This is a genomic window from Pseudomonas sp. SWRI179, assembly GCF_014268705.1.
Taxonomy (GTDB): domain Bacteria; phylum Pseudomonadota; class Gammaproteobacteria; order Pseudomonadales; family Pseudomonadaceae; genus Aquipseudomonas; species Aquipseudomonas zanjanensis.
Window position 1 is genome coordinate 1 of the sequence record NZ_JABWRA010000048.1, and the last position, 51415, is coordinate 51415.

Annotated in this window: 18 protein-coding genes; 9 read left to right on the forward strand and 9 right to left on the reverse strand. The window is 64.2% G+C overall.

The genetic code is table 11. The features are described 5' to 3' along the window. Positions 1-154: 154 nt before the first annotated feature. Positions 155-556 (reverse strand): lysozyme inhibitor LprI family protein, encoded by a 402-nt coding sequence (locus HU767_RS22820; protein ID WP_186730519.1) that lies wholly within the window; start codon positions 554-556, stop codon positions 155-157. A 153-nt stretch (positions 557-709) separates the two neighbouring features. On the opposite strand from HU767_RS22820, the gene HU767_RS22825 reads away from it, so the two are divergent. After that, complete coding sequence (locus HU767_RS22825) at positions 710-1168, forward strand: SRPBCC family protein (RefSeq protein WP_186710398.1); 459 nt, start codon at positions 710-712, stop codon at positions 1166-1168. Positions 1169-1648: 480 nt separating this feature from the next. Here HU767_RS22825 and HU767_RS22830 read toward each other — a convergent pair whose 3' ends face one another. Continuing rightward, on the reverse strand, positions 1649-2596 hold the full coding sequence (locus HU767_RS22830) for an AraC family transcriptional regulator (RefSeq protein WP_186710397.1): 948 nt from the start codon (positions 2594-2596) through the stop codon (positions 1649-1651). 203 nt (positions 2597-2799) lie between these two features. Here HU767_RS22830 and HU767_RS22835 point away from each other — a divergent pair, with 203 nt between their 5' ends. After that, complete coding sequence (locus HU767_RS22835; RefSeq protein ID WP_186730520.1) at positions 2800-3537, forward strand: SDR family oxidoreductase; 738 nt, start codon at positions 2800-2802, stop codon at positions 3535-3537. 185 nt (positions 3538-3722) lie between these two features. On the opposite strand, the gene inhA is transcribed toward HU767_RS22835, so the two are convergent. Continuing rightward, the gene (gene inhA / locus HU767_RS22840) at positions 3723-4409 is read right to left on the reverse strand and encodes an isonitrile hydratase (RefSeq protein ID WP_186730521.1); all 687 of its coding nucleotides are present in this window, start codon (positions 4407-4409) and stop codon (positions 3723-3725) included. 99 nt (positions 4410-4508) lie between these two features. Between inhA and HU767_RS22845 the strand changes: the two genes are divergently transcribed. Continuing rightward, positions 4509-5501: a GlxA family transcriptional regulator gene (locus HU767_RS22845; protein ID WP_186730522.1), complete on the forward strand. Its 993-nt coding sequence runs from the start codon at positions 4509-4511 to the stop codon at positions 5499-5501. Here the strand turns inward: HU767_RS22845 and HU767_RS22850 are convergent. Beyond that, positions 5470-6372, reverse strand: coding sequence for an alpha/beta hydrolase (locus tag HU767_RS22850; protein ID WP_186730523.1), 903 nt, complete (start codon positions 6370-6372; stop codon positions 5470-5472). The genes HU767_RS22845 and HU767_RS22850 overlap by 32 nt on opposite strands. A 28-nt stretch (positions 6373-6400) precedes the next feature. Then, positions 6401-6778: a hypothetical protein gene (locus HU767_RS22855; protein WP_186730524.1), complete on the reverse strand. Its 378-nt coding sequence runs from the start codon at positions 6776-6778 to the stop codon at positions 6401-6403. A 571-nt stretch (positions 6779-7349) separates the two neighbouring features. Between HU767_RS22855 and HU767_RS22860 the strand changes: the two genes are divergently transcribed. After that, positions 7350-7718 carry a DUF6124 family protein gene (locus HU767_RS22860; protein WP_186730525.1) on the forward strand — a complete coding sequence of 123 codons (369 nt, stop codon included), beginning with the start codon at positions 7350-7352 and terminating at the stop codon, positions 7716-7718. A gap of 144 nt (positions 7719-7862) precedes the next feature. On the opposite strand, the gene HU767_RS22865 is transcribed toward HU767_RS22860, so the two are convergent. From HU767_RS22865 to tam, 4 genes are all read right to left on the reverse strand, one after another. Further along, positions 7863-9686, reverse strand: a complete 1824-nt coding sequence (locus tag HU767_RS22865; protein WP_186730526.1) for a glycoside hydrolase family 15 protein — start codon at positions 9684-9686, stop codon at positions 7863-7865. Continuing rightward, the gene (locus tag HU767_RS22870) at positions 9679-10479 is read right to left on the reverse strand and encodes an SDR family oxidoreductase (RefSeq protein ID WP_186730527.1); all 801 of its coding nucleotides are present in this window, start codon (positions 10477-10479) and stop codon (positions 9679-9681) included. The genes HU767_RS22865 and HU767_RS22870 overlap by 8 nt, the downstream gene beginning before the upstream one ends. 243 nt (positions 10480-10722) lie before the next feature. Continuing rightward, positions 10723-11856: a cupin-like domain-containing protein gene (locus HU767_RS22875; RefSeq protein WP_186710385.1), complete on the reverse strand. Its 1134-nt coding sequence runs from the start codon at positions 11854-11856 to the stop codon at positions 10723-10725. A gap of 91 nt (positions 11857-11947) precedes the next feature. After that, positions 11948-12718: a trans-aconitate 2-methyltransferase gene (gene tam, locus HU767_RS22880; protein WP_186730528.1), complete on the reverse strand. Its 771-nt coding sequence runs from the start codon at positions 12716-12718 to the stop codon at positions 11948-11950. 210 nt (positions 12719-12928) lie between these two features. On the opposite strand from tam, the gene HU767_RS22885 reads away from it, so the two are divergent. From HU767_RS22885 to HU767_RS22905, 5 genes are all read left to right on the forward strand, one after another. After that, a complete protein-coding gene (locus HU767_RS22885) occupies positions 12929-13663 on the forward strand; it encodes an alpha/beta fold hydrolase (RefSeq protein ID WP_186710381.1) in 735 nt (244 codons plus the stop codon). 262 nt (positions 13664-13925) lie between these two features. Beyond that, positions 13926-26495: a non-ribosomal peptide synthase/polyketide synthase gene (locus HU767_RS22890; protein WP_186730529.1), complete on the forward strand. Its 12570-nt coding sequence runs from the start codon at positions 13926-13928 to the stop codon at positions 26493-26495. After that, positions 26496-37583, forward strand: coding sequence for a non-ribosomal peptide synthetase (locus HU767_RS29090; RefSeq protein ID WP_186730530.1), 11088 nt, complete (start codon positions 26496-26498; stop codon positions 37581-37583). After that, complete coding sequence (locus HU767_RS22900) at positions 37583-50092, forward strand: non-ribosomal peptide synthase/polyketide synthase (RefSeq protein ID WP_186730531.1); 12510 nt, start codon at positions 37583-37585, stop codon at positions 50090-50092. The genes HU767_RS29090 and HU767_RS22900 overlap by 1 nt, the downstream gene beginning before the upstream one ends. 186 nt (positions 50093-50278) lie before the next feature. Next, positions 50279-51241 (forward strand): alpha/beta hydrolase, encoded by a 963-nt coding sequence (locus HU767_RS22905; RefSeq protein WP_186730532.1) that lies wholly within the window; start codon positions 50279-50281, stop codon positions 51239-51241. Positions 51242-51415 lie beyond the last annotated feature (174 nt).

Sequence of the window (51415 nt, forward strand, 5' to 3'; positions counted from 1 at the left end):
GTGGGGTTTCCCCATGTGAGAGTAGGTCATCGTCAAGATTAAATTCCGAAACCCCTATCTGCTGATGCAGGTAGGGGTTTTGTTTTGCCCGTAATAAAAGCGCTGACCAAAAAAAGGATGACCTGCAGAGGTCATCCTTTTTACGTCCCGGCTATCAAGCCTCGGGTACAGGGCAGCTCAGATCCCCCTCCTTGCACTTGAGATAGGTCTTGAATGCCTCGACCCGGGCTTTGGTCTGGGCGGTGATGCAATTGCCATAGATCAGCGGATAGACGCTGCCGCCCTCGACGCCAGAGGCGGAGAATTCACATTCGGCATCACGGAAGCCTATCCAGGCACGCTGTGCCTTGACCAGCATTTTCGTGGCCTCTGGATTGTCCTTCAGGCGTGCGGTGATCCGCTTGTACAAGCTGTTCAGCTCGTTGTCGGCGGCTTTGCTTTCCTTGGCTGCGCACTGGTTCATTTCGCCTTGGGTGATGGCGTTGGCGCAGTCGTCGGCCTGGGCGGCGGCGACAAAAAGCAACGGTGTCAGGGTCAGAAGCCAGCGTGGGGACATGTCGGGTCTCTCCTTGAGGGGTGGAAAACGCCGGGGGAGTTTACAACGCTTCATACTGTTTTAACGTCGGCAGCGCTAAACAACTCTCTGATACAACTTTCCGGTTGGTCTTGTGGTCTTACAAGCCTACTGTTTGAACACAGGAGGTGACCCATGCATTCATCCGACCGCATTGAACGAAAGATCCTGCTCAAGGCCCCGCGCTCCCAAGTCTGGCGCGCCCTGGCCAATGCCGAAGCCTTCGGCCAGTGGTTTGGTGTCGCCCTTGAGGGGAAACGGTTTGTGGCAGGTGAGCGTACCCAGGGGCAAATCACTTACCCAGGTTACGAACACCTTATTTGGGACGTCGCGGTGGAGCGGGTGGAACCCGAGCGAGTGTTCTCGTTTCGCTGGCATCCTTACGCAGTCGAACCGCAGGTGGATTATTCAAAAGAATCTGAAACCCGGGTGTTATTCGAACTTGAAGACATGGATGGCGGTACTTTGCTCAAAGTCGTGGAGTCGGGTTTCAACAACATCCCCGAGGCTCGCCGACTCAAGGCTTTTCGCATGGACAGCCGTGGCTGGGATGAGCAAATGGCCAATATTGAAACCTTCCTGAACAAGGCTTGAGATCGAACGGCTGGTGGCGCTAAGGGTTTTCGGAAGGGCAGATATAGCGAATGTCTTACACGAGATGGTAGCTATGTCGTCTATTTCGCTTTGGATCCGAGGCGTAATCTGGACTCATCCACTGAAGCACAGGAAGTGCTCAGGATCAGGGACGATCGACCATGCAAGGATTAGCTATCGACAGGGAGTCGTAATGGTCTTGGAAAAACCCGCTTCGGCGGGTTTTTTTTCGTCTGCTGGAAAGTGTCAAAGGGGTCTATAGCGAAACGCTTACACGGCGTTGCTGCTTTCTCGTCTTTTCCCAGGACACCGGCAGGCCTAATCTATGTTCATCCACTGGGTACAGGGAGTGCTCAGGGTCATGGATGATTGGACCAGGCATGGAATGCCGGACAGGGAGTCAAATTGGTCCTCAAAAAACCCGCTTCGGCGGGTTTTTTTTCGTCTGTGAAAAAGTAGCCTGATGTGCCAAACGCAGGGTCAAGCGCCACTGGCTTGCAGCGCCTGGGCACGCAAACGAGCGATGTCCTTGCTCGGCGAGGCGCCAAATAGACGGCTGTATTCGCGGCTGAACTGCGAAGGACTTTCATACCCCATCTTGTAGCCGATTGACGAAACATCGCTGCTCTGCGCCAACAACAACCGGCGGGCCTCTTGCAGGCGCAGCTGTTTCTGATATTGCAGCGGGCTCATGGCGGTCACGGCCTTGAAGCGGTGATGCAGGGCCGAAGGGCTGAGGTTGATCATTTGTGCCAGGCTGTCGATGCTCAGCGGCTCGGCGTAATGGCTATTGAGCCACTCGATGGCGCGGCTGATGCGATGGGTCTGGGTGTCGGGAATGGCAATATCGTGCAAGCGCCGGCCTTGGACGCCACGCAGCAGCCGGTAGAAAATTTCCTGTTGGGCCAGCGGCGCGAGCGTGGCGATATCGTCCGGGCTGTCCAGCAGCCGCAGCAAGCGCAACACCGCGTCCAGCAATGGCGCATCGATGCGATCGAGGAACAACCCGCGTCCGGTTCTTTCGCTCGGCACGCCGATGGGACTGGCGTCGGCAATCAGGCGACAGATCTGTGCCGGATCGATGTCGAGGCGGATGCACAGGTAGGGGCGCTCGGGACTGGCTTCGATCACCTGGCCGGCCAACGGCAGGGTCACCGAGACGACGAGGTAATTGAGCGGGTCATACACGTAGCATTCGTCCGCCAGGCGCACTTCCTTGCGCCCCTCGACAATCACGCACAAACCAGGCTTGTGCACGGTGTGCAGGGCTTCGGTTGGCTCGTCGCTGCGGATCAGGTGCAAGGCCTCGATGGCCGTGGGATGGACGCCGAAGTCTGGAGCGAAGCGCATCATCAGGCTCGCCAGTTCGGCGCGACGCTGACTAACGCCGTCGTCTGACGCCATGTGGATGGACGTGGATACCGACATGCCGATCAATCTCCCAGGCCAAATGAGTGGACCGCGCTAGTAAAACTGATTGCGCGGTTGTCGGCCAGAGTCGGATTTATCGCTACAGGATCGTGCAAGTGCGCAGGAGGATCCGACTAACCCAGGCAAAGGTCGGTTGCCTAATCTGGACCTGTCAAAACGCTCCCACCCGGGGGCCAACACGTCCAGACGAGGAAACCATCATGTCCGATATTCAAAACAAAGTCGTGGTCATCACCGGCGCCAGCAGCGGGATTGGTGAAGCGGCGGCGCGGTTGCTCGCGGCTCGCGGTGCTCGTGTCGTACTCGGCGCCCGGCGTATCGATCGTTTGCAAGCGCTGGTGCAGGAACTCGAAGCCGCCGGCCAGCAGGCGGCCTGCAAATCCGTGGACGTGAGCCGCCGCGATGACGTCCAGAGCCTGATTGACTTCGCTGTCGAACGGTTCGGTCGGGTCGACGTGATCATCAACAACGCCGGGGTCATGCCGCTCTCCAAACTCGAGGCGCTGAAAGTCGAGGAGTGGGACCGTATGATCGACGTCAATATCCGTGGCGTGCTTCACGGCATCGCCGCCGGCCTGCCGCTGATGCAGCGCCAGCGTAGCGGGCAGTTCATCAACATCGCATCCATCGGTGCCTACGCCGTCAGCCCGACGGCCGCTGTGTATTGCGCCACCAAGTACGCCGTGCGGGCGATTTCCGAGGGCTTGCGCCAGGAAGTCGGAGGCGATGTGCGCGTGACGGTGATTTCCCCCGGCGTGACCGAGTCGGAACTGGCCGAGAGCATTTCCGATGAAGGTGGGCGTGCCGAAATGCGTGAGTTTCGCAAGATCTCCATTCCGGCCGAAGCCATCGCCCGGGCTATCGCCTATGCCATTGAACAACCCGTGGATGTGGACGTCAGCGAACTGATTGTGCGACCCACTGCCAGCCCGTTCTGAGTCGAGTTGACCCGACAAGGAAACCCTTTGTGGCGAGGGAGCTTGCTCCCGCTGGGTTGCGAAGCGAACCCAAGATTTTGCGACTGCTGCGCAGTCGAGCGGGAGCAAGCGCCCTCGTCACAATGGGACTGCCTCAAGGTTGTGTCCAACCCGACATCGTCTGTGCCTCGGCTTGGGGTTTATCGTTACGCCAGTTCCAACCGCGCCGCAGCACGCTGGGTGATTTGCGAGCGCACCCGGAACGATTCGGCCGCACGCCGTTGGGCTTCTTCCAGGACGCGCGTCGGCGCGGTGTCCGGGCTGCCGGCGGTAAACGGCGGGGCAGGGGCGTATTCGAGTTGCAGTTGGACTAGCTCGGCGGTGTCCTGGTCGAACAGTTCGGCCGCCAGGGTCAAGGCAAAATCGATCCCGGCCGTGATGCCGCCCCCGGTGAGCAGGTTGCCGTCGCGGACCACGCGGTCCTTGACCGGCGTCGCGCCCAGGGTTTGCAACAGGCTGTGATAGGCCCAGTGAGTGGTGGCGCGCTTGCCTTGCAACAGGCCTGCCGCACCGAGCACCAACGCACCGGTGCACACCGAGGTGATGTATTTCGCGTCGGCGGCTTGCCGCTTGATGAAGGCCAGCGTCTGCTCGTCTTCCATCAGCGGCCCGACGCCGGTCCCGCCGGGGACGCAGATCACATCGAGCTTCGGGCAGTCCTCGAACGTGGTGGTGGGCAGCAATACCAGCCCGGTGCTCGCGGTGACCGGGGCCAGGTCCTTCCAGATCAGGTGGACCTTCACGCCTGGCAACGAGGCCAGCACGTCATATGGGCCGGTCAGGTCCAACTGCTGGACTTGGGGGAATAACAGCAAACCGATCTGAAACGTCATGTCGCGTTCTCCTTTGGATGATGCCCGAGGGGTGGACGGTTTTACTTTAGATCCGTAGGCTCTGGCGTATACGCCAATAAGCCCACGAATCACGCCAATATGCCTAACCCACCGAAAACCGTTCATGTCCTGGCCTTCGCCAACGTGCAAGTGCTGGATGTCACCGGGCCCTTGCAGGTGTTTGCCTCGGCCAACGATTTGGCTCGCCAGCAAGGCCTGCCGCTGCCCTACACACCAACGGTCATCGCGGTGGGTGGCGGCGCGGTCATGTCCTCGGCGGGCTTGGCGCTGATGGCCGAGCCGCTGCCGAGCGAAGGCAGCGACACGTTGCTGATTGCCGGTGGTTGGGGCGTGTATGAAGCGGCGAAAGACGCGGCGCTGGTGGCCTGGGTCAAGGCGCACGGCCTGCGTTCGCGAAGGGTGGCGTCGGTGTGCACCGGGGCGTTCCTGCTGGCCGCCAGCGGTTGGCTGGACGGACGGCGCGTGGTGACGCACTGGACCCGCTGCGAGCAATTGGCCGAGCAACATCCGCAATTGCGGGTCGAACCCAACCCGATTTTTATCAACGACGGTCCGGTCTGGACCTCGGCCGGGGTGACGGCCGGCATCGACCTGGCCCTGGCGCTGGTCGAGGAGGACTTGGGCCGCGGGGTGGCGCTGGAGGTCGCCCGGCAACTGGTGGTGTTCCTCAAGCGTCCTGGCGGGCAATCGCAGTTCAGCGTGACGTTGTCGCTGCAAAAACAGGGCAGTCGGTTCGATGACCTGCACGCCTGGATCGCCGAAAACCTCACCCGTGACCTTGGCCTGTCGAGCCTGGCCGCCGAGGTGGGCATGAGCGAGCGCAGCTTTGTGCGTCACTACCGCGCCGACACCGGCCAGACCCCGGCGCGGGCCGTCGAGTTGATTCGCGTGGAAACCGCACGCCGTTTGTTGTCCGACACCGCAGTGTCAATCAAACGGGTGGCGGTGCAATGTGGCTTTGGCAGCGAAGAAACCTTGCGCCGAAGTTTCCTACGGGCCATGGGCGTGACACCCCAGGCCTATCGCGAGCGGTTCGCCGTCAACCCTCAAGCAGATCCAGCAACGCCTTGAGCGTGGCCTCGGGGGCTTCCTGGGGAATGTTGTGGCCGACACCGGCGAGCACTCGGCGCTCGTAAAAACCGCTGAAATGCTCGGCATCTTCATCGTGCTTCGGCGCGGGCCCCACGCCGTCGTCGCCCCCGCACAGGGAAATGCTAGGCACGCTGATGGCCGGTTGCGCCGTCAATTTTTCCTCCATCCACTCCAGCGTCGGATCGCCCGGTGCGTACATGAAGCGATGGCGGTAGGAGTGGATTACCACGTCGACGAAGTCCGGGTTGTCGAACGACGCTGCGCTGAGGGGATACAGTTCGGCGCCACGTTTCCAGGTCGGCGACCACAGGCGCCAAAGCAAGCCACACAGCTCGCGCCGGTTCTGGGTCAGGCCCTCGACACCCCGGGCCGTGTGGAAGTAGTACTGGTACCACAGCCGATGTTCGGTTTCCGGGTCCAGCGGTTGCCTGGAGCGCGGAATATCCTGCAGGTTGTAGCCATCGCCGGTCACCAGGCAGCGCACGCGCTCGGGCCACAGCGCCGCGACGATACACGCCGCCCGACCGCCCCAGTCGTAGCCACACAGCGCCGCTTGGGGGATGGAGAGTGCGTCCATCAGATCCAGCAGGTCCTGGGCCAGGGCGGCTTGCTGGCCGGAGCGCAGGATGGCCGGGTTGTTGAAGCGGGTCGGGCCGTAGCCGCGCAGGTAGGGCACGACGATCCGATAGCCACGCTGGGCCAGGGCTGGCGCGACTTCATCGAACGCCCTGGGATCGTAAGGAAAACCGTGCAGCAGGATGATCGGATCGCCGTTGGCGGGACCGTGTTCTTCGTAGGCAATGCGCAGCAACGGCGTGACGGCGAAGTTGATCCTGGGCTCAAGGTTCATGTCGGCCTCCGGCAGTGTGCGGTTGTGTTCAGGCAGGTTCCTGGTTGACGTATTTGGCCCGATCCGGCGTGAACGTCACAATCATGTTCGTGCTGGAACAGGTCAGGGTGCGCTCCTGGGTCAAGTCGATGTCCAGGTCTTCACCGCGCAGGCCCTGCCACTGGGCGAGGTATTTGAGGCAACCGAATTTTTCGTTTTTCTTCAGGCTGCGGCTGACGCCACCTTTCCACCCCAGCACCGGCAACTCCCCGGCCACACAGCGTTGCGCCAGTTCGGGAAACTTCGCCGAACGTTCGCGGCCGATTTCCCAGCACTTGATCAAGCCCCGGTCGTGGCCTTCCCAGAGGTCTTCGCGGGTCAGGCCTGTTCGGGGTGGGGTGGTGATGGGGCGTTTGATATGGGTCATGTCAGGTCCTTGAGTCGGGTTTTTATCGGGCAGCTCCGCTGCACCCGTGAGAGCGTCGATCTTAGGAGGGGTTGGCGGGGCTGGCAACTCGAAACGGGGTGTAACGCTAAATGGGTGACTTGCGGTGATTGCTTCTGTGGCGAGGGAGCTTGCTCCCGCTGGGTTGCGAAGCGACCCCATACCAGACGCTGATTCTTTGGAGGCTGGAAGATTTTTGCGCCTGCTGCGCAGTCGAGCGGGAGCAAGCTCCCTCGCCACAGTGGTGCGGTGTTCCTACAAAAAAATAAGTGAACCGGAATTTTCTGACGAGTCGCGTCGGTTGTCGGTTCGGAAGGGGCGGGGATAGGCTCTGTTCGTCGCTGCAAATTCAGCGACCGGGTTTGGTCGCCCGGGTTTAGAATGGCGCACAATGCCTCGCGAGCGGCTGTCTGCTTTATGGCTGACTGTGCGTGGGAGGGCTTCGGGCCCTGCCGGGTATCCATTCCCTGGTCGACCAACCTGCGTACAGTTCGCCACCCTTCTGCTTGGTCGCGGAAATGGCGAACTCCACTTTCGAATGGAGATTCACATCATGGTCAAGATCACCCCCAACCCACCACGCGCCGAAAACCTCTCTGCCTACACCACCTTCGATACACAAAAACTCCGTGAAGCCGCCGACCGGGCGCTGAACATTCACTTGTCTCCTCCCGCCCCACCCAAGCCCGACACCCAGGACGGCCAGGTTTTCACCGTGGTCCTCGGCCTCAACACCGAATCGGTGCTGACGACCCTCAGCGAAACCCTGGCTTCGGCCGATGCGCTGGTCAGTGACCTGGGGTTCGAGTTGGAAGGTTCCCGGCGTCATGTAGCGCTGGGGATTCAGCAGTTGATCGAACTGGCCAGGTTGCTGGCCAACCGAGCGTTGGATGACCTCGAATTGGCCGACTCAACACAATAGTCAGCCCACCACTTTCCCTGTGGCGAGGGAGCTTGCTCCCGCTCGACTGCGCAGCAGGCGCAAAATCTTGGGGTCGCTTCGCAACCCAGCGGGAGCAAGCTCCCTCGCCACAGGGCGCCGCGTTCAGCCTGAGGGCCACTCAGCTCACGGCTGCCAATGATTCTTCTCGCCGCTCAACTTGCGGTCCAGGAAGCTCGCCGCACTGATCAGCGCCAGGTGGGTCAGGGCCTGGGGAGTATTGCCCAGGTGGTAGCCGTGGCTGTCGAACTCTTCGGCGTACAACCCCAGCGGGTTGGCGTAGCGCAGCAGTTGTTCGAATTCCAGCTGGGCTTTTTCCACGCGGCCGGCGCGGGCCAGGCATTCGACGTACCAGAAGGAGCAGGCGGCGAAGGAGCCTTCGGTGCCGCTGAGACCGTCGATGGGGCTGTCGTCGTTGCGGTAGCGGTAGACCATGCCGTCGCGCACCAGGCTTTTTTCGATGGCGTCGAGTGTCGACAGCCAGCGCGGGTCGCGGGCGCTGACGAAACGCACCAAAGGCATCAACAGCATTGAACCGTCCAGGGCGGTGCTGCCCAGGCGTTGGATAAAGTGCTGGTGTTCGTCGTTCCAGAAGTTGGCCCAGATGTCTTGGTAAATGGCCTGGCGGGTCTCGTCCCAGCGAGCGAACGGGGCGGGCAGGGAGCGCTTTTCGGCCAGGCGGATGGCGCGGTCGACGGCGACCCAGCACATCAGCCGCGAGTGCAGGAAATGTTGTTTGTCGCCGCGCATTTCCCAGATGCCCACGTCCTTGTCCTGCCAGACACTGCACACCTGGTCGATCACCTCGACGGTGTGTTTCCAACCTTGATGGGAGATGGCTTCGCCGTATTTGTTGACCAGGTACACGGCGTCCATCAGCTCGCCGAAAATATCCAATTGCACCTGTTGGTAGGCCAGGTTGCCGATGCGCACCGGTTGCGCGTTGCCGAAGCCGCTCAAGTGCGGCAGCTCGGTTTCCGGCAGTTCCTGCCTGCCGTCCAGGCCATAGAGAATGTTGAGTTTGGTCGGCTGGTCGCAGCAGTCGCTGACCCGGCCCCGCAGCCAGCGCATGTAGGCGTTGGCTTCGTCGACGAAACCCAGGCGCATGAACGCATAGACCGTGAACGAAGCGTCGCGGATCCAGGTGTAGCGGTAATCCCAATTGCGCTCGCCCCCGCGGGTTTCCGGCAGGCCGAAGGTGGCGGCGGCGAGGATGGCGCCGTGTTTGCGCGAGGTCAGCAGTTTCAGCGCCAGGGCCGAGCGGTTGACCACTTCGCGCCAGCGCCCGCGATAATTGGATTGGCCGATCCAGCCGCGCCAGAACGCCAGGGTCCGCTCCAGGCACATCGCGCTGGCATCGTCCTGCAGGCGCGGGTCGTCGATGCCGCCCAGCAGGAATTCGGCGCGCTGGCCCTGTTCCAGGGTGAACTCGGCCACGGCGGTGTTGCCGTCCAGCGTCATGGGCTGATCGCCGCATAAACGCAAGCTCGGATGCCCCGGCGCGCTGAAGCAAATGTGGCTGCCGTCCTGGCTCGCGATCGTCGCGGCCCGGGCATAGTCATGCCGCACCGCGCAGCGCAGGCGAAACGTTGCACTGCCGACGGTCATGTGGACCTTGCGCATCAGCACCGGCAAATCGTCTTCGCTGTCGCCGATGGGCAGCAGGTCGGTGATTTCCACCACAGCGCCGTCGCTCAGCCAACGGGTTTGCAATACGTTGGTGTCGGGCAGGTAGATCTGTTGCCGACGGGCGTTCGGCAGGTCAGGCGCGAGTTGGAAAATGCCCGCCTCCGGAGTATCGAGCAGGGAACAGAAGATCGACGGGCTGTCGAATTCCGGCCAGCAGAAGAAATCGACGCTGCCCCGGTCGTTGACCAGCGCGGCGCTGCGCATGTCGCCGATGATGCCGTGGTTCTCGATGGGGCTTTGCGGTTCGTCATGATCAGCCATTGCCGCGAAACCCCGGATAAAGGCTCATCCCGCCATCGATGAACAGCGTGGTGCCCACCACATAATCGGACCAGTCCGAGGCCAGCCAGACCACCGCATTGGCGACGTCCTCGACATCGCCGACGCGACCGTAAGGAATCAGCTCCAGCAGTTTCTGCTCCTGCTCGCCCTCGGTGGCTTCGCGGTTGATGGCCGTGCGGATGGCGCCAGGGGCGATGCTGTTGATGCGGATGCGCTGGTGGCTGGTTTCCTGGGCCAGGCTCTGCATCAGCAGATCGACACCGCCCTTGGACGCGGCGTAATTGACGTGGCCGGCCCAGGGAATGCGCTGGTGCACCGAGCTCATGTGGATGATTTTGCCGGCGGCCCGGGACACGCCCTGGCGAACGCCCTGGCGGTTGAAGATTCGCAGGGCGGCGCGGGCGCAAAGGAACTGGCCGGTGAGGTTGGTGCCGATCACGGTGTTCCAGTCTTCCAGGCTCATATCGACGGCGGCGGCGTCTTTTTGCAAACCGGAATTGGCCACCAGGATGTCCAGTGTGCCAAAGGCATCGAGGGCTTGGGCAAACAGGTGCTCGACCTCCTGTTCCTTCGACACGTCGGCCCCCACGGCGATGGCGCGGCCGCCGTTGGCGTTGATTTCACGGGCCAGTTCTTGCGCCGGCTCGGCGTTGGAATGGTAGTTGAGCACCACGGCGGCACCCACATCTGCCAACGCCTTGGCCGCGCCTGCGCCAATGCCGGAGCTGGCGCCGGTGACCAGGGCAACCTGTCGGGCGAGGGATATCTGCATGGTCTAGCACCTTGAGTTGAGGGCCTTACCTGCTGACTGGTTTGAGGTGGGTGGAGTTCAGTTGGGTGAGGTGGTCTTCATATTCCAGGTCCAAACACAAACCTGTGGCAAGGGGACTGTGGGAGCAAAGCTTGCTCGCGAAACAGGCGACTCGATTTCCGAAAGACCGCATTGTCTTCATCGCGGGCAAGCCTTGCTCCCACAATCTGTCTGCCAGAAAAAGAATGTGCTTCAGGGCCGCTGTTACCACCCCCGCCCCGAATTCACCCAGAAATTAACCGACAACGACGTCGACACCGACTCCACCTGGTGAAACCAGCCTTCCGGCAAAAACAGCAAATCTCCAGCCTCCAGCGTCACGCGCAGGAAGGTCACGTCACGGGCCCGGGGGAAGCGTTGGTAGTCCGGCGCGTCCGGGTTGAAATCGCAGCCGTCCAGCCCGCCTTGGGGCGCCGTGGACCAGGTGCCCAGGGCTTCGCGATGATGAGGCGCGGCGAGGGTGAAAGTTTTCTGGCCCCAGACCTGGGCGAACAGATTGTCGGTGTCGTCGCGATGCAGGGGCGTCAGGGTGCCCTTGGGGCCGATCCAGATACGCGGTGGGATGAACAACGACGGGTCGAAGTAGGGCGGGTACTTGATCTGCTCCATCAGCTGCGCCGGCAGGATGTTGTTGCCCATGTAGGCCGGTGGTTCACCGTCGGCACCCTTGGCCGCCGGGCTGTCGAGGGAAGCGATAAAGTCGGCCATGGACGTGGAGCGAAAATCCCGCTCGGTGGAGAAGGTCTTCTTCACGTAGTCGCCGTGACGGGTGATGCCTTGCAGCTCGGCGAAATGCACCAGGGATTCTTCGCGGCTGAGCTTGAACAATGGCCAGTCCTGCAGGGCATCGCTGATGACCAGCGGAATGCCGTGGGGCAGGTACTGGGCGCGGAACTGCTGCACCGACAGCCCGCTGCGCGGCCGCCGTTCCACGCTGCGTTGGGTCGGCAGGCTGGCGGTGAGTTTTTCGCTGAAGCGCGGCGGGGTCGGGTAGCGCTTGTTCATGTCGACCTTTTCCACCACGCCACCGCCATGCCGGGCATGGTCGATGATCTGCGGCAGCAAGGTCGCCAGGCCCATGTTGCCGCCGATTTTCAGGCGACCGCTGGCGAACAGCTCCTCGACATTGGCCATGCCGGCCATGATCCCGAGGAAGTCCTTCTCCGCCACCTCGATGGTCACGTCGGGGCTGGTGTGGCGGCCCGCCTCGGTGCGGCTGCTGGCCTTGACCTCGGACCAGTACGCCTGGTGCGGGCCGAACACGAATTGGAAGACGCCTTCGATACCAACGGCGCCGGCATTGGCGAACAGCTTGCCCAGGATGGTGTGCAGGTCCACGGCGGTCACTCTTGCGGGTTTTTGGTCTTAGCAGGTAACGAGGACCCGGATCAGAAATTTAGGCCCTGTCGCTGCGTCATCGACCCTCGCCCTAGCGCGTCGCGACCATGAACAGCCGGGGAAACGGCAGCAGCACCGTCCCATCGTCCTGGGCTGGGTAAGCCTGTTCGATCGCCTTGAGATACTGCGCCAGGTATTGCTCGCGCTGTGTCTCGTCCAGCGGCTCGAGAAACGGCCGCAAGGCGCTGCCCTTGAACCATTCCACCACGCCTGCGGCACCGCCGGCCAAGGGGTGATGGTAGGTGGTGCGCCACACATCGACGCGGCTGCAGTGGGGCTTGAGCATCGCGTAATAGGCGCTGGCATCCGCCATCTCGGTACGCGAATCAGCCGCCGCGGCCAGTTGGCTGGCCCAAGGCCCGTTGGCGGCGATTTCCCGCATCAAGCGGTGGGAGGGCTGGTGCAGGTTGTCGGGCATCTGGATCGCCAGGCTACCGCCGGGGGCGAGTTTGCCCATCAGCGAGGGCAGCAGGGTGGCGTGGTCGGGCAGCCATTGCAGCACCGCGTTGGCGAAGATCACGTCGAACGGCCCGGGTTCATCCCATTGGCCAATGTCGGCCGTATCGAATGCCACGGCGGGCAAGCGCTTGCGTGCGGCGTCGATCATGTCGCTGGAACTGTCCAGGCCGCGTACCGTGGCGCCGCTGAAATGTTCCACCAACAACTCGGTGGAGTTGCCCGGGCCGCATCCCAGGTCGATCACCGTGCGTGCCTCCACGGGAGGAATGGCGGCGAGCAGGTCCCGGGACGGACGGGTGCGTTCCTGTTCGAAGGTGACATATTGCTTGGCGGACCAGCCCATGGCGTTCTCCTGTGCAGTGATCGAGATGTCGCCAGTATAAGGTCGTGTGGGAAGATGAACCGCGTTATCGTTCATCGCGGGCAAGCCTTGCTCCCACATGCCTTGCTCTCACAAGGGGCAGGCATCTCGTCGCGAACGTCACGGTTTTGACTAATTCCATGGGTTAGGATTTCGTTATCTTCCCTACACGACCGATCGGAGAAAACCGCAGTGACCCAACTGACCCTGCTGTGCCTGCCTTATTCCGGCGCCAGCGCGATGGTGTATAGCCGCTGGCGGCGCACGTTGCCGCAATGGCTGCACGTGCAACCGGTGGAATTGCCGGGGCGCGGTGCACGCTTCGACGAGCCACTGCACACCGACATGGGCCCGTTGGCGATGCAACTGGCGCGGGAGCTGCACCCGACGCTCCAGGCCCCGTACGCCTTGTTCGGCCACAGCCTGGGCGCGCTGCTGGCCTGCGAAATTGCCCATGCCCTGCGTGAGCTTGGCAGCCCGGAACCGGTGGCGCTGTTTGCCTCCGGCACCGCGGCGCCGACGATGCGCGCCGACTATGATCGCGGTTTTGCCAAGGCGAAAACCGACGCTGAGTTGATCGAGCAACTGCGCACCCTCAATGGTACGAGCGAGGAGATCCTGGCCAATGAAGAGCTGATGGACCTGACCCTGCCGATCCTGCGGGCCGACTTTTTGCTGTGCGGTCGTTTCCAGCCACGGCAACGGCCGCTGCTCAAGTGCCCGGTGCATGTATTCGGCGGCACGGCCGACAAGGCCACCACGGAGCAACTGATGGGCTGGCGGCGGGAAACCACGGGCAGTTTCTCGGTGGACATGCTGGCGGGCGGGCACTTCTTCATTCATGAGCACGAGGCCAAGGTGCTGCGGCTGATCAAGGATCAGTTGAGCGTGCATCATCGGCGGCATGGGTTGGCGATCAGCGCCTAGCCCGTTCAAGACCCGCTTCTGTGGCGAGGGAGCTTGCTCCCGCTGGGCGGCGAAGCCGCCCCAAAGAAACTTGCAGTAGTCCAGACAGACCGCATCAGCCGGTTTACGACTGCTGCGCAGCCGAGCGGGAGCAAGCTCCCTCGCCACGGGTTTCTTCCTTTCTGACACTTGTTCTCAAACGCTAATTTTTCCGGTTTGCATTCGTTTCATAGGGACGACTTGCCTTTGTGCCTTGTGCCCACTGATTCCGGATACCCCAGAAATGAATGCTGAAGACGCCTTGAAACTTGCTCGCCGGTTTATCGGGTTGCCCTTGGAAAAGCGCCGGATGTTCCTGGCCGCGTTGGCCAAGGAGGGCGTGGAGTTCAGCGGGTTTCCCATTCCCCAGGGCGTCGAGGCCGAGGACCGCCAGGCGTTGTCCTATGCCCAGCAGCGCATGTGGTTTCTCTGGCAACTGGAGCCGGACAGCGGCGCCTACAACCTGCCCGGGGCGGTGCGGCTCAAGGGCGCGTTGAGCCTGCCTGCGCTGGAGCAAGCCTTCGCCAGCCTGGTGGCCCGTCATGAAACCCTGCGCACGGTGTTCCAGCGCCAGGCCGACGACAGCCTCCTGCAAGTGCCCTCCAGCGCCGCACTGGTGATCGGGCACAAGGACTTCAGCGCCTTGCCGGTTGCCGAGCGCGAGCAGGCGGTGCGCCAGGCCGCCGAAGCCCAATCGCTGCAGCCCTTCGACCTGTCCAGCGGCCCGTTGCTGCGGATCGAACTGCTCAAGCTCGATGATCAAGAGCACGTGCTGCTGCTGACCTTGCATCACATCGTCTCGGACGGCTGGTCGATGAACGTGCTGATCGACGAATTCATTCGCTGCTATGACGCCCATGAGGCGGGGGTGGAACCACAACTGGCCGACTTGCCGATCCAGTACAGCGACTATGCCTTGTGGCAGCGCCGCTGGCTGGAAGCCGGCGAGCTGCAACGTCAACTCGATTACTGGCAAGCGCAACTGGGCGACGAACATCCGGTGCTGGAGCTTCCTATCGATTATCCACGCCCGGTGCTGCCGAGTTATCGCGGTCGTCGCCTGGAACAGGTGGTGGACGCGGCGCTGGTCGAGCAACTGCGCGGCGTTGCCCGCCAGCATGGGGTCACGTTATTCATGCTGCTACTGGGGACGTTCAATGTCCTGCTGCACCGCTACACCGGGCAAGACGACTTGCGCGTCGGCGTCCCGATCGCCAACCGCAACCGCCGGGAAATCGAAGGGCTGATTGGTTTCTTCGTCAACACCCAGGTATTGCGGGTGCAACTGGATGGCCGGACGCGCCTCGGCGACCTGTTGCATGACATCAAGGAAACCGCCCTCGGCGCCCAGGCCCACCAGGATCTGCCCTTCGAACGGCTGGTCGAGGCGCTGAAACTTGAGCGCAGCCTCAGCTACAACCCGTTGTTCCAGGTGATGTACAACCACCAGCCGGAAGTGGCCGACGTCACCACGCTGAAAGTCGGCAGCGGTCTGGAGCTGGGGGTCATCGAATGGGAAAGCCGCAGCACCCAGTTCGACTTGAGCCTGGACACCTACGAAAAGGGCGGACAGTTGCATGCGGCGTTCACCTACGCCAGTGACTTGTTCAACCCCGACACCATCGAGCGTATGGCGCGGCATTGGACGCTGCTGTTGCGCAACATCGTCAACGACCCGCAGCAGCGCGTCGGCGAGCTTGCGTTGTTGGCGCCGGCCGAATATCGGCAGTTAGTCATGGATTGGGGGCGTCACGACGCGACCTGGCCGAGTGATCGCCCGGTGCATGAGCTGTTCGAGGTGCAAGCTGAACGCAGCCCGGATGCCGTCGCCTTGATCTGCGATGGACAACGATTGAGCTATGGCGAGCTCAACGCCCGTTCCAACTGCCTGGGGCGCACGTTGGTGGCGGCGGGCGTCGGTCCGGACGTGCTGGTGGGCATCGCCGTCGACCGGAGCCCGGACCTGGTGGTGGCCATTCTCGCCGTGCTCAAGGCCGGTGGTGCCTACGTGCCGCTGGACCCCCAATACCCGGTCGATCGCCTGCGCTTCATGATCGAAGACAGCGCCAGCCGTTTGCTCTTGAGCCAAAGCCATTTGCTTGAACGGCTGCCGGTGCCCGACGGCGTGCGTTGCCTGTGCCTGGATCAGGCCGAGTCCTGGGTAAACGCTGAACCCGGCAATCTGCAACGCAAGGTGTGGGTCGATAGCCTGGCCTACGTCATGTTCACGTCCGGCTCGACGGGGCGCCCGAAAGGTGTCGGTATCAGCCACGGCGCGCTGAGCAAGCATGGGTTCGCCTCGCAGCACTATTACGGCTTGAGCAGCGCTGATTGTGTGCTGCAATTCGCGACCTTCAACTTTGATGCTTTTGGCGAGCAGCTGTTCGGTCCGCTGACCTGCGGCGCCTCGGTGGTGTTGCGCGGCAACGAGGTGTGGGACAGCGAAACCCTGTACCGCCAGATCGTCGAGCAGGGCATCACGGTCATGGACTTGACCACTGCCTACTGGAACATGATCGCCAAGGAATTTGCCGCTGTCGGTCCGCGTGACTATGCGGCGCTGCGCCAGGTCCACAGTGGCGGTGAAGCCATGCCGCCCGAAGGCGTACAGGCCTGGCGCCGGGCCGGGCTGGAGCAGGTCAAGCTGCTCAACACCTACGGTCCGACCGAGGCCACGGTCACGGCCACCACCCTGGATTGCAGCGATTACGTCTTCAATCGTCGGCCGCTGCCGCTGACCTTGCCCATTGGTCAACCGCTTCCTGGCCGGCATACCTATCTGCTGGACGCGCATCTGGCGCCCACGCCGGTTGGGGTAACCGGCGAGCTGCTGATTGGCGGCGAGTTGCTGGCGCGTGGTTACTTCCAGCGTCCGGCCTTGACCGCTGAACGTTTCATTCCCGATCCGTTTTCCACCACGGGTGCGCGCCTGTATCGCACCGGCGACTTGGCGCGCTTCAATGCCTTGGGCCAAATCGAATACGTGGGCCGCGTAGATCATCAAGTGAAGATCCGCGGCTTGCGCATCGAACTGGGCGAAATCGAAGCGCGCCTGCTGGAACTGGAGGCGGTCAGCGACGCCGTCGTACTGGCGGTGCAAGGTGGCAGCAGCCTGCAACTGGTGGGTTACGTGGTGCCCAAGGATGCAACGCTGGTGTCGGCCTCGGCGGATGAACAGGGCGCTGCGCGGGAATCCCTCAAGGCGCAACTCAAGGACTGCGTGCCAGACTACATGGTCCCGACCCAATGGTTGTTCCTTGGGCAATTGCCGCTGAGTCCCAACGGGAAGCTCGACCGCAAGGCCCTGCCTTCAGCCGATGCCAGCCAACTGCAACAGGCCTTTATCGCCCCTCGCAGCGAACTGGAGCGAGGCATCGCGGCGATCTGGCAGGACGTGCTCAAGCTTGAACAGGTCGGCTTGACCGACAACTTCTTCGAGCTGGGCGGTGACTCGATCATCTCGATCCAGGTGGTCAGCCGCTCGCGGCAGGCCGGGATCCATTTCACCCCCCGTGACCTGTTCCAGCATCAAACCGTGCAAGGCCTGGCGAGCGTCGCGCAACAAGGCGGCAGCGAGCTGCAGATCGATCAGGGACCGGTCAGCGGCGAACAGCCGTTGCTGCCCATCCAGCAGATGTTTTTCGAGGAGGCGATTGCCCAGCGCCACCACTGGAACCAGGCCGTCTTGTTGCGCAGCCATCTACCCTTGCAGGCACCCGCGCTGCTGCAGGCGCTCAACGCCGTGTTGGCGCATCACGATGCCTTGCGTTCGCGCTTCGTCGAAACCCCGGCGGGCTGGCGGGCCGAGGTGGCGCCGATCGTGGTCGATCCTGAGGTGTTGTGGACGGCGGACAACCTGAGCGCCGCTGAGCTGCAAGACTTCTGTGCCAAGGCCCAGTGCAGCCTCGGCCTGCACAACGGCCCGTTGCTGCGTGCGGTGCTGGCGAGCATGGCCGATGGCAGCCAGCGTCTGTTATTGGCCGTGCACCACCTGGCCGTGGACGGTGTGTCGTGGCGCATCCTGTTGGAAGACCTGCAACGGGCTTATCAACAGGCCAGCGTCGGCGCCGCCGTCAAGCTGCCGGCCAAGACCAGCGCCTATAAAGCCTGGGGTGAGCATTTGCAGGCCTACGCCACGACCGAAAACGTTCAGTCCGAGCTAACGTTCTGGCAGCAACAACTGCAAGGCGCTGTCGTGGATCTGCCATGGGATAACCCCCAAGGCAGCCGACAAAGCCGTTACGCCAAAGTGCTGCACAGCCGTCTCGACAAAACCCTCACTCAGCAACTGCTGCAACAGGCGCCCGCGGCGTATCGCACCCAGGTCAACGATCTGTTGCTAACCGCCCTGGCGCGGGTGATCTGTCGCTGGACCGGCCACGTCGACACCTTGATCCAACTGGAAGGCCATGGCCGCGAAGAGTTGTTCAGTGGCGTCGACCTGACTCGTACGGTCGGCTGGTTTACCAGCCTGTTCCCTGTGCGCCTCACACCGGCGGATGGCGTGGCCGCCACGATCAAGCAGATCAAGGAGCAACTGCGGGCGATCCCGAACAAGGGCATCGGTTTCGGCGTGTTGCGCTACCTGGGTGACGAGGCGGCGCAAGCCTGTCTCAAGGCCTTGCCATTGCCGTGCATCACCTTCAATTACCTCGGCCAGTTCGACGGCAGTTTCGATGCCCGGGAGGGGGCGTTGTTCAGCCCGGCGGGGGAAAGCGCCGGGCGCGAGCAGAGCCTTGATGCGCCCCTGGACAACTGGCTGGGTGTCGAAGGCCAGGTCTATGACGGCGCGCTCGACTTGCGTTGGACGTTCAGCCATGAGCAATTCGACGAGGCGACCATCGCCCGCCTGGCCGATGACTATACCCGCGAGCTGGAAGCGCTGATTGGCCATTGCTGCCAGGCCGATGCCATGGGCACCACGCCGTCGGATTTCCCGCTGGCGCGCATCACCCAGGCGCAGTTGGACGCGATCCCAGTGCCGGCGACCGCTATCGAAGACATTTATCCACTGTCGCCAATGCAGCAAGGCATGCTGTTTCACACCCTGTACGAGCAGGGCACCGGGACCTACATCAACCAGTTGTGCGTGGATGTCGATGGCCTGGACCCCGAGCGTTTCCGCGCGGCGTGGCAGGCGACAATGGATGCCCACGAAATCCTGCGCAGCGGTTTCATCTGGCAGGGCGAGTTGCAGCAACAGTTGCAGATCATCCACCGCCGCCTGGCGCTGCCCTACACACTGCTCGATTGGCGTCAACGCCGTGACGTCGACCAGGCTCTCAAGGATTTCATTGCCGCTGATCTGGCCATGGGCTTCGACCTGACCCAGGCTGGGCTGCTGCGGGTCACGCTGATTCAACTGAGCGATGAGCGTCATCATCTGATCTTCACTAACCACCATATTTTGATGGATGGCTGGAGCAGCGCGCAGATGCTCGGTGAAGTGCTGCAACGCTATGCCGGTCAACAGCCGCCGCGGCCGGTCAGCCGCTATGCCGATTACATCCAGTGGTTGCAGCGCCAGGACGCCGCCCTCAGCGAAGCGTTCTGGCTGGCGCAACTGGCCGATCTCCAGGAGCCGACGGTATTGGCGAACGCTGCGGCGGCGGGTGGCGAGGTGCGCCGCGAAAGCGGTCACGCCCTCAGGCATTACCAACTGGATGCGTCGGGTACGGGCCGTCTCAACGCCTTCGCCCGTCAGCAGAAAGTCACCGTCAACACCCTGGTGCAAGCGGCGTGGCTGTTGCTGTTGCAGCGCTATACCGGCAGCGACTGCGTGGCGTTCGGCACCACCGTGGCCGGGCGGCCCGCAGAGCTGGTTGGCATCGAGCAACAGGTCGGCCTGTTCATCAACACCTTGCCAGTGATCGCGGGCTCGCGTCCGGACCAGACCGTCGCGGCCTGGCTGGCCGCCGTACAGGCCCGGAACCTGAGCCTGCGTGAGTTCGAGCACACGCCACTGGCGAGCGTCCAGCGCTGGGCCGGGCAGGGCGGGGGCGCGCTGTTCGACAGCCTGCTGGTGTTCGAAAACTTCCCGATTTCCGCGGCGTTGCAACACGGCACCGCCCAAGGCGTGGTGTTCGGCGAAGTCGCCAACCAGGATCAGACCCACTACCCGCTGACCCTGGGCGTGACCCTGGGTGAGACGCTGGCCCTGCACATGAGTTTCGACCAGGCGCATTTCAGCGTTGCAACCATTGAGCGCTTGAGTGCGCAGTTGCTGCTCCTGCTGGAGCGGTTTGCCGAAACCGCCGAGCGTCGCCTCGGCGAGATCGCCCTGGCCAATGACGAGGAGCACAGCGGGCAACAGGCCGCCAATCATCCGCAGCCGTACCCGACCGACATCCCCGTACATCAACGCATTGCCGATCTGGCGGCGCACAAGCCCCACGCCACGGCAATGATCTTCGACGGCCAGCGTTTCAGCTATGGCGACATCGACCGTCGCGCCAACCGCCTGGCCCACAAGCTCATCGAACTGGGCGTGGGGCCGGAAACCCGCGTTGGCGTGGCCCTGCCGCGCAGCGAAGGGGTGATCGTCGCGCTGCTGGCGGTGCTTAAGGCCGGCGGCGCCTATGTGCCGCTGGACACCAGCTACCCACGGGAACGCCTGGCGTACCTGATCGAGGATTCCGGGCTGGCGCTGTTGCTCACCGACTCCCGGGTGTCGGCGCAATTACCGCTGGAGGGTGCCGACCAGGTGCTGGAGCTCGATCGCCTGGACCTGAGCCAGCAACCGAGCAACGCCCCAGCCGTGTGTATCGATCCGCAGAACCTGGCCTACGTCATCTACACCTCCGGCTCCACCGGCAACCCCAAAGGCGTGAGCGTGGCCCACGGTCCGCTGGCGATGCACTGCCAGGCCATCGGCGAGCGCTACGAGATGCGCGACAGTGATTGCGAATTCCATTTCATGTCCTTCGCCTTCGACGGTGCCCATGAGCGCTGGCTCACCAGCCTGACCCACGGCGCCTCGCTGCTGATTCGCGACGACAGCCTGTGGACCCCGGAACAGACCTACAACGCCATGGGCGAGCACGGCGTGACGGTGGTGGCGTTCCCGCCGGTGTACCTGCAGCAGCTGGCCGAACACGCCGAACGCGAGGGCAACCCGCCGAAGGTGCGTATCTACTGCTTCGGCGGCGATGCGGTGCCCAACGCCAGCTTCGAACGGGTCAAGCGTGCCCTCGACCCGGACTACATCATCAACGGCTACGGCCCGACCGAAACCGTGGTCACCCCGCTGATCTGGAAGGCTGGCCGCGATGTAGCGTGCGGCGCCGCCTATGCGCCCATCGGCAGCCGCATCGGTGACCGCAGCGCCTACGTGCTCGACGCTGACTTGAACCTGCTGCCCCAAGGCATGGCCGGCGAGCTGTACCTGGGCGGCAGCGGCCTGGCGCGGGGTTACCTGAACCGTCCGGGCCTGACCGCCGAGCGATTTGTCGCCGACCCGTTCAGTCGCAGCGGAGGCTTGCTCTACCGCACCGGCGACCTGGTGCGCCAACGCGCCGATGGCACTTTTGATTACCTGGATCGTATCGACAATCAAGTGAAGATCCGTGGCTTCCGCATCGAGCTGGGGGAAGTCGAAGCCAGCCTGCAAGCCCTTGAAGGCGTGCGCGAAGCGGTTGTCGTGGCGCAGGAAGGTGCTGCTGGCAGCGGCAAGCGCCTGGTCGCCTATGTGGTGGCCAATGAGGCCGTGCAAAAGGATTTCGCCGAGCACCTGCGCGAACAACTCAAGACGACATTGCCGGCGCACATGGTACCGGCCTATCTGCTGCTGCTCGATCGCCTGCCGCTGACCCCCAACGGCAAGCTCGACCGCAAGAACCTGCCCAAGCCCGACGTCAGCCAATTGCAGCAATCCTACGTGGCCCCGGGCAGCGCGCTGGAGCAGCAACTGGTGTCGATCTGGCAGGACGTGCTCAAACTTGAACGCGTGGGCCTGCGGGACAACTTCTTCGAACTGGGCGGCGATTCCATCGTCTCGATCCAAGTGGTTAGTCGCGCGCGGCTGGTCGGTATCCACTTCACGCCGAAGGATCTGTTCCAGCACCAGACCATCGAGGCGCTGGCCGCCGTGGCACAGACGGGCGCGCGACTGCAATTGATCGACCAGCAACCTGCGACCGGCGAAACCGCACTGCTGCCGATTCATCAATGGTTCTTCGCCCAGCCGATCCCCGACCGCCATCACTGGAACCAGTCGGTGATGCTCAAGCCGACCCAGGCCCTCGATCCCCAGGCATTGGAGCGGGCCTTGGGTGCGCTGGTCGTGCACCACGACAGCCTGCGCCTGGACTTCATCGAGCAGGACGAACGCTGGACCGCGCGTTATCGCGATGTCGAGGCGCAGGCCGCCGACACGCTGCTCTGGCAAGCCGATGTCGCCGATCTCGCCGCACTCGAAGTGCTGAGCAACCAGGCCCAGCGCAGCCTGCGACTGGCGGGCGGGCCGCTGATCCGCGCACTGCTGGCGAACCTCGCCGATGGCACCCAGCGGCTGTTGCTGATCGTCCATCACCTGGTGGTGGACGGTGTGTCCTGGCGGATACTGTTCGAAGACCTGCAAAGCGCTTATCGCCAGACCCTCGCTGGCGCGGCGGTGCAACTGCCGGCCAAGACCAGCGCGGTCAACGCCTGGACCGCTGCGTTGCAGGACTATGCCGCCGGTGCGCCCTTGCAGGCCGAGTTGGGCTTTTGGCAGCGGCAGTTACAGGGCGCCTCGGCGAGCTTGCCGTGGGACAACCCCGAGGGTGGGCAACAACAGGGGCAAGCCGTGACGATCCGCACGGCACTGGACAAGAACCTCACCCGGCAATTGCTGCAGCAAGCACCGGCGGCCTATCGCACCCAGGTCAACGATCTGCTGCTGACGGCGTTGGCGCGGGTGATGGTGCGCTGGACCGGCGCTGACAGTGTGCTGCTGCAACTTGAAGGCCATGGCCGTGAAGAGCTGTTCGAGCACATCGACCTGACCCGCACGGTCGGCTGGTTCACCAGCCTGTTCCCGGCCCGATTGACGCCGGTAGCGGATGACCTTGGCGCCTCGCTGAAGCAGATCAAGGAACAACTGCGGGCCATCCCCAACAAGGGCATTGGCTTCGGGGCCTTGGCGCACCTGGGCGATGACGCCGCACGTCAAACCCTGCAAGCCTTGCCGAAACCGCAACTGACGTTCAACTACCTCGGCCAGTTCGACGGCAGTTTCGATACGGCCGCCGATGCCTTGTTCGTCCCGACCACAGAGCGCGGCGGCGAGGAAGTGAACCTGCAAGGCCCGTTGGGCAGCCCGCTAGCCCTCGACGGCCAAGTGTTTGGCGGCGAGCTGGACTTGAGCTGGACCTTCAGCGGTGAGCTGTTCAATACCGCGACCATCCAGCGCCTGGCGGATGACTATCTGCAAGAGCTCACTGCGCTCATCGTCCATTGCTGCGACAGTCACAGCCGGGGCGTGACGCCGTCGGATTTCCCGTTGGCGCGGCTGACCCAGGCGCAACTGGATACGCTGGTCCCAGCCCCCCAAGCCATCGACGACCTCTACCCGTTGTCGCCGATGCAGCAAGGCATGCTGTTCCATTCCTTGCTCGGGCAGGGCAGCGGCGACTACATCAACCAGATGCGCCTCGACGTCGACGGTCTCGATCCGCAGCGTTTTCACGCCGCCTGGCAAGCGGTGGTCGATGCCCATGACATCCTGCGTACCGGGTTCTTCTGGCAGGGCGACCTGGAGCAGCCAGTGCAAATCGTCCAGCGTCAGGTCGAGGTGCCGTTCCGTGTGCTCGACTGGAACGGGCGGACGGAGATTGAGGGTGCCTTGCAAACCCTCGCCGATGAAGAGCGGTCCCAAGGCGTGGACCTGACCCAGGCGCCGCTGATGCGCCTGGTGCTGGTGCGCACGGCGACTGATCGGCATCACCTGATCTACACCAACCATCACATCCTGATGGATGGCTGGAGCAGCGCGCAGTTGTTCGGCGAAGTGTTGCAGCACTACCGCGGCGACAGCGTGGCCCGCCCGGCTGGCCGTTATCGCGATTACATCGCCTGGCTGCAACGCCAGGACGCGAGCCTCGGCGAAGGGTTCTGGATGCAACAATTGCGCACGCTGGATGAGCCGGTGCGCCTGGCCCAGGTGTTTGCGCGCCCGGCCCAGGACGTCTCGGCGAACCTGTACGGTCATCATCATGTGCAACTGGATGCGCAGCAGACCCAACGCCTGGCCGAATTCGCCCGCCAATCCAAAGTGACCGTCAATACCCTGGTGCAAGCGGCCTGGCTGTTGCTCTTGCAGCGCTACACCGGCAAAGCCAGCGTGGCGTTCGGCGCGACGGTGGCGGGGCGGCCGGCGGACCTGGTGGGCGTCGAGGGCCAGATCGGCCTGTTCATCAACACCTTGCCGGTCATCGCCAGCCCGCGTCCGGAACAGACGCTGGGCGACTGGCTGCACAGCGTCCAGGCGCAGAACCTGGCCTTGCGCGAGTTCGAGCATACGGCGTTGTTCGATATCCAGCGCTGGGCCGGGCTGGGCGGCGAAGCGTTGTTCGACAACATCCTGGTGTTCGAGAACTACCCGATTTCCGAAGCCCTGGAGCACGGTGCGCCTGACGGCTTGCGTTTCGGTGCCGTGGATAACCTGGAACAGACCAACTACCCGCTGACCCTGCTGGTCAGCCTTGGTGCCGAGCTGGCGGTGCAGTTCAGCTACCAGTGCGCCAGTTTCGCCCCGGCCTCGGTCGAGCAGATCGGTGCGCATCTGCGGCGCTTGCTGCTGCAAATGACCGCCGGCACGCAACGGCCCCTGGGGGAGCTGAGCTTGCTCGACAGCGGTGAAACCCACCAGCAGGTGCAAGGCTGGAACGCCACCGCCGCCGCTTATCCGGATGAGCATTGCGTCCATCGCCTGTTCGAGGCCCAGGCCCGCCGAACGCCGGATGCCACCGCGCTGGTGTTCGCTGAACAGGCGCTGAGCTACGCCGAACTCAACGTCCGGGCCAACCGCCTGGCCCATCGCTTGATCGAGCAAGGCGTCGGGCCCGATCAATTGGTCGGCGTCGCCCTGGAGCGTGGCGTGGAGATGATTGTCGCCTTGCTGGCCATCCTCAAGGCCGGTGGCGCCTACGTGCCGCTCGACCCGCAGTACCCGGCCGACCGGCTGGCGCACATGATCGAAGACAGCGGCATCGAACTGCTGCTGACCCAACGTTCGCAGCTCAACCAGCTACCGCTGTCCTGTGGGAGCGAGCCTGTGGGAGCAAAGCTTGCTCGCGATGGCGGTGGTTCAGTCAATGGTGATGGTGGGTGTGCCGACGCTATCGCGAGCAGGCTCGCTCCCACAGGAGTTTGCGTTAACACGCTGGTGTTGGATCAGGGGGATGACTGGCTCGACGGTTATGCCGACGAGGCGCCGGCGACGCGCCTGGATGCGGAGCACTTGGCCTACGCCATCTACACCTCGGGTTCCACTGGCAAACCCAAGGGCGTGATGGTACGGCATGGGGCGCTGGTGAATTTCGTCGCGAGTATGGTCCGCGAACCGGGTATCGCCGCCAGTGATCGGGTGCTGTCACTGACCACGTTCTCGTTCGACATCTTCGGCCTGGAACTCTATGGCGCGCTGCTGAGCGGTGCCTGCGTGGTGTTGGTGGACAAGCAGAGTGCCCACGACCCCGAGACGTTGCTCAAGACCATCGACCAGCAACAGGTCAGCGTGGTCCAGGCCACGCCATCGACCTGGCGCATGCTGCTCGACCACCCGGCGTCCGCCTTGCTGGCCGGGCGCAAATGCCTGTGCGGTGGCGAGGCGTTGGCCGAGGACCTGGCGGAGCGGTTGCTGGATGTCGCCGGCGAAGTCTGGAACCTGTACGGCCCGACCGAAACCACCATCTGGTCGGCGGTCTACCGCTTGACCGCCGAGCAGCGCCTGCCGTACCTCGGCCGGCCGATTGCCAACACGTCGCTGCATATCGTCGGCGATCACTTCGCGCCGAACCCGGTCGGGCTCATCGGCGAACTGTTGATTGGCGGCGACGGCCTGGCCCGGGGTTACCACGACCGTGCGGCGCTCACCGCCGAGCGCTTCCTGCCGGACCCGTTCGGCAACGGCGCACGGGTGTACCGCACCGGTGACCTGGCGCGCCAGCGGGGCGACGGCGTGATCGAGTACATCGGCCGGGTCGATCATCAGGTGAAGATCCGCGGTTTCCGCATCGAACTGGGGGAAATCGAAGCCTGCCTGCTGGCCCAGGCGTCGATCCGCGAAGCGGTGGTGGTGCCGCAACAAGGGCCGGGCGGCCTGCAGTTGGTGGCATACCTGATCGCCGCGCATCCACAAACGGCGGAACCGGCGGCCCTGCGCGACGCCCTCAAGGCCCAGCTCGCGCCTTTACTGCCCGACTACATGATGCCGGCGCACTGGCTGTTGCTCGAACGCTTCCCGCTGACCCCCAACGGCAAGCTCGACCGCAAGGCTTTGCCGCTGCCGGACGCCCAGCAACTGCTGCGTGCCTACGTGGCGCCCGAGGGCGCGCTGGAGCAGGACATCGCCGCCATCTGGCAAGACGTGCTCAAGCTCGAGCGAGTAGGGCGCGACGACAACTTCTTTGAACTGGGTGGGCATTCCCTGCTGGCGACGCAAGCGACGGCGCGCCTGCAAATGCAGCAAGGCGCCGCGGTGCCCCTGGACTTGCTGTTCAGCACCCCATCCCTGGCCGACTACGCCGCGCAACTGGCGGCCCACCTGAGCCCTCACTCCAGCGACGACCTGAGTGAGATGCATGATTTCCTGGCAGACCTGGAGACCCTTTGAATGACTCAGCTCGATAACCTGTCTCTGGTTCAGCGATTCATCCGTTTACCGCTCGCCCAACGGCAAGCGTTCCTGCACAAGCTGCACAGCAAGAACATGAGCCTGGCGACGTTGCCGATCCCGGCGATGCGCGACGAGTTCGCGACGCTCGACCTGTCCTACGCCCAGGAACGCCAGTGGTTCCTCTGGCAACTGGACCGCCACAGCGCGGCCTACCACGTGCCCACGGCGCTGCGCCTGCGCGGCGCCCTCGACCTGTCGGCGCTGCAATGCAGTTTCGACGCCTTGCTGGCCCGTCACGACGTGCTGCGCACGGTCTTCATCGACAGCCCGGAGGGCCCCCAACAAGTGGTGCAGGCCCACTTGAGCCTGGCGATCGAACCCCAGGTGGTGTCGGGGCCAGCGGATGAGGCTGCGCTCAAGGCCCTGATCGATGATGAAATCGCTGGATTGTTCGACCTGCAACAGGGGCCGCTGCTGCGGATCAAGCTGCTGCAACTCGCCGCGGACGATCATGTGCTGGTGCTGACCCAGCACCACATCATTTGCGACGGTGCGTCGGCGCAGATCATGGTCAATGACCTGGTCCAGCTCTACGCCGCTCACCGCAGCGGTCAGACGCCGACCCTGGCGCCTTTGCCGATCCAATACGCCGACTATGCGATCTGGCAGCGCAAATGGATGGAGGCCGGCGAGCTGGAGCGGCAACTGGCCTATTGGACCGAACGACTGGGGGACGGCGGCGAAGTCCTGCCGTTGCCAACGGATCGCCCGCGCCCGGCGGTGCAGAGCCATCGCGGCGCACGCCTGGACCTGACCGTTGACGCCGGGCTGACCCAGGGCCTGAAGCAATTGGCCCAGCGCGAAGCCTCGACGCTGTTCATGGTCTTGCTGGCGTCGTTCCAGGCCTTGTTGCACCGCTATAGCGGCCAATCGGACATCCGTGTCGGCGTACCGGTGGCCAACCGTAATCGCCCGGAAACCGAAGGCCTGATCGGATTTTTCGTCAACACCCAAGTGCTTAATGCCCAGGTGCGCGGCGACCTGCCTTTCGACCAATTGCTGGCGCAGGTCAAACAGGCTTCGCTGGGCGCGCAGGCCCATCAAGACCTGCCGTTCGAGCAGTTGGTGCAGGCACTGGCACCCCAGCGGCAGGCGAGCCACAGCCCGCTGTTCCAGGTGATGTTCAACCACCAGAGTGGCGGCGCGGCCCAGGCCCTGCAACTGCCGGGGCTGCAGGTCGAGAGCCTCGACTGGAGTTCCCACACCGCCCAGTTCGACTTGACCCTCGACACTCACGAAACCCACGGTGAACTGGGCGCATCCCTGAGCTACGCCACTGACCTGTTCGACGCCAGCACCGTGCAGCGCCTGGCCGAACACTGGCTGAACTTGCTGCACGGCATCGTCGCCAATCCCGGCCAACGTATCGGTGAATTGCCGTTGCTGACGGCCACCGAGCAACAGCAACACATCGCCCAATGGAACCCGGCGCCACGCAGCTTCCCGGGCGAGGCCTGCCTGCATCAGCGCATCGCCGAACAGGCGCGCTTGCGTCCCGACGCCATCGCGTTGCGTTTCAACACCCAAACCCTGACCTACGGTGAACTCAACACCCAGGCCAACCGCCGCGCCCATCAGTTGATCGCCCACGGCGTCGGCCCGGATGTACGGGTGGGATTGGCCGCCGAGCGGGGCTTCGACATGCTGGTGGGCCTGCTGGCGATCCTCAAGGCCGGCGGCGCCTACGTGCCGCTGGACCCGACGTATCCCCAGGATCGTCTGGCCTACATGATGCAGGACAGCGGCATTCGTTTGCTGCTGACCCAAGCGGCCCTGGTCGATCAGTTGCCAGTGCCGGAGGGCATGCAGACGCTGCTGCTGGACGCCGATGACAGCGCCTTCGCCGACAGCGATCCGCACGTAGCGATGGACGCTGCGAACCTCGCCTACGTGATCTACACCTCCGGTTCCACCGGTAATCCAAAAGGCACCTTGCTGCCGCACCACAACGTGCTGCGCCTGTTCGAGGCCACCGAATCCTGGTTCAATTTTGGCGCGCAGGATGTCTGGAGCCTGTTCCATTCCTACGCGTTCGACTTCTCGGTCTGGGAAATTTTCGGCGCACTGCTCCACGGTGGCGAGTTGTTGATCGTGCCGTATGACGTCAGCCGCTCACCGCAGCAGTTCCATGAACTGCTCTGCGACGCCGGGGTGACGGTGCTCAACCAGACACCGTCGGCGTTCAAGCAGTTGATGCACGAAGCCTGCGCCGATGACCGGGCCAACGCCTTGCGCTACGTGGTGTTCGGCGGCGAGGCGCTGGACGTCAAGTCCCTGCGCCCGTGGTTCGAGCGCTTCGGCGATGCGGCGCCGCAACTGATCAACATGTACGGGATCACCGAAACCACCGTGCACGTGACCTACCGTCCGCTGTCGATAGCGGACCTGGAACAGGACGCCAGCAGCCCGATTGGCGAGCCGATTGCCGACCTGTCCTGGTACTTGCTGGACGGCGATTTGAACCCGGTACCAAAAGGCTGCATCGGTGAGTTGTACGTGGGTCGCGCCGGCCTGGCCCGGGGCTACTTGAATCGTGGCGACCTCACCGCATTGCGGTTCATCCCCGACCCGTTCGGCGAAAGCGGCGCACGGCTGTACCGCACCGGCGACCTGGCGCAGTACCGCAGCGACGGCGTGATCGAGTACGTCGGTCGCATCGACCACCAAGTGAAAATTCGCGGTTTCCGCATCGAACTGGGCGAGATCGAAGCGCGCCTGAACGCCCTGGATTCAGTGCGCGAAGCGTTGGTGTTGGCCCAGGAAGGGCCGAGCGGCCAGCAACTGGTGGCTTACGTAATCCCGGCACACATCGGCGAGGATGAAGCTGGCCTGCGCGACCAGATCAAGACCCAGCTCAAGGCCGAGCTGCCGGACTACATGGTGCCGACGCACCTGTTGTTCCTCGAACAATGGCCGTTGACCGCCAACGGCAAGCTCGACCGCAAGGCCTTGCCCACCGCCGACGCCAGCCAGGTCCAGCAGGCCTACGTGGCGCCGCGAAGTGAACTGGAACAACAGATCGCGGCGATCTGGCAAGACGTGCTCAAGGTCGAGCGGGTCGGCTTGAGCGATAGCTTCTTCGAACTGGGCGGCCACTCGCTGCTGGCGACGCAGATGGTGTCGCGCATTCGCCAGACCCTCGGCCTGAATCTGCAACTGCGCCAGTTGTTCGAGAACGCCAGCCTTGAGGCTTGTGTGGCGGCGCTGATGGACGGCGACGTGGCACGGCCGGCGAGCATCCCGCGTCTTTCCCGGGACCAGGCACCGTTGCCGTTGTCCTACGCCCAGCAACGCCAGTGGTTCCTCTGGCAGATGGAGCCCGACAGCGCGGCGTACCACATTCCGGCGGCGCTGCGGATTCAGGGCGACCTGGACCTGGAGGCTTTGCAACAGAGTTTCGCCGCCCTGGTGCGGCGCCACGAAAGCCTGCGTACCACCTTCGTCCAGGTCGACGAGCAAGCGTTCCAGGTCATTCACCCACAGATGAACCCGGTGGTAATCCCGCAGATGCTCGAGGGCGGCAATGAACAGATCCAGGCCTTCGTCCGCCAGCAGATCGCCCAGCCCTTCGACCTGCAAAACGGCCCGCTGCTGCGGGTCGGCCTGCTGCGGGTGGCGGCCGACGAGCATGTGCTGGTGCTGACCCAGCACCACATCGTCTCCGATGGCTGGTCGATGCAATTGCTGGTGCAAGAACTGATGCAAGGTTATGCCGCGTGCCGCCAGGGTGAGTCCCTGGCATTGGCCGAGCTGCCGATCCAGTACGCTGATTACGCGGTATGGCAACGTCAGTGGATGGACGCCGGCGAGCGGGAACGGCAACTGGCGTATTGGACCGATGTGCTGGGGGGCGAGCAGCCGTTGTTGGCGCTGCCCACCGACCGGCCGCGCCCGACCCGGCAGAGTTTTGCCGGCGCCCGCCTGGCAATCGACTTGCCGCAGGCCTTGGGCCAACAGCTGCGACAGCTGGCCCAGCGCGAAGGCAGCACGCTGTTCATGGTCTTGCTGGCCTCGTTCCAAGCCTTGCTGCACCGCTACAGCGGCCAGACGGACATTCGTGTCGGCGTGCCCATCGCCAACCGCAACCGGGTGGAAACCGAAGGCCTGATCGGCTTCTTCGTCAACACCCAGGTGCTCAAGGCCGAGGTCGATCCGCAGCAGCGTTTCAGTCAATTGCTGGCGCAGGTCAAACAGGCGGCCATCGGCGCCGAAGCCCATCAGGACCTGCCGTTCGAACAACTGGTCGAAGCCCTGCGGCCTGAACGCAACCTGAGCCACAGCCCGTTGTTCCAGGTGTTGTACAACCACCAGAGCGTGGCTCGCCAGGCACTGCCGGCGCTGCCCGGTCTGGTGATCAAGGCCCAGGAATGGGAAAGCCAGACCGCCCAGTTCGACCTGACCCTCGACACCCTGGAAGCCGAGGGTGAACTCGGTGCGGCGCTGACTTATGCCACTGATTTGTTCGACGCCGGCACCGTGCAGCGCCTCGCGGAACACTGGCTGAACCTGCTGCACGGCATCGTCGCCGATGCCCACCAACGCATCGGTGAATTGCCGTTGCTGACGGCCACCGAGCACCAGCAACACATCATCCAATGGAACCCGGCGCCACGCAGTTTCCCGGGCGAGGCCTGCCTGCATCAGCGCATCGCCGAACAGGCGCGCTTGCGTCCCGACACCATCGCGTTGCGTTGCAACGCCCAAACCCTGACCTACGGCGAACTCAACGCCCAGGCCAACCGCCGCGCCCATCAGTTGATCGCCCACGGCGTCGGCCCGGATGTACGGGTGGGATTGGCCGCCGAGCGGGGCTTCGACATGCTGGTGGGCCTGCTGGCGATCCTCAAGGCCGGCGGCGCCTACGTGCCGCTGGACCCGACGTATCCCCAGGATCGTCTGGCCTACATGATGCAGGACAGCGGCATTCGTTTGCTGCTGACCCAAGCGGCCCTGGTCGATCAGTTGCCAGTGCCGGAGGGCATGCAGACGCTGCTGCTGGACGCCGATGACAGCGCCTTCGCCGACAGCGATCCGCACGTAGCGATGGACGCTGCGAACCTCGCCTACGTGATCTACACCTCCGGTTCCACCGGTAATCCAAAAGGCACCTTGCTGCCGCACCACAACGTGCTGCGCCTGTTCGAGGCCACCGAATCCTGGTTCAATTTTGGCGCGCAGGATGTCTGGAGCCTGTTCCATTCCTACGCGTTCGACTTCTCGGTCTGGGAAATCTTTGGCGCGTTGCTGCATGGCGGTGAGTTACTGATCGTGCCGTATGACATCAGCCGTTCACCGCAGCAGTTCCACGAATTGCTCTGCGATGCCGGGGTGACGGTGCTCAACCAGACACCGTCGGCGTTCAAGCAGTTGATGCACGAAGCCTGCGCCGATGACCGGGCCAACGCCTTGCGTTACGTGGTGTTTGGCGGCGAGGCGCTGGACGTCAAGTCCCTGCGCCCTTGGTTCGAGCGCTTTGGCGATGCCGCGCCGCAACTGATCAACATGTACGGCATCACCGAAACCACCGTGCACGTGACCTACCGTCCGCTATCAGTGGCGGACCTGGAACAGGATGCCAGCAGCCCCATCGGCGAACCGATTGCCGACCTGTCGTGGTACTTGCTGGACGGCGACCTCAATCCGGTGCCGAAAGGCTGCATCGGTGAGTTGTACGTCGGTCGCGCCGGCCTGGCCCGGGGCTACTTGAATCGTGGCGACCTCACCGCGTTGCGGTTCATCCCCGACCCGTTCGGCGAAAGCGGTGCCCGCCTGTACCGCACCGGCGACCTGGCGCAGTACCGCAGCGATGGCGTGATCGAGTACATCGGCCGTATCGACCATCAAGTGAAGATCCGCGGTTTCCGCATCGAACTGGGCGAGATCGAAGCGCGCCTGAACGCCTTGGCTTCGGTGCGCGAAGCGCTGGTGTTGGCCCAGGAAGGGCCGAGCGGCCAGCAACTGGTGGCTTACGTGGTCCCGGCGCACATCGGCGAAGACGAAGCGGGCCTACGCGAGCAGATCAAGACCCAGCTCAAGGCCGAGCTGCCGGACTACATGGTGCCGACGCACCTGTTGTTCCTCGAACAATGGCCGTTGACCGCCAACGGCAAACTCGACCGCAAGGCCTTGCCCACCCCCGACGCCAGCCAGGTCCAGCAGGCCTACGTGGCGCCACGAAGTGAACTGGAACAACAGATCGCCGCGATCTGGCAAGACGTGCTCAAGGTCGAGCGGGTCGGCTTGAGCGATAACTTCTTCGAGTTGGGCGGCGACTCGATTGTCTCCATCCAAGTGGTCAGTCGCGCCCGCCAGGCGGGCATTCGCTTTACTCCCAAAGATTTGTTCCAGCACCAGACCGTGCAGGCGCTGGCAGGTGTCGCCCAGACCGGTGGGGAAGCGTCGGCAATCGATCAGGCGCCGGCTGAAGGATCGACGCCGCTGCTGCCGATCCAACAGGCGTTTTTCGCCGAGGCGATTCCCCAGCGTCACCATTACAACCAGTCGGTGCTGCTGCAACCGGCCAGTCCGTTGCAAGCATCGGTGGTGGAGCAGGCTTTGCAGGCGCTGGTGCTGCACCACGACGCCTTGCGTTTGTCCTTCAATGAAACCGCCGAAGGTTGGCGCGCCGAGCACCGTGAGGTGGCGGCGCAACAGCAAGCTTGGGGGAACGACGGTTTGCTGTGGCAGCGTGACGTGGCCGATGCCAGCGCGCTGGAAACCCTCGCCAATCAGGCCCAGCGCAGCCTCGACCTGCACGCCGGGCCGCTGTTGCGCGGCGTCCTGGCGACCTTGGCCGATGGCAGCCAGCGCCTGTTGCTGGTGGTTCATCACTTGGCGGTGGACGGTGTGTCGTGGCGGATTCTGTTCGACGACCTGCAAACCGCCTACCAGCAGTTGCTCGCCGGCCAAAGGCTGCAACTGCCGGCCAAGACCAGCTCGGTCAAGGTGTTTGCCGAGCAGTTGCAGGCCCACGCCCGCAGCGCGGAACTGCAACAGCAATTGGCCTACTGGCAAGGGCAACTGCACGACGCCCCGACCGACCTGCCGTGCCTCGACCCCGAGGCGATCGGGCAAAACCATGAGGCCGTCACCGTTCATACACGGCTCGACGCGCACTTGACCCGGCAGTTGCTGCAAGAGGCGCCGGCGGCCTATCGCACCCAGGTCAACGACCTGTTGCTCACGGCCCTGGCCCGGGTGATCTGCCGCTGGACCGGCCACGACAGCCTGTTGCTCCAGCTCGAAGGCCATGGCCGCGAAGAGCTGTTCGCCAACGTCGACCTGACTCGCACGGTGGGATGGTTCACCAGCCTGTTCCCGGTGCGGTTGTCGCCGGCCGTCGAACTGGCGGACTCGATCAAGTCGATCAAGCAAGGGCTGCGGACGATTCCCGACAAAGGCGTGGGGTTCGGTGCGCTGCGTTACCTGGGCGACGACGCCAGCCGGGCGGCCCTGGAAGCACTGCCGGTGCCGCGCATCACGTTCAACTACCTCGGTCAGTTCGACGGCAGTTTCGATCAGGACCAAGGCGCGCTGTTCAGCCCGGCCAGCGAAAGCGCCGGTGACGAGCAAAGCCCGCTGACCACCTTGGGCAACTGGCTGACGCTCAACGGCCAGGTGTTCGATGGCGCGCTGCGGTTGGGCTGGACGTTCAGCCAGCGACAGTTCGAGCCGGCGATCATCCAGCAGCTGGCCGATGACTACGCCAGCGAGCTGGCGCTGCTGATCGCCCATTGCTGTGACCCGACGAACCAGGGCATGACGCCGACGGATTTCCCCCTGGCCGGCCTGACCCAGGCGCAGCTCGATGGCCTGGCGCTGTCGGCGCGCGGCGTGGAAGACCTTTACCCGCTGGCACCGATGCAGCAGGGCATGTTGTTCCACAGCCTCTACGAGGCGGGCAGCGGCCAGTACATCAACCAGATGCGCCTGGACATTGAAGGCCTCGACCCCCGGCGTTTCGAGGCGGCCTGGCAAGCGGCGGTCGATGCCCATGACATTCTGCGCAGCAGTTTTATCTGGCAGGGCAGCGAGCGCCCGGTGCAGGTGGTGCACAAGCAGGTGCGCGTGCCATTCACCTCCCTGGACTGGAGCGCCCGCACCGATGCCAGCCAGGCCCTGGACGCACTGGCGGATGCCGAACGCGAGCAGGGCTTCGACCTGGCCTGCGAGCCGTTACTGCGCCTGGTGCTGGTGCGCACCGCCGAGCGGCGTTATCACCTGATTTACACCCATCACCACATCCTGATGGATGGCTGGAGCAACTCGCAGTTGCTCGGCGAGGTGCTGCAACGCTATGACGGCCAGGCCCTGCCGCGCCCGGCCGGGCGCTATCGGGACTACATCGCCTGGCTGCAAGGCCGCGACGCCCAGGCCAGCGAAACCTTCTGGCTGGCGCAACTGCAACCCCTGGAGGCGCCGACGCGTCTGGCCGAGACCCGTTTCGCGCCGCTGCAATCGGCGCTGGAAAGCAGCCACGCCAGCCACTATCACCACCTGACGCCCGAGCAGACCCAGCGCCTGGGTGAGTTCGCCCGCCAGCAGAAAGTCACCCTCAACACCGTCGTCCAGGCGACCTGGCTGTTGCTGCTGCAGCACTACACCGGACACGCCACCGTGGCCTTCGGCGCCACCGTGTCGGGGCGTCCGAGCGAGCTCAAGGGCGTCGAACAGCAGATCGGCCTGTTCATCAACACCTTGCCGGTCATCGCCAGCCCGCGTCCGGAGCAAGCGCTGAGCGAGCTGCTGCTACAGGTCCAAGGCCAGAACGTGGCCTTGCGCGAGCACGAACATACGCCGCTGTTCGAGATCCAGCGCTGGGCCGGGCAGGGCGGCGACGGTTTGTTCGACACCTTGCTGGTGTTCGAAAACTACCCCGTGTCCCAGGCCCTGCAAGAGCAGGCGTCCTCGGGCTTGAGCTTCGGCAGCGTGGCCAGCCAGGAACAGACTAATTTCCCGTTGACCCTGGCCGTCAATCTAACTGACATCCTGAGCCTGCACTTCACCTATGCCCATGCTGCTTTCCCTACACACACCGTCGAGCGCCTGGCTGAGCAGGTGGCACACATGCTCGCGCAGATGGTGAGCCTGCCGGCTGGCGGTTGCGTGGGCGACATCCAACTGCTGGATGCGACGACCCGCGACAGGCTGCTGGGCGACTGGAACGCCACGTCGGTGGTGGAACCGCCTCGGCGCCTGGTTCATCAATGGATCGAGGCCCAGGCCCAAAGCAGCCCCGACGCGGTCGCCCTGGTCAGCGAGCAGGAAACGCTCACTTACGCCGAGCTCAATGCCCGGGCCAATCGCCTGGCCCATGGCTTGATCGAACGCGGCATTGGCCCCGATGTCTTGGTGGGCCTGGCGTTGTCGCGCAGCGTGCAGATGGTCGTCGGCTTGCTGGCAGTGCTCAAGGCCGGTGGCGCCTACGTGCCGCTGGACCCGGCCTATCCCCGGGATCGCCTGGCGTACATGGTCGAGGACAGCGGCATCGCCTTGCTGCTCACTGAAACCGAGGTGCTGCCGCTGTTCGGCGACGCTGCCGTGGCCGCGCTGCTGTTGGATCAACCCGGGCAATGGCTGGCCGGCTACAGCGAGCGCGACCCTGGCGTGGTCATCGACGGCGAAAACCTCGCTTATGTGATCTACACCTCCGGCTCTACCGGCAAGCCCAAGGGCGTGACCTTGCGCCATGCCGCCCTGAGCAACCACATGGCGTGGATGCAAGGTTGCTTGAAACTGACGGCCGCCGACCGCGTCCTGCAGAAAACCGCGATCAGCTTCGATGCCTCGGTCTGGGAGTTCTGGCTGCCGTTGATGAGCGGCGCGCAGCTGGTGCTCGCCAACCCGCACCTGAACCTCGACCTGACCACCCTCTGGGCCGACGTGGCGCGGTGGCGCATCAGCGTGCTGCAAATGGCGCCGTCGCTGTTGCAGGCCTTGCTGCCAGTGGCGACCCGCGAACAGCTGGCCTCCCTGCGCCTGCTGCTGTGCGGTGGCGAAGCCCTCAGCGCGCACCTGTCGCGCCAGGTCATGGCGCTGTTCGAGGGTGAACTGCGCAACCTGTATGGCCCGACCGAAGCGACCATCGACACCAGCAGCCATGCCGTGGTGCGCGACAGCGAGGACGACGCCGAGCGAATCATCGCCATTGGTCGTCCCATCGATAACGTGCGCACCTACGTGCTGGATGCGGCATTGCAGCCTTGCGCCGTGGGCGCCGTCGGCGAGTTGCACATCGCCGGTGATTCCCTGGCCCGTGGTTACCACCAGCGACCGGCCCTGAGCGCCGAGCGTTTCATTCCCGATCCGTTCGCCCCCGTTGCGGGCGGTCGCCTGTATCGCACCGGTGACCTGGCGCGTTATGGCGCGGACGGGGTGATCGAGTACCTCGGCCGGATCGACCATCAAGTGAAGATCCGTGGCCTGCGCATCGAACTGGGGGAAATCGAAGCGCGCCTGCAGGCCGATGCCGAGGTGCGCGATGCGGTGGTGCTGGCGCGGGACGACGTGAGCGGACCGAACCTGGTGGCCTATCTGGTCGGCCAGGACGGCTCCCTGGATTCGGCCAGCCTGGGCGACCGACTCAAGGCGCGACTGGCGGCCCAGGTGCCGGACTTCATGGTGCCGACCCATTGGGTCTTCCTCGACCGCTTGCCGCTGACCCCCAACGGCAAGCTCGATCGCAAGGCCTTGCCGGCACCGGGCACCCGTGCCCTGCAACCGGCTTACCTGGCGCCCCGGAGCGACCTGGAATGCCGGGTCGCGGCGATCTGGCAAGACGTGCTCAAGGTCGAGCAGGTCGGGCTGGGCGACGACTTCTTCGAGCTGGGCGGGCATTCGCTGCTGGTGGTGAGCGTGGTCTCGCGCCTGCAACTGGAACTGGGCCTGACCTTGACCCCGCAACTGATTTTCCAATTCCCGGTACTCGGCGCGTTCGTGGCGCAACTCGAGCCTGCCGGCGAACCCATGAGTACGTCGAAATTGAGCAAGCTTGAAGCGCTGCTCGATGAATTTGAGGAGGTTTGATGGACACCGCTGTCGCACAACGTATTGCCAGGCGCTTCATAACGCTGCCGCTGGAAAAACGTCGCTTGTACTTGCAGAAAATGCTTGAAGAGAACGTTTCCCCGGCGAACCTGCCCATTGCGCCTGTCAGTGCCGAGTTCGACACGTTGTCGCTGTCGTTTGCCCAGGAACGCCAATGGTTCCTCTGGCAGTTGGACCCCGAGAGCGCGGCTTATCACATGCCCACGGCCCTGCGCTTGCGCGGGCCGCTGGACATCGCTGCGCTGGAGCAAAGTTTCACGGCGTTGGTGGCGCGTCACGAGAGCCTGCGCACCACCTTCCAGATCCATGGCGAGCAGGTCGTGCAGCAAGTGCACGCGGCGGCGCCGGTGCGTTTGCAGGCCGACGCCCTGGAACCATTGCCGGACGAGACGCAGCTGCGCCGGTTGATCGAAGCAGAAACTCGCCAGCTCTTCGACCTGCAACAGGGGCCGCTGCTGCGTACGCGCCTGCTGCGGTTGGCGGCGGATGATCACGTGTTGATCGTGACCTTGCACCACATCGTTGCCGATGGCTGGTCGATGCAGGTGATGGTCGAGGAATTGGTCAACGGCTACGCCGCCTTCAGCCAGGGCCGCGCGCTGGAACTACCGGCGCTGCCGATCCAGTACACCGACTACGCCATCTGGCAGCGGCACTGGATGGAAGCGGGCGAGCGCGAACGCCAGTTGGAATACTGGACCGCACGCTTGGGGGGCCAGCAACCGGTGCTGGAACTGCCGACCGATTTCCCCCGTCCGGCGGTGATGAGCTATCGCGGCGCGCGACTGGAGCTCGCCATCGACGGGGTACTGGCCGGCGACCTCAAGCACATGGCCCAGCGTGAGGGCGTCAGCCTGTTCATGATTTTGCTGGCCTCGTTCCAAGCGCTGCTGCATCGCTACAGCGGCCAGAACGACATCCGCGTCGGCGTGCCGACGGCCAACCGCAACCGGGTCGAGACCGAGCGCCTGATCGGCTTTTTCGTCAATACCCAGGTGCAGGGCAGCGATGTGCAGAGCGAGGATGCGTTTGGCGCCTTGCTGCAACAAGTGAAACAGACAGCCCTGGGCGCCCAGGCTCACCAGGAGCTGCCGTTCGAACAATTGGTCGAAGCGTTGCAGCCTGAGCGCAACCTGAGCCACAGCCCGCTGTTCCAAGTGATGTTCAACCACCGGACCCAAGGCCCGGCGGGCGAGGGGCCGGTCGGTGCGTTGAAAGTCGAGGGGCTGAGCTGGGATTCTCACACGGCACAATTCGACCTGACCCTGGAAACCGTCGAGCATGGCGAAGGCCTTTCGGCTGCACTGATCTATGCCACCGACCTGTTTGGCGCCGAGACGATTGCGCGCATGGCCGGGCATTGGCAGAACCTGTTGCGGGCCATCGTGGCCGACCCGGCGCAGCGCATCGGTGAATTGCCATTGCTCGACGCAGCCGAGCGCCAGGCCCTGCTCGACGACGGCCAGCGCACCGCGGTGCCGGCGCCCGAGGCGGGTTTTGTCCACCAACTATTCGAGCGACAAGCGGCGCGCACCCCGGACGCCCCGGCGCTGGTGATCGACGGCGAGCGCTGGAGCTACGGCCAACTCAATGCCCGGGCCAATCAACTGGCGGGGAAACTGCAGAGCCTCGGCGTGACTTCCGATGTCCTGGTGGGCATTGCCGTGGAGCGCAGCGCGCACATGCTGGTGGGCCTGCTGGCGATCCTCAAGGCCGGCGGCGCCTACTTGCCGCTGGACCCGGCGTTCCCCCAGGACCGCCTGGCGTACATGATCGAAGACAGCGGCATCGAGCTGCTGCTGACCCAACGTTCGCTGCTCAACCAATTCTCAGCACCCTGTGGGAGCGAGCCTGCTCGCGAAGGCGGTGGTTCAGTCGATGGCGATGGTGGGTGTGCCGACGCTATCGCGAGCAGGCTCGCTCCCACAGGGGCGGGGGTTGGCGTCAAGACATTGGTATTGGACCAGGAGGGTGACTGGCTCGACGGCTATAGCTGCGAGGCACCGGCAACGCGCCTGGATGCGGAACACCTGGCCTACGCGATCTACACCTCCGGCTCCACCGGCAAGCCCAAGGGCGTCATGGTGCGCCACGGCGCGCTGACCAACTTCGTCGCGAGCATGACCAAGGCACCGGGCATGACGGCCCAGGACCGGGCGTTGTCGCTGACCACGTTCTCGTTCGATATTTTCGGCCTGGAGATCTACGTGCCGCTGATGGTCGGCGCCTGCATCGTGCTGACCGGCCAACACGTCGCCCAGGATCCGTACGCGGTGTTGGCATTGATCGCGGCCGAGCAGGTCAATGTGCTGCAGGCCACGCCGTCGACCTGGCGCATGTTGCTGGACAATGAAAACGCCCAGGGTCTGCGCGGCTGCAAATGCCTGTGCGGGGGCGAGGCGTTGCCCCGGGAACTGGCCGTGCGCATGCTCGCCCTCGGCGGTGAAGTGTGGAACCTCTACGGCCCGACGGAAACCACCATCTGGTCGGCCTTGCACCCGTTGCAAACCCAGGCCGCGCAACCGTGGCTCGGCGGGCCCATCGACAACACCACGCTGTACATCGTCGGTGCCGACCTGATGCCGGTGCCTTATGGCGTGGCCGGGGAATTGCTGATCGGCGGCCAGGGCCTGGCCCGTGGTTATTTCCAGCGCCCGGCGCTGACCGCCGAACGCTTCGTGCCCCATCCGTTTGTCGCCGGCGAGCGTCTGTATCGCACCGGTGACCTGGCGCGCCAGCGTGCCGACGGGATCCTTGAATACCTCGGGCGCATCGACCATCAAGTGAAGATCCGCGGCTTTCGCATCGAGCTGGGAGAGATCGAGGCACGTCTGCTGGAACAGGACAGCGTGCGCGAAGCGGCGGTGCTGGCCCAGGACGCGCCGGGCGGCCAGGCGTTGGTGGCGTACATCGTGCCGAGCGCTGAATTGAGTGACCTGGACGCCACCGCCCAGAGCGGCCTGCGCGACAGCCTCACCACACGGCTCAAGGTCAACCTGCCCGACTACATGGTGCCGTCCCACGTGGTGCTGTTGCCGCGCTTCCCGCTGACGCCCAACGGCAAGCTGGATCGCAAGCAATTGCCCAAGCCCGATGCCAGCCAATGGCAGAAAACCTATGTCGCGCCGCAGACGCCCACGCAGCAGGCGGTGGCGACGATCTGGGCCGATATCCTCAAGGTCCAGCGGGTCGGCCTGGACGACAGTTTCTTTGAACTGGGTGGCCACTCCTTGCTGGCGACCCAGGTGATGTCACGGATTCGCCAGCAACTGAATATTCAGGTGCCGTTGCGCCTGTTGTTCGCCCATCACAGCCTGCGGGCGTTTGTCGAGGCCATGGGCACGGCATCGGCGCACGATGAAGCGAGCATCCCACGCATTGCTCGCGACCAGCCGCTGGCGCTCTCTTTTGCCCAGCAACGACAGTGGTTCCTCTGGCAACTGGAACCCACCAGCAGCGCCTATCACATTCCCGCAGCGCTGCGTTTGCGCGGTGCCCTCGACCGTGCCGCGCTGCAACAGAGCTTCGATGCGCTGGTGGCGCGTCATGAGAGCCTGCGGACCCGCTTCTTGCTCGACAACGAGCGCCCCCTGCAAGTGATCGACGAACCGGCGCCGCTGGCCCTGGCGGTCGAATCAATCGACGCCACTGTCGATGACCAGGCCTTGCGCGGTTTGATCGAAGCCGAAACCCGGCAGTTGTTCGATTTGCAGCGCGGTCCGTTGCTGCGGGTCAAGTGGCTGCAATTGGGGGCTGATGACCATGTGCTGATCCTGACCCAGCACCACATCGTCTCCGATGCCTGGTCGATGCAGATCATGGTCGACGACCTGCTGCAGTTGTACGCAGGTTTCAGCCAGGGCCAGGCCGTGGAGCTGGCGCCGCTGCCGATCCAGTACGCCGACTACGCGCACTGGCAGCGGCAATGGCTGGCGGCGGGGGAGCAGCAGCGTCAACTCGACTACTGGATAGAGCAGTTGGGCGGCGAGCAACCGATTCTCGAACTGCCGACCGACCATCCGCGCCCGGCCCAGCAAAGTTATCGCGGCGCACGGCTGCCCATCGTCATCGAACCGGCGTTGGCCGAAGGCCTCAAGCGCCTGGCCCAGCAGCACAACAGCACGCTGTTCATGCTCTTGCTCGCCGGCTTGCAGACCTTGTTGCACCGCTACAGCGGCCAGGACGACATCCGCGTCGGCGTGCCGATTGCCAACCGCAACCGGGTGGAAACCGAGCGCCTGCTGGGCTTCTTCGTCAACACCCAGGTGCTCAAGGCCGACATCGACGGCAACCTGCGATTCGACCAGTTGCTCGATCAGGTCAAGCAACGCGCATTGGGTGCCCAGGCCCACCAGGACCTGCCGTTTGAACAACTGGTGGAACGGCTGGAGCCAGCGCGCAACCTGAGCCACACGCCGCTGTTCCAGGTGATGTTCAACCATGCCAGCGATGCCCGCCGGGACCTGTCGGCGTTGCCGGGCCTGAGCCTGGAGCCACTGACCTGGGATGCAGGCACCGCCCAGTTCGACCTGACCCTGGACACCTTCGAATACGCCGATGGCCTCAGCGCCGCGCTGACCTACGCCAGCGACCTGTTCGAGCCGAGCACCATCGCCCGCCTCGGCGAGCATTGGCTGAACCTGTTGCGCGCCATCGTCGCCAACCCGACCCAGCGCATCGCCGAACTGCCGATGCTGGACGGGGCGCAGCGGCGCCTGATCGTCGAGGACTGGAACCGCACCTTCGCCGATTACCCGAACCATCTCCCGGTGCATCAGTTGATCGAAGCCCAGGTCGAGCGTGACCCCAACGCCGAGGCGCTGGTGTTCGAAGGGCAGTCGCTGAGCTATGCCCAGCTCAACGCCCGCGCCAACCAGCTGGCCCACGCCTTGATCGCTCGCGGCGTCGGCCCGGATGTGCTGGTGGGCATCTCGGTGCAGCGCAGCGTGGAAATGGTCGTTGGCCTGCTGGCGATCCTCAAGGCCGGCGGCGCCTACGTGCCGCTGGACCCGGATTACCCGCCGGAGCGCCTGGCCTACATGATCGAGGACAGTGGCATCGAGCTGCTGCTGACCCAGAGCTCATTGCTCAATCAATTCTGTGGGAGCGAGCCTGCTCGCGATAGCGGCCTGACAGTCGATATTGATGTTGAATGTGATGGCCTCTTCGCGAGCAGGCTCGCTCCCACAGAGGGTGGCGTCAAGACGCTGGTGCTGGATGGGGATGACGATTGGTTGCGCGACAACCCCACCGACAATCCGCCTGTCCGGGTCGTCGCCGAGAACTTGGCTTATGTGATCTACACCTCTGGCTCCACCGGCAATCCCAAGGGCGCCGGCAACAGCCATGGCGCGCTGACCAACCGCTTGTGCTGGATGCAACAGGCCTATGGCCTGGGCGCTGGTGACAGTGTCCTGCAGAAGACGCCGTTCAGTTTCGACGTGTCGGTCTGGGAGTTCTTCTGGCCGTTGATGACCGGCGTGCGCCTGGTCGTCGCGGCACCGGGCGATCATCGTGACCCGCAAAAACTGGTCAGCCTGATCGAACGGGAAACCATCACCACCCTGCATTTCGTGCCGTCGATGCTGCAAGCGTTCGTGCTCGACGCCAACGTCAGCCGTTGCACCAGCCTGTCTCGCATCGTCTGCAGCGGCGAAGCCCTGCCGGTGGATGCCCAGCAGCAGGTGTTCGCCAAGTTGCCCAATGCCCGGCTGTATAACCTCTACGGTCCGACCGAAGCGGCCATCGACGTGACCCATTGGACCTGCCGCGACGAAGGGCGCGATGCAGTGCCCATTGGCGAGCCGATTGCCAACCTGATGACCTACATCCTCGACGATGAGCTGAACCCGGTGCCGAGCGGCGTCAACGGCGAGCTGTACCTCAGCGGCCAGGGCCTGGCCCGCGGTTATCACCGCCGTCCCGAACTGACCGCCGAGCGTTTCGTCGCCAGCCCGTTCGTGGCCGGCGAGCGGCTGTACCGCACCGGCGACCTGGCGCGCTATCGCTCGGACGGGGTGATCGACTACATCGGTCGGATCGACCATCAGGTGAAAATCCGTGGGTTCCGTATCGAGTTGGGGGAAATCGAAGCACGTCTGCTCGAACACGGTGCGGTGCGCGAAGCGGTGGTAGTGGCCCAGGACAGCCGCAGCGGCAAGGTGCTGAGCGGCTACGTGGTCGCCCAGGCCGAGGCAACCGGCGATTGGTCGCAGTTGCGTGAAGCGCTCCTGGGCCATTTGCGCCTGAGCCTGCCGGAACACATGGTGCCGACGCACCTGACCCGCCTGGAACACATGCCACTGAGCCCGAACGGCAAGCTCGACCGCAAGGCGCTGCCGGCGCCGGACCTGGCCGAGCGCCAAGAGGCGTTCACCGCACCGGTCAACGCCACCGAGCGGGCGCTGGTGGAGATCTGGCAAGGGGTGCTCGGCGTCGAGCGGGTGGGCACCGCCGACAACTTCTTCGCCCTGGGCGGCGACTCGATCAACTCGATCCAGGTGGTCAGCCGGGCGCGTGCCCAAGGCATCGGCCTGACCCCCAAGGATCTGTTCCTGCACCAGAATATCCAGGCCCTGGCGCGGGTCGCCACCGCCACCGACGAAGGGCTGATCGACCAGGGGCCGGTCACCGGCGACAGCCTGCTGGTGCCGATGCAGCACTGGTTCTTCGCCAGCGATATCCCGCACCGCGATCACTGGAACCAATCGGTCCTGCTGACCCCGCGCGAACCGCTGGACATCACGCACCTGCAACAGGCCCTCGCTCACGTGGTGGCCCATCACGATGCCCTGCGCCTGCGGTTCACCCAGGCCGACGATGGCCGTTGGCACGCCAGCCACCAGGCCATGGAGGAGCAGCCCCTGGAGATCTGGCAGCGCACTGCGCAGGATGCCACCGAGATCGTCGCCATCGCCGACCAGGCGCAACGCAGCCTCGACCTGCAACACGGCCCGTTGCTGCGTTGCAGCCTGATCGCGGTGCAGGACGGCAGTGCGCGCCTGCACCTGGCGATTCATCACCTGGTCATGGACGGCGTGTCGTGGCGGGTGCTGCTGGAAGACCTGCAAAACGTATATCGCCTATTGCGGGCGAACCAGGCGCTGGCCTTGCCGGGCAAGTCCACGGCGTTCAAGGCCTGGGCCGCGCGGTTGCAGGACTACGCCCACAGCGAAACCCTGAACAAGGAACTGGATTACTGGGTCGGGCAACTGGACCAGCCCTTGCCGCCGTTGCCACGGGCCCGTCCCGAGGGCAGCCAGGCCGCGGCCCATGGCCGTTCGGTGAGCACGCGCCTGGATGCCAAGCAGACCCAGCGTTTGCTCAAGCAAGCGCCGACGGCCTATCGCACCCAGGTCAACGATTTGCTGCTCAGTGCATTGGCGCAAGTGGTCTGCCAATGGACCGGGCAACCGGCCTGCCTGGTGCAACTCGAAGGCCATGGCCGCGAAGAGCTGTTCGAGGGCGTCGACCTGAGTCGCACCGTCGGTTGGTTCACCAGCCTGTTCCCGGTGTTGCTGACGCCGGCGAGCGACCCGGCCGAATCGATCAAGCGGATCAAGGAACAACTGCGCGCAGTGCCGAACAAGGGCTTGGGCTATGGCGTGCTGCGTTACCTGGGTGCCGAAGCGGTCCAGCAACGGCTGGCAAAACTGCCGCCAGCGCGCATCACCTTCAACTACCTGGGGCAGTTCGACCAGAGCTTCGATGAGCAGGCGCTGTTCGTCCCGAGTGAGGAGGGCAGTGGCGCAGGGCATGGCGACGACGTGGCGCTGGGCAACTGGCTGACCCTCGACGGGCGGATTTTCAACGGCCAGTTGTCCCTCGATTGGACCTTCAGTGGCGATGTCTTCGACGAGACCACGCTCCAGCAATTGGCCGATGCCTACTCGGTGGCGTTGCAGCAACTGATCGACCACTGCTGCACCGACGGGCACCTGGGCCTGACACCTTCCGACTTCCCGCTGGCACGGCTGAGCCAGGCGCAACTCAACGGCCTGCCGGTGCCGGTGGCGCAGGTGGAGGACATCTATCCGCTGTCGCCGATGCAGGACGGCATGCTGTTCCATACCCTGGCCGACGACAGCTCCGGCTTGTACATCAACCAGATCTGCCTACCGGTGCATGGCCTGGACACGCAGCGTTTCGCCCGGGCCTGGACCTCGGTGATCGAGCGCGAGGACATCCTGCGCACCAGTTTCCACTGGCAGGATGGCTTGAGCGCGCCGGTGCAAATCGTCCATCGCCACGTTGAATTGCCGCTGCAGGTCGAAGACTGGCGCGGACAGGACATCAGCGAGCAGGCGATCAGCGCCCGGGCGACCGCCGACTACCTGGCCGGTTTCGACTTGAGCCGCGCGCCCCTGCAACGGGTGCTGTTGCTGCGCCTGGAAGATGATCGCTACCAGATGATCTGGACCTGCCACCACATCCTCATGGATGGCTGGAGCAGTTCACGGTTGTTTGGTGAAGTGTTGCAGTTCTACGCCCACGGGCAGGTGCCCAGCCGCAATGGTCGCTACCGCGAGTTCATCGAATGGCTGCAACGCCAGGACCAGGGTGCGCTGGAACGCTTCTGGCGCAGCCGCCTCGATACCCTGGAGCAAGCGACCTCCCTCAACCAGGCGATGTTCCCGCGTCACGCCGAGGCACTGCCGGGGCACGAGGCGTTGTATTCGCGCTGGGACGTGACGCAGACCGCTCGCCTGCAACAGGCCTGCCGCGCCTGGCAGATCACCCCCAATACTTTGATCCAAGGGGCGTGGCTGCTGTTGCTGCAACGCTTTACCGGGCAGGACACCGTGGTCTTCGGCGCCACCGTCGCCGGGCGTCCGGCGGGGCTGGTCAACGCCGATAACATTCTCGGCCTGTTCATCAACACCTTGCCGGTGATCCAGACCCTGGATCCCGAGCAGCCACTGGATCAATGGCTGCAACAGTTGCAGGCCTACAACCTGGACCTTCGTGAGCATTCCCATGCGCCACTGGCGGACATCCAACGCTGGTCGGGCCTGGGCGGGCAGGGCTTGTTCGACAGCATCATCGTGTTCGAGAACTACCCTATCGACGAACGCCTGGGCGAGCAGCAGGACACCGGCCTTAGCTTCGGCGAGTCGCGCAACCATGACGTGACCAACTTCCCGATGGACCTGGCGGTCAATCTGGGTGAAACGCTGTCCATCGAGTACCTGTTCCTGCGCAACGCCTTCAGCGTCGAAGCGGTGGAGCGCATCCGCCGGACCATGGAAGACACCCTGGAAGCGATGATCCATGCACCCCACGCGTGCCTGGGCAATTTGCAGCGCTTGTCGGTGGAACAATGGCAGGCCTTCGAACAATGGAGCGCGGCGCCGAACGGCTGCTATCAGCCGCAGCTGTTGCCGGAGCTGATTGGCCGGCATGCCCAGTCGCGACCGCAGGCCACGGCGCTGGTGTGTGGCGACGATTCGTTGAGTTACGGCGAACTGGAGCGCCGGGCCAACCGCCTGGCCCACCGCTTGATCGAACTCGGCGCCGGCCCGGAAGTGGTGGTCGGCGTGGCCCTGGAGCGTTCGGTGGACATGGTCGTGGCGCTGCTGGCAGTGATGAAAAGCGGCGCGGCGTATGTGCCGCTGGACATCGATTATCCACCCGAGCGCCTGGCGTTCATGATCGAAGATTCGGCCATGGCGCTGTTGCTGACCCACAGCCGGGTACAGGGGCGCTTGCCGGATCTCGACGGTTTGCCGCGCCTGGCCATCGACGGTTTCGACAGTCGTGGCTACAGCGACTTGCCGCCGCGCAGCGGTTTGCTCGGCGGCAACCTGGCCTACCTGATCTACACCTCGGGTTCCACCGGTCGACCCAAGGGTGTCGCCGTGGCGCACGGGCCGATGAGCATGCACTGCCAGGCCATCGCCGGGCTGTATGACATGGACGAGGACACTCGTGAGCTGCACTTCATGTCGTTCGCCTTCGACGGTGCCCATGAACGCTGGTTGAGCACGTTGTTCAGTGGCGGCACCCTGGTGATTCGCGACGGCGCACTGTGGACACCGGAGCAGACCTTCGACGCCTTGCACCGCCATGGCATTACCATCGCCTGCTTCCCGCCGGCCTACCTCAAGCAACTGGCCGAATACGCCGCCAACAGCCAACTGGCGCCACCGCGGGTGCGGGTGTACTGCTTCGGCGGCGATGCGGTGCCGGACCAGACCTTCGAGCAAGTGAAGGCGGCGCTGCGTCCGCAATTCTTCACCAACGGCTACGGCCCGACGGAAACCGTGGTCACACCCATGTTGTGGAAGGTGCCGGCCAGCCAACGTTGCGAGGCCGCCTACGCGCCGATCGGGCGGGCGGTGGGCGAGCGCGCCTTGTATGTGCTCGACGACCACCTCAACCCGTTGCCGCCGGGCATTGCCGGCGAGTTGTACATCGGTGGCGCGGGCATCGCCCGTGGCTATCACCGTCGCCCGGACCTGAGTGCCGAGCGCTTCGTGCCGGACCCGTTCGGCCAGCCGGGCGATCGCCTGTATCGCAGCGGCGATCTGGTGCGCCAGCGCGCCGACGGCGTGCTCGATTACGTCGGGCGTATCGACCACCAGATCAAGGTGCGGGGCTTCCGCATCGAACTGGGGGAAGTCGAGGCCAGCCTGCGGCAACTGGACGATGTCAGCGATGCGTTGGTGATCGCCCGTGACAGCGCCTCGGGCAAGCAACTGATCGGCTACGTGGTCACCCCCGACGGGGTGGCCATCGGCGATCGGCTCAAGGCTGAACTGCGGGCGCAATTGCCGGACTACATGGTGCCGGCCCAGGTGATCTGCCTGGAGGCGTTGCCGGTCACGCCAAACGGCAAGCTCGATCGCCAGGCCCTGCCGGAGCCGGAGTTCAAGGGCAGCGAGTATGTGCCGGGGCGCAACCGCGACGAGCAACTGTTGGCCAAGGTTTGGGCTGAGGTGTTGCAAGTCGAGCGGGTGGGCATCACCGACAATTTCTTCGAGTTGGGCGGTGACTCGATCCTCAGCCTGCAAGTGGTCTCGCGGGTGCGCAACCATGGCGAGCTGAAGATGGAGCTCAAGCTGCGGGACTTGATGCGCGGCCAGACCATCGAGGCGATTTTCGACCAGCGTTCGAACACGCGCGCCGTGACGGCCGAGGATATGACCCAGGTGGCCGCCGAAGGGCAGTTCAACCTGATTCCGATCCAGCAGTGGTGGTTCGACCAGCGCATGAGCGAACCCCATCACTACAACCAGGCACTGATGCTGCGGGCCCGCCAAGGATTGAACCTGACGGCGTTGGAATTGGCGTTGCGCGGCATGATGCAGCAGCACGACGCCTTGCGCCTGCGCTTCAGCGAAGCCGGCGGACGTCACCTGCAGCATTACCAGGCGCTGGAAGACATGCAGGCGCAGTGGGCCAGCGAACCCTTGCTGTGGCAGCACAGCGTGGCCGATGAGGCTGAACTGGAGTTGTACGCCGAACAGGTGCAACGCAGCCTCGATCTGCACAACGGCCCGGTGTGGCGCACGGCGCACGTGACCTTGGGCAACGGTGAAATCCGCGTGTTGATGGTCATTCATCACCTGGTCATCGACACGGTGTCGTGGCGTTTGCTGCTGCAGGATTTGCAGACCGCTTATACGGCCTACAGTGAGGGCCAGGCACCGAACCTGCCGATTCGCACCAGCAGCTACCGGGCCTGGGCCGAGGGCCTGCAAGCCTATGCGCTGGATTATCCGGTGCAGGAAAAAGCCTGGTGGCTGGAACAGATTGACCAGCCGGGCAGCGAGTTGCCGTGTGACAACCTGCGGGGCAAGAACCAGGTGCAGTACCAGTCGGTGGCGCATTTGAGCTTGTCGGAGCAGCACACCCAGCAGTTGCTCAAACAAGTGCCGGCGGTCTACCAGACGCAGATCAACGACGTGTTGCTGGCGGCGCTGAGTCGGGTGTTGTGCCGTTGGAGCCAGCAGCCTTCGGTGCTGATCCAGTTGGAGGGGCATGGTCGCGAGGACCTGGTCAAGGACATCGACCTGAGCCGCAGCCTGGGCTGGTTCACCAGCATGTTCCCGGTGCGACTGGCCCCGAACCCTGAAGCCGATATCGGCACGTCGGTGCGGGCGGTGCAGCGGCAGTTGGCCGCGGTGCCGAACAAGGGCTTGGGCTACGGCGTGTTGCGCTACATGAGCGGCGAGCCGCTGGCCGCCACCTTGGGGCGTGCGCCCCAGGCCCGGGTGACGTTCAACTACCTGGGGCAGTTCGACCAGAGCTTCGACGACAAGGCATTGCTGGTGCCGGCGGCGGAAAGCTACGGCAGCTGCTACAGCCCCCATGCCGCACTCGGTAACTGGCTGGAAGTGGTGGGGCAGGTGTACGACGGGCGCCTGGCGCTGCGTTGCATCTTCAGCACCCGCCGCTACCGTGCCGAGACTGTCGAGGGCTTGATGCGTGCTTACCAGGAGGAACTGGAAGCGTTGATCGAGCACTGCGTGGCGCAGGCGGCTTAAATCTTGTCTCTGTGGCGAGGGAGCTTGCTCCCGCTGGGTCGCGAAGCGGCCCCAAGCCTTTTGTCTGGGAACAAAAACTTGGGCCTGCTGCGCAGTCCAGCGGGAGCAAGCTCCCTCGCCACAGGGTTTTGCATGGGCCTGTGTGGCTCAGCTTTTATCCCTGGTTTTTCATAAGGAACCCCTCCGATGTCCCTGCATCCGGAACTCAATGCTTTCCTCGACCTGGCCGAAGAAAGCCAGGCCGAGGGCCCCGGGCCGTTTCACCTGTCGACACCGGCCCAGGCCCGTGAGGCGTTCGAGCGCACCACGGTGCAATTGCGCTGGAGCGCTCCGGCTGATGTGCAGTGCGCCGCGCACTCATTCACGAGCCGTGACGGCGCGACGCTGGCGCTGCGGCTGTACCGTCCCGCCACGGCGTCGGCCCAGGCGCTGCCGGTGCTGGTGTACTTTCACGGCGGTGGTTATGTGGTCGGCAGCCTGGAATCCCACGACGGCGTCTGCCGCGAATTCTGCGCGCGGACACCCTGTGCGGTGTTGTCGGTGGGCTATCGCCTGGCCCCGGAACACACTTTCCCGACCCCGCTGAACGACGGCGCCGATGCCCTCGACTGGCTGGCCCGGCAGGCCCACGTCGAGGGTTTGGATATCAGCCGCGTGGCGTTCGGCGGCGACAGCGTCGGCGCGACCCTGGCGACGGTGCTGGCGCTGCAATCGGCCTTGGAACCCGCCTCCCTGGCGGTCAAGCCGTGCTTTCAATTGCTCTGCTACCCGGTGACCGATGCGTCCACCAGCAGCCCGTCCACCGAGTTGTTCGGCGAAGGTTATCTGCTGGAGAGCGACACCCTCGAGTGGTTCTACCGGCACTACGCCAATGAGCCCACCGATCGCCTCGACTGGCGTTTCTCGCCGTTGCTGGCGCCCGGTTACCCAGGCCTGGCCCCGGCCCTGATCGCCCTGGCCGGCCATGACCCGCTGCTGGACGAAGGCCGCGCCTACGCCCGGCGTTTGCAAGAGCAGGGGGTGAGCGTGGAACTGATCGAATTCACCGGCCTGATCCACGACTACCTGCGCTTGCAGAGCGTGGTGCCGGAGATTGATGAGGTGTATGGGCAACTGAGCCAGGCGCTGCGGGTTGCACTGACTGCCTGAGGGCCCACCATTCCCTGTGGTGGCCTCAGGATTTGCACACCCCACAATCCCTTGTGGGAACGAGCCTGCTCGCGATAGCGGTAGGTCAGCCGGCATTTGAAGCGACTGATACACCGCCATCGCGAGCAGGCTCGCTCCCACAGTTATGTTTGGGTGGTCTGAGGATTTGCATAC

Bases quoted from the DNA above. Each gene is read 5' to 3' on its own strand.
- HU767_RS22845 (WP_186730522.1), top strand. From the start codon at position 4,509: ATGCCTAACCCACCGAAAACCGTTCATGTCCTGGCCTTCGCCAACGTG.
- HU767_RS22865 (WP_186730526.1), bottom strand. From the start codon at position 9,686: ATGGCTGATCATGACGAACCGCAAAGCCCCATCGAGAACCACGGCATC.
- inhA (WP_186730521.1), bottom strand. From the start codon at position 4,409: ATGACGTTTCAGATCGGTTTGCTGTTATTCCCCCAAGTCCAGCAGTTG.
- HU767_RS22825 (WP_186710398.1), top strand. From the start codon at position 710: ATGCATTCATCCGACCGCATTGAACGAAAGATCCTGCTCAAGGCCCCG.
- HU767_RS22820 (WP_186730519.1), bottom strand. From the start codon at position 556: ATGTCCCCACGCTGGCTTCTGACCCTGACACCGTTGCTTTTTGTCGCC.
- HU767_RS22860 (WP_186730525.1), top strand. From the start codon at position 7,350: ATGGTCAAGATCACCCCCAACCCACCACGCGCCGAAAACCTCTCTGCC.
- HU767_RS22850 (WP_186730523.1), bottom strand. From the start codon at position 6,372: ATGAACCTTGAGCCCAGGATCAACTTCGCCGTCACGCCGTTGCTGCGC.
- HU767_RS22900 (WP_186730531.1), top strand. From the start codon at position 37,583: ATGGACACCGCTGTCGCACAACGTATTGCCAGGCGCTTCATAACGCTG.
- HU767_RS22870 (WP_186730527.1), bottom strand. From the start codon at position 10,479: ATGCAGATATCCCTCGCCCGACAGGTTGCCCTGGTCACCGGCGCCAGC.
- tam (WP_186730528.1), bottom strand. From the start codon at position 12,718: ATGGGCTGGTCCGCCAAGCAATATGTCACCTTCGAACAGGAACGCACC.
- HU767_RS22855 (WP_186730524.1), bottom strand. From the start codon at position 6,778: ATGACCCATATCAAACGCCCCATCACCACCCCACCCCGAACAGGCCTG.
- HU767_RS22905 (WP_186730532.1), top strand. From the start codon at position 50,279: ATGTCCCTGCATCCGGAACTCAATGCTTTCCTCGACCTGGCCGAAGAA.
- HU767_RS29090 (WP_186730530.1), top strand. From the start codon at position 26,496: ATGACTCAGCTCGATAACCTGTCTCTGGTTCAGCGATTCATCCGTTTA.
- HU767_RS22830 (WP_186710397.1), bottom strand. From the start codon at position 2,596: ATGTCGGTATCCACGTCCATCCACATGGCGTCAGACGACGGCGTTAGT.
- HU767_RS22835 (WP_186730520.1), top strand. From the start codon at position 2,800: ATGTCCGATATTCAAAACAAAGTCGTGGTCATCACCGGCGCCAGCAGC.
- HU767_RS22890 (WP_186730529.1), top strand. From the start codon at position 13,926: ATGAATGCTGAAGACGCCTTGAAACTTGCTCGCCGGTTTATCGGGTTG.